The 57,671-nt window shown below is 44.2% G+C and carries 58 protein-coding genes and 1 pseudogene (1 of these 59 running past the window's edge); 21 read left to right on the top strand and 38 right to left on the bottom strand.

Features of this window, described 5'->3' with window-relative positions:
- The 3 genes in view from ACERC6_RS06260 to coaE are tightly spaced (at most 51 nt apart) and all read left to right on the top strand, a layout consistent with a single transcriptional unit that may run on beyond the window.
- A protein-coding gene (locus ACERC6_RS06260) for a type II secretion system F family protein (RefSeq protein WP_373628213.1) crosses the window boundary here: on the top strand, window positions 1-520 show its 3' portion. Its footprint begins 716 nt before the window's first position; only the last 520 of its 1,236 coding nucleotides appear in the window; its start codon lies off the left edge, out of view; the stop codon is at window positions 518-520.
- Complete coding sequence (locus ACERC6_RS06255) at window positions 513-1,307, top strand: A24 family peptidase (protein WP_284673516.1); 795 nt, start codon at window positions 513-515, stop codon at window positions 1,305-1,307. Before ACERC6_RS06260 ends, ACERC6_RS06255 begins: the two co-directional genes overlap by 8 nt.
- A gap of 51 nt (window positions 1,308-1,358) precedes the next feature.
- Window positions 1,359-2,012, top strand: coding sequence for a dephospho-CoA kinase (gene coaE / locus ACERC6_RS06250; protein WP_284673517.1), 654 nt, complete (start codon window positions 1,359-1,361; stop codon window positions 2,010-2,012).
- A gap of 64 nt (window positions 2,013-2,076) precedes the next feature.
- On the opposite strand, the gene ACERC6_RS06245 is transcribed toward coaE, so the two are convergent.
- From ACERC6_RS06245 to recG, 11 genes and pseudogenes are all read right to left on the bottom strand, one after another.
- On the bottom strand, window positions 2,077-2,829 hold the full coding sequence (locus ACERC6_RS06245; RefSeq protein ID WP_373628211.1) for a fimbrial protein: 753 nt from the start codon (window positions 2,827-2,829) through the stop codon (window positions 2,077-2,079).
- Complete coding sequence (locus ACERC6_RS06240) at window positions 2,823-3,251, bottom strand: hypothetical protein (RefSeq protein WP_373628210.1); 429 nt, start codon at window positions 3,249-3,251, stop codon at window positions 2,823-2,825. The genes ACERC6_RS06245 and ACERC6_RS06240 overlap by 7 nt, the downstream gene beginning before the upstream one ends.
- A gap of 15 nt (window positions 3,252-3,266) precedes the next feature.
- Window positions 3,267-3,389, bottom strand: coding sequence for a hypothetical protein (locus ACERC6_RS06235; protein ID WP_373628209.1), 123 nt, complete (start codon window positions 3,387-3,389; stop codon window positions 3,267-3,269).
- 142 nt (window positions 3,390-3,531) lie between these two features.
- On the bottom strand, window positions 3,532-5,031 hold the full coding sequence (locus ACERC6_RS06230; protein ID WP_373628208.1) for a fimbria/pilus outer membrane usher protein: 1,500 nt from the start codon (window positions 5,029-5,031) through the stop codon (window positions 3,532-3,534).
- Window positions 4,920-5,398 (bottom strand): annotated as a pseudogene (locus ACERC6_RS06225) (fimbria/pilus outer membrane usher protein). The gene ACERC6_RS06230 and the pseudogene ACERC6_RS06225 overlap by 112 nt, the downstream one beginning before the upstream one ends.
- Complete coding sequence (locus tag ACERC6_RS06220; RefSeq protein ID WP_373628207.1) at window positions 5,358-5,492, bottom strand: hypothetical protein; 135 nt, start codon at window positions 5,490-5,492, stop codon at window positions 5,358-5,360. Before ACERC6_RS06220 ends, ACERC6_RS06225 begins: the two are co-directional and overlap by 41 nt.
- Entirely contained in the window at window positions 5,489-6,049 is a 561-nt protein-coding gene (locus ACERC6_RS06215; RefSeq protein WP_373628205.1) for a FimD/PapC N-terminal domain-containing protein, read from the bottom strand. The genes ACERC6_RS06220 and ACERC6_RS06215 overlap by 4 nt, the downstream gene beginning before the upstream one ends.
- 276 nt (window positions 6,050-6,325) lie before the next feature.
- On the bottom strand, window positions 6,326-6,766 hold the full coding sequence (locus tag ACERC6_RS06210; protein ID WP_373628248.1) for a molecular chaperone: 441 nt from the start codon (window positions 6,764-6,766) through the stop codon (window positions 6,326-6,328).
- 7 nt (window positions 6,767-6,773) lie between these two features.
- Window positions 6,774-7,154: a fimbrial protein gene (locus tag ACERC6_RS06205; protein WP_373628204.1), complete on the bottom strand. Its 381-nt coding sequence runs from the start codon at window positions 7,152-7,154 to the stop codon at window positions 6,774-6,776.
- Window positions 7,136-7,336 (bottom strand): hypothetical protein, encoded by a 201-nt coding sequence (locus ACERC6_RS06200; protein WP_373628203.1) that lies wholly within the window; start codon window positions 7,334-7,336, stop codon window positions 7,136-7,138. The genes ACERC6_RS06205 and ACERC6_RS06200 overlap by 19 nt, the downstream gene beginning before the upstream one ends.
- A 291-nt stretch (window positions 7,337-7,627) precedes the next feature.
- Complete coding sequence (gene recG, locus ACERC6_RS06195) at window positions 7,628-9,745, bottom strand: ATP-dependent DNA helicase RecG (protein ID WP_284673524.1); 2,118 nt, start codon at window positions 9,743-9,745, stop codon at window positions 7,628-7,630.
- A 12-nt stretch (window positions 9,746-9,757) separates the two neighbouring features.
- Here recG and ACERC6_RS06190 point away from each other — a divergent pair, with 12 nt between their 5' ends.
- Window positions 9,758-10,006 (top strand): hypothetical protein, encoded by a 249-nt coding sequence (locus ACERC6_RS06190; RefSeq protein ID WP_373628202.1) that lies wholly within the window; start codon window positions 9,758-9,760, stop codon window positions 10,004-10,006.
- A 57-nt stretch (window positions 10,007-10,063) separates the two neighbouring features.
- A complete protein-coding gene (argA, locus tag ACERC6_RS06185) occupies window positions 10,064-11,440 on the top strand; it encodes an amino-acid N-acetyltransferase (RefSeq protein ID WP_373628201.1) in 1,377 nt (458 codons plus the stop codon).
- A gap of 164 nt (window positions 11,441-11,604) precedes the next feature.
- Here the strand turns inward: argA and ACERC6_RS06180 are convergent, their stop codons facing one another.
- Window positions 11,605-12,423, bottom strand: a complete 819-nt coding sequence (locus ACERC6_RS06180) for an FKBP-type peptidyl-prolyl cis-trans isomerase (RefSeq protein WP_373628200.1) — start codon at window positions 12,421-12,423, stop codon at window positions 11,605-11,607.
- A gap of 310 nt (window positions 12,424-12,733) precedes the next feature.
- Here ACERC6_RS06180 and ACERC6_RS06175 point away from each other — a divergent pair, with 310 nt between their 5' ends.
- A complete protein-coding gene (locus ACERC6_RS06175; protein WP_373628199.1) occupies window positions 12,734-14,212 on the top strand; it encodes a mechanosensitive ion channel in 1,479 nt (492 codons plus the stop codon).
- 73 nt (window positions 14,213-14,285) lie between these two features.
- On the opposite strand, the gene ACERC6_RS06170 is transcribed toward ACERC6_RS06175, so the two are convergent.
- Window positions 14,286-15,485 carry a hypothetical protein gene (locus ACERC6_RS06170; RefSeq protein ID WP_373630511.1) on the bottom strand — a complete coding sequence of 400 codons (1,200 nt, stop codon included), beginning with the start codon at window positions 15,483-15,485 and terminating at the stop codon, window positions 14,286-14,288.
- A gap of 254 nt (window positions 15,486-15,739) precedes the next feature.
- Window positions 15,740-17,401 carry an energy-dependent translational throttle protein EttA gene (gene ettA, locus ACERC6_RS06165; protein ID WP_284673529.1) on the bottom strand — a complete coding sequence of 554 codons (1,662 nt, stop codon included), beginning with the start codon at window positions 17,399-17,401 and terminating at the stop codon, window positions 15,740-15,742.
- A 239-nt stretch (window positions 17,402-17,640) separates the two neighbouring features.
- On the opposite strand from ettA, the gene ACERC6_RS06160 reads away from it, so the two are divergent.
- A complete protein-coding gene (locus ACERC6_RS06160; RefSeq protein WP_284673530.1) occupies window positions 17,641-17,958 on the top strand; it encodes a hypothetical protein in 318 nt (105 codons plus the stop codon).
- A 49-nt stretch (window positions 17,959-18,007) separates the two neighbouring features.
- On the opposite strand, the gene ACERC6_RS06155 is transcribed toward ACERC6_RS06160, so the two are convergent.
- The 9 genes from ACERC6_RS06155 to ACERC6_RS06115 all read right to left on the bottom strand — a co-directional run bounded on the left by ACERC6_RS06155 (window position 18,008) and on the right by ACERC6_RS06115 (window position 28,057).
- Window positions 18,008-18,640, bottom strand: a complete 633-nt coding sequence (locus ACERC6_RS06155) for a 3-oxoacid CoA-transferase subunit B (RefSeq protein ID WP_373628196.1) — start codon at window positions 18,638-18,640, stop codon at window positions 18,008-18,010.
- A gap of 3 nt (window positions 18,641-18,643) precedes the next feature.
- On the bottom strand, window positions 18,644-19,348 hold the full coding sequence (locus tag ACERC6_RS06150; RefSeq protein WP_284673532.1) for a CoA transferase subunit A: 705 nt from the start codon (window positions 19,346-19,348) through the stop codon (window positions 18,644-18,646).
- A 46-nt stretch (window positions 19,349-19,394) separates the two neighbouring features.
- Window positions 19,395-20,738 (bottom strand): short-chain fatty acid transporter, encoded by a 1,344-nt coding sequence (locus tag ACERC6_RS06145; protein WP_373628195.1) that lies wholly within the window; start codon window positions 20,736-20,738, stop codon window positions 19,395-19,397.
- 30 nt (window positions 20,739-20,768) lie between these two features.
- The gene (locus tag ACERC6_RS06140; protein WP_373628194.1) at window positions 20,769-21,554 is read right to left on the bottom strand and encodes a 3-hydroxybutyrate dehydrogenase; all 786 of its coding nucleotides are present in this window, start codon (window positions 21,552-21,554) and stop codon (window positions 20,769-20,771) included.
- Between the two features lie 27 nt (window positions 21,555-21,581).
- Window positions 21,582-22,964: a GntP family permease gene (locus tag ACERC6_RS06135; protein WP_373628193.1), complete on the bottom strand. Its 1,383-nt coding sequence runs from the start codon at window positions 22,962-22,964 to the stop codon at window positions 21,582-21,584.
- A gap of 202 nt (window positions 22,965-23,166) precedes the next feature.
- The gene (locus ACERC6_RS06130; RefSeq protein ID WP_373628192.1) at window positions 23,167-24,489 is read right to left on the bottom strand and encodes a TRAP transporter large permease; all 1,323 of its coding nucleotides are present in this window, start codon (window positions 24,487-24,489) and stop codon (window positions 23,167-23,169) included.
- 13 nt (window positions 24,490-24,502) lie between these two features.
- Window positions 24,503-25,033, bottom strand: a complete 531-nt coding sequence (locus ACERC6_RS06125; RefSeq protein ID WP_373628191.1) for a TRAP transporter small permease — start codon at window positions 25,031-25,033, stop codon at window positions 24,503-24,505.
- Between the two features lie 70 nt (window positions 25,034-25,103).
- Window positions 25,104-26,174 carry a TRAP transporter substrate-binding protein gene (locus tag ACERC6_RS06120; protein ID WP_373628190.1) on the bottom strand — a complete coding sequence of 357 codons (1,071 nt, stop codon included), beginning with the start codon at window positions 26,172-26,174 and terminating at the stop codon, window positions 25,104-25,106.
- Window positions 26,175-26,506: 332 nt separating this feature from the next.
- On the bottom strand, window positions 26,507-28,057 hold the full coding sequence (locus ACERC6_RS06115) for a phospholipase D family protein (protein ID WP_373630510.1): 1,551 nt from the start codon (window positions 28,055-28,057) through the stop codon (window positions 26,507-26,509).
- A gap of 375 nt (window positions 28,058-28,432) precedes the next feature.
- On the opposite strand from ACERC6_RS06115, the gene phhA reads away from it, so the two are divergent.
- Both phhA and ACERC6_RS06105 read left to right on the top strand, forming a co-directional pair.
- The gene (gene phhA / locus ACERC6_RS06110) at window positions 28,433-29,221 is read left to right on the top strand and encodes a phenylalanine 4-monooxygenase (RefSeq protein WP_373628188.1); all 789 of its coding nucleotides are present in this window, start codon (window positions 28,433-28,435) and stop codon (window positions 29,219-29,221) included.
- 167 nt (window positions 29,222-29,388) lie between these two features.
- Window positions 29,389-29,739: a 4a-hydroxytetrahydrobiopterin dehydratase gene (locus ACERC6_RS06105; RefSeq protein ID WP_284673541.1), complete on the top strand. Its 351-nt coding sequence runs from the start codon at window positions 29,389-29,391 to the stop codon at window positions 29,737-29,739.
- A gap of 66 nt (window positions 29,740-29,805) precedes the next feature.
- Here ACERC6_RS06105 and maiA read toward each other — a convergent pair whose 3' ends face one another.
- From maiA to hppD, 5 genes are all read right to left on the bottom strand, one after another.
- Window positions 29,806-30,441: a maleylacetoacetate isomerase gene (gene maiA / locus ACERC6_RS06100; protein WP_284673542.1), complete on the bottom strand. Its 636-nt coding sequence runs from the start codon at window positions 30,439-30,441 to the stop codon at window positions 29,806-29,808.
- A 73-nt stretch (window positions 30,442-30,514) separates the two neighbouring features.
- Window positions 30,515-31,906: a Na+/H+ antiporter NhaC family protein gene (locus ACERC6_RS06095; RefSeq protein ID WP_373628186.1), complete on the bottom strand. Its 1,392-nt coding sequence runs from the start codon at window positions 31,904-31,906 to the stop codon at window positions 30,515-30,517.
- A gap of 703 nt (window positions 31,907-32,609) precedes the next feature.
- Window positions 32,610-33,608: a fumarylacetoacetate hydrolase family protein gene (locus ACERC6_RS06090; protein WP_373628185.1), complete on the bottom strand. Its 999-nt coding sequence runs from the start codon at window positions 33,606-33,608 to the stop codon at window positions 32,610-32,612.
- Between the two features lie 77 nt (window positions 33,609-33,685).
- On the bottom strand, window positions 33,686-34,231 hold the full coding sequence (locus tag ACERC6_RS06085) for a VOC family protein (protein WP_284673545.1): 546 nt from the start codon (window positions 34,229-34,231) through the stop codon (window positions 33,686-33,688).
- A 278-nt stretch (window positions 34,232-34,509) separates the two neighbouring features.
- Window positions 34,510-35,604, bottom strand: coding sequence for a 4-hydroxyphenylpyruvate dioxygenase (gene hppD / locus ACERC6_RS06080; protein ID WP_284673546.1), 1,095 nt, complete (start codon window positions 35,602-35,604; stop codon window positions 34,510-34,512).
- 197 nt (window positions 35,605-35,801) lie between these two features.
- On the opposite strand from hppD, the gene ACERC6_RS06075 reads away from it, so the two are divergent.
- The 7 genes from ACERC6_RS06075 (at window position 35,802) to parC (ending at window position 43,238) form a co-directional block, all read left to right on the top strand.
- Window positions 35,802-36,701, top strand: coding sequence for a LysR family transcriptional regulator (locus tag ACERC6_RS06075; RefSeq protein ID WP_373628183.1), 900 nt, complete (start codon window positions 35,802-35,804; stop codon window positions 36,699-36,701).
- A gap of 173 nt (window positions 36,702-36,874) precedes the next feature.
- A complete protein-coding gene (locus ACERC6_RS06070) occupies window positions 36,875-37,153 on the top strand; it encodes a GNAT family N-acetyltransferase (protein ID WP_373628182.1) in 279 nt (92 codons plus the stop codon).
- A 48-nt stretch (window positions 37,154-37,201) separates the two neighbouring features.
- Window positions 37,202-39,004 (top strand): DUF294 nucleotidyltransferase-like domain-containing protein, encoded by a 1,803-nt coding sequence (locus tag ACERC6_RS06065; RefSeq protein ID WP_284673549.1) that lies wholly within the window; start codon window positions 37,202-37,204, stop codon window positions 39,002-39,004.
- A 9-nt stretch (window positions 39,005-39,013) separates the two neighbouring features.
- Window positions 39,014-39,661, top strand: coding sequence for an exonuclease domain-containing protein (locus ACERC6_RS06060; RefSeq protein ID WP_373628181.1), 648 nt, complete (start codon window positions 39,014-39,016; stop codon window positions 39,659-39,661).
- Window positions 39,662-39,803: 142 nt separating this feature from the next.
- Window positions 39,804-40,088, top strand: a complete 285-nt coding sequence (locus ACERC6_RS06055) for a 4a-hydroxytetrahydrobiopterin dehydratase (protein WP_373628180.1) — start codon at window positions 39,804-39,806, stop codon at window positions 40,086-40,088.
- Between the two features lie 97 nt (window positions 40,089-40,185).
- Entirely contained in the window at window positions 40,186-40,863 is a 678-nt protein-coding gene (gene tenA, locus ACERC6_RS06050; RefSeq protein ID WP_284673552.1) for a thiaminase II, read from the top strand.
- 137 nt (window positions 40,864-41,000) lie between these two features.
- Window positions 41,001-43,238, top strand: a complete 2,238-nt coding sequence (parC, locus tag ACERC6_RS06045) for a DNA topoisomerase IV subunit A (protein WP_373628179.1) — start codon at window positions 41,001-41,003, stop codon at window positions 43,236-43,238.
- Window positions 43,239-43,352: 114 nt separating this feature from the next.
- Here the strand turns inward: parC and ACERC6_RS06040 are convergent, their stop codons facing one another.
- From ACERC6_RS06040 to ACERC6_RS06000, 9 genes are all read right to left on the bottom strand, one after another.
- Window positions 43,353-43,664, bottom strand: coding sequence for an NGG1p interacting factor NIF3 (locus ACERC6_RS06040; protein WP_284673554.1), 312 nt, complete (start codon window positions 43,662-43,664; stop codon window positions 43,353-43,355).
- A gap of 102 nt (window positions 43,665-43,766) precedes the next feature.
- On the bottom strand, window positions 43,767-44,483 hold the full coding sequence (purC, locus tag ACERC6_RS06035; RefSeq protein ID WP_373628178.1) for a phosphoribosylaminoimidazolesuccinocarboxamide synthase: 717 nt from the start codon (window positions 44,481-44,483) through the stop codon (window positions 43,767-43,769).
- A gap of 50 nt (window positions 44,484-44,533) precedes the next feature.
- Entirely contained in the window at window positions 44,534-44,809 is a 276-nt protein-coding gene (locus ACERC6_RS06030; protein ID WP_373628177.1) for a hypothetical protein, read from the bottom strand.
- Window positions 44,810-44,844: 35 nt separating this feature from the next.
- Window positions 44,845-45,756, bottom strand: a complete 912-nt coding sequence (gene dapA / locus ACERC6_RS06025) for a 4-hydroxy-tetrahydrodipicolinate synthase (RefSeq protein ID WP_284673557.1) — start codon at window positions 45,754-45,756, stop codon at window positions 44,845-44,847.
- 109 nt (window positions 45,757-45,865) lie between these two features.
- The gene (locus tag ACERC6_RS06020) at window positions 45,866-47,251 is read right to left on the bottom strand and encodes a trypsin-like peptidase domain-containing protein (protein ID WP_284673558.1); all 1,386 of its coding nucleotides are present in this window, start codon (window positions 47,249-47,251) and stop codon (window positions 45,866-45,868) included.
- Between the two features lie 241 nt (window positions 47,252-47,492).
- On the bottom strand, window positions 47,493-48,131 hold the full coding sequence (gene tmk / locus ACERC6_RS06015) for a dTMP kinase (RefSeq protein WP_373628176.1): 639 nt from the start codon (window positions 48,129-48,131) through the stop codon (window positions 47,493-47,495).
- Between the two features lie 40 nt (window positions 48,132-48,171).
- Window positions 48,172-49,308: an endolytic transglycosylase MltG gene (gene mltG, locus ACERC6_RS06010; RefSeq protein ID WP_373628175.1), complete on the bottom strand. Its 1,137-nt coding sequence runs from the start codon at window positions 49,306-49,308 to the stop codon at window positions 48,172-48,174.
- 107 nt (window positions 49,309-49,415) lie between these two features.
- Entirely contained in the window at window positions 49,416-50,300 is an 885-nt protein-coding gene (locus ACERC6_RS06005; RefSeq protein ID WP_373628174.1) for an aminotransferase class IV, read from the bottom strand.
- A gap of 9 nt (window positions 50,301-50,309) precedes the next feature.
- Complete coding sequence (locus tag ACERC6_RS06000) at window positions 50,310-50,909, bottom strand: hypothetical protein (RefSeq protein WP_373628173.1); 600 nt, start codon at window positions 50,907-50,909, stop codon at window positions 50,310-50,312.
- 154 nt (window positions 50,910-51,063) lie between these two features.
- On the opposite strand from ACERC6_RS06000, the gene aroE reads away from it, so the two are divergent.
- The 5 genes from aroE (at window position 51,064) to ACERC6_RS05975 (ending at window position 56,206) form a co-directional block, all read left to right on the top strand.
- On the top strand, window positions 51,064-51,876 hold the full coding sequence (gene aroE / locus ACERC6_RS05995) for a shikimate dehydrogenase (RefSeq protein ID WP_373628172.1): 813 nt from the start codon (window positions 51,064-51,066) through the stop codon (window positions 51,874-51,876).
- Between the two features lie 167 nt (window positions 51,877-52,043).
- Window positions 52,044-53,864, top strand: a complete 1,821-nt coding sequence (locus ACERC6_RS05990) for an acyl-CoA dehydrogenase C-terminal domain-containing protein (protein WP_284673564.1) — start codon at window positions 52,044-52,046, stop codon at window positions 53,862-53,864.
- 99 nt (window positions 53,865-53,963) lie between these two features.
- Complete coding sequence (locus ACERC6_RS05985; protein ID WP_373628171.1) at window positions 53,964-54,335, top strand: tetratricopeptide repeat protein; 372 nt, start codon at window positions 53,964-53,966, stop codon at window positions 54,333-54,335.
- Window positions 54,336-54,500: 165 nt separating this feature from the next.
- Entirely contained in the window at window positions 54,501-55,034 is a 534-nt protein-coding gene (locus ACERC6_RS05980) for a tetratricopeptide repeat protein (protein ID WP_373628170.1), read from the top strand.
- Window positions 55,035-55,240: 206 nt separating this feature from the next.
- Window positions 55,241-56,206 carry an SEL1-like repeat protein gene (locus tag ACERC6_RS05975; protein ID WP_373628169.1) on the top strand — a complete coding sequence of 322 codons (966 nt, stop codon included), beginning with the start codon at window positions 55,241-55,243 and terminating at the stop codon, window positions 56,204-56,206.
- Window positions 56,207-56,267: 61 nt separating this feature from the next.
- Here the strand turns inward: ACERC6_RS05975 and ACERC6_RS05970 are convergent, their stop codons facing one another.
- Window positions 56,268-57,542 carry a glutamate-5-semialdehyde dehydrogenase gene (locus tag ACERC6_RS05970; protein ID WP_373628168.1) on the bottom strand — a complete coding sequence of 425 codons (1,275 nt, stop codon included), beginning with the start codon at window positions 57,540-57,542 and terminating at the stop codon, window positions 56,268-56,270.
- Window positions 57,543-57,671 lie beyond the last annotated feature (129 nt).

Below are 57,671 nucleotides of genomic sequence, written 5' to 3'. Positions count from 1 at the left end.
CATTATGCTTGGGATAATTTGGTTAAAAAAAACCGACCGAATCTCTTGGCCATTATACCGCTTAAGCCTACAACTGCCCATCATCAAGACCATCACCATAAAAAGTGCCTTAGCTCGTTTTACCAGAACGCTCGCCACAACCTGCCAAGCAGGCATTCCACTCACCAACGCCATAGAACTATCTGCACAAGCAACCCATCATCACGCTTTCATCAAAGAGCTAAAAATCATCACAGATCAGGTGCAAGCTGGCAAAAAATTAGCCGATGCTCTAACCAAAAGCACGCTGTTTTTGCCGATGACGGTGCAGATGATTCAGGTGGGAGAAGAAGCAGGCAGACTGCCCCAAATACTAGATACCATCGCAGATTATTATGACGACCAAGTCAATCAACACATAGACGGTCTGACAAGTTTGGTTGAACCTGCTGTGATGGCACTCTTAGGCGTGATTGTCGGCTTGGTCGTCATGGCAATCTATCTGCCCATCTTTCAAATGGGAGTAAACCCCCATGGATAACATCAAAGCCCTATTATCCACCCTGCTCGCCCATCAGCCAACGCTTGCCATCTTGGTGGGTGTCATCGGTCTTGTGATGGGTAGATTTATCAATATCATCGCTCATCGTACACCGATGACCATGATGAATCAGTGGTGGCATGAAGTGATGGCATTCATTCAGCATGACGATCGCATTGATGACACCACCAAAGCACGCCTAGACAGCCTACATTTGCACAGCCATCGTGCAGATAGCCCCACCCACTCCAACCATCTCATCACCGCAATCACCGCCCTGCTATCCATGATGATCGCCCATCACTTTGGGGCGAATACTCAGATGCTACTGGCACTTGTTTTTGTGTGGTATTTGGTGGCATTGTCTTGTATTGATTGGCAAGTTAGGCTATTGCCTGACCGCCTGCTTGCACCACTGGGCATGATTGGACTGCTAGCCAATACCGCAGCGTTATTCACCACACCTGTGCTGTCAATATGGGGCTTGGTGGTGGGATTTGTGGTGTTTTGGGGTGTCAATGTGCTGTGCCGATGGTTCATTCATCAAGACGGCTTGGGGCTAGGCGATGCCAAACTGCTTGGAGTGCTTGGGGCGTGGCTTGGTGTGTCTGCCATACCCATCATTGTGCTAATCGCTTCATTGCTTGGCGTGATGGTCGGTGTCATGGGTAGAGTCTTTGGCGGTCGTCATGACTCAACACTGGCTTTTGGCCCTTATCTGGCGATTGGCGGTCTGATTGCCATGCTTTTTGGCGAGCAATTTTGGGCATGGTATTTGATGGTCTAAACCAATCAATAGCCAATCAACATAAGCAATCAATCAAAACAAGAAATCATCATGACACTCACCATCGGACTTACAGGCGGTATCGGCAGTGGTAAAAGTGCCGTCAGCGACTGGTTTGCACAACAACACATTGATGTCATTGATGCTGATGTCATCGCCCACACCATCAGTGCCAAAGGCAGTCCTGTTTTAGATGAACTGGTGGCGGTATTTGGCGAGTGGGTGATTGATGCCGATGGCAACTATCATCGCCCTGCCATGCGAGAGCATCTGCTGACACACCCAGACGACATCAACAAACTAAACACCATCACCCACCCACACATTCAGCACGCCATTCGCACCGCTTTGGCAAATAGCAACTCTGCCTATCGCATCTTATCTGTACCGCTGTTGGTTGAAGGCATGGGTCGCACGCCCAACCTTGCTCAGCTGTGTCAGCGTATCTTGGTGGTAGATGTACCACTGGATATACAAAGACAGCGTGCCATCAAGCGTGATGTCCACAAGCTATCGCACACCGACCAACTGGCGTATGTCAATGCCATCATCGCCAAACAAGCCACACGAGCACAACGGCTAGCAGTAGCCGATGACATCGTGGACAACAGCCAATCACTAGCTGAGCTATACCCACAGCTGCAAAGACTACATCAGCTGTATCTACAGCACGCATCACAGATTAGCCACACCCCTTGTCCCTAAAACCAAAACACACCAACAAAAAAGGGAGCTATCATCTCCCTTTTTAGAACACCACCGATACGGCTTAATAATACGAGAAAGTAAACATCATCTCACCATTGACCTTACCTGGTACAATATCTTGAGTGTTAGTTCTAAAATATTTGGCGGTAAATGTTAAAGGATAGCTTCTTGCTCCATTTTGAGTATCTGCCTTATTGCCAAGCTTTTGCATATATCCTGTTTGTTTAGTGATTGCCTGCCCCAATGTACCTTGAGTTCCTGCATTGTACACGACAGGACCAAATTTAACCGGTGTCTTACTGTCATTTAGATATACCTGAATACCAACATTTTGGGCAGTAGAACCCGCCGCAGGTGTTAGAACAGAGGTTGTATTACTCACATTGTTGTTATCGGTCAAAACAACCCAAGGTTCGACATTTGCCCCTCGATCACAATTTAAATTCACGGTTGTCGTACCGCCATATACTTCATTGCGTCCATTAGCAAAGTGTCCAACACCAATCTTATCCAGCTTCACCGTCTGATCTTTTAACCCTGAATAGTCGCAAGTACGAGGCAAAAAGGTAAACTCCATTCGTCTAATATTGATGGGGTAATCAATTTTTCCTGAAATCTTCCCCATCTCTGTATGCAATTTAAACATCCCTGCCACTTGTTCATTCACCACAATAGTTTGACCAACAGCATCGGGTTTTAGCAGTATGATCTCAGATTGTATTCGAAAAGGGTGATTAGTACTCCGTCTGCGAATTTCATTCCAATAATTACCCTTACGCCTATTGCCAGCTGTCTTATAACCATCATTCACCATCGTATTCGCTGCCCTGCAGCCCCCACCCCCATCCATAGACGAAGTCCAACTGTTTTCGTGGGTTCTAGTTCGTAAATAGTCTGCCCACCTATCGTGGTTATAATCGGTAGAGTAACCGTAACATCCGCACCTAAAGTCCAAGGTGCTGTTCCCCCACGATATTGCGTATCATTTCTCGGCGTACCAGAAATCCATAAATTAATTTGAGAGGTTTGCCTACCTAGTGAATGGTTAAGCGTCAATGTATCTCTAGGGTAGCTAACCGTACCCTGTGCTGAAATCACTATACGCTGACCTCGAGTATTTCGGTCAAAAATGCACAACTCACTCGGTAAGCCATTACCTTCCTCAATCACAACAATATCATTACCGACACCGGCAGGACGAGACTGGATTCTAGCTCGACATGCCCACACAGTCATCCCTTGATTGTGTTCTCAAATTCCTTCGGTCGGTGCAGCTGCCTGAGCAAACGCCGTTTCCAAATTTAATCCACAAAAAAGAGCGACCGAAAGTTGTAACAAGTGGCGTAAAAATAAAGAAGATTGACCAAATTTCATCGTTATTCCTATCTGTTTGGCAAAATGCCGAAAATATCAAACTTGTGCTTTTTATTGTTTTAACCGGACTGATTAGCCGGTCTATCAGCAGGGGCGATTCGCCCCACACAAGCGGTATGATGATACGATTTTTACCAAAGGGTTATTGTGCTTGACACTGCACCGCATAGGTATTGACGGCTTGGCTGTTTGTGCGGTTAAGGTTTGGAATGTGGTAATCAAACACACAGCGGTCGGCTTTACCACCACCCCACACGATTTTTATCTTGCCGGCAGTTTTTTGTAGATCGCCTGCGAACAGTCGTCCGCCTTGTACCACATAGCCTATCATCTTGCCTTGCTCATCAAAGGCTTCTGCCGCCATCGGTGGAATACCACCATTTTCCAGAGTAACATCAAACAACACCATAGCGTTCTGCTTGGCTTTAAAATCTAACAAAATGGCACTATCCGCCTTTGGAATGACCTCTTGTTTGGTAGAAGATAGCTCCACATTGAACGGTAGATTGTCCGGATCGATGGTAACGCTGTTTTCTTCATAAGGGGATAGGTAGTTTACAATCGCATTACCGAAGCGGTCAATCTTTATGCCACCTGCACCAACCGTTGCCCCCTCAGCCCCTTTGGCATGAATGATTGCAAAGCTGTCGCCCACATTTTTCGCTAGCGTAATGCCTTTGGGGTGGACGACAATGCCACCATTTGCCGAGACAGAACTGACGGTTGCGGTTGCTGTCTTGGGCAGCAGTGGACGATAGGCTGACATAGCGGTGATCATAGCCCAAGTTGGCAGAGATGGCACTGCCACTGTCTGAGCCAGAGTAGCCCCTACGCCATAGTTCCAGTTGCGTGCTTGTCCGAGCGAGCCAGACATAGAGACGCTTCTTTGGCTGTTATCGCCATTGGTGCTGTAACTGCTTGATAAGGTCGGAGCACTAGAATCGCTCATCGGTATAGAAACGGACGCATACACTCGCTTATCGGTCTTGTTTTCCTCACTGTCATAAGTGTGGCTATAGCCTAAATTATAGCTTAGCTTCTTATAACGGTTGGAGTAGCTAAATTGGAATTGGTTGATGTGTTTTGGACTGTTCCAAAATGTGCGTCTCACCCCAGACAAAAACAGCGTGCCTTTGTTTTCGCCCAACCGCTGACTGACAACCAGTTGTGTTTGGTTTTTTAGTCTGGCATTGAGCGTACGCAGATTTTCTAGGTACAGTGGCTGATCGTTGTGCCAGATGGTATCTTGTAGCGTGTGAAAATCACAGCTAGAATAACGATATGCCACCAGTGTTACGCTCGTATCGGTTCTGGGTACGCTAACGCTATACTCAGCGTGGATACTGTAGCCTTTTTGTGAGTTGGGCTCGTAGGGCAAATCAGCGATTGAATAGGTTATGTCGGTAGAGAATGCCCCAATCGGCGTATTAAATGCCATACCACCTAAGACCGAGCGGTAGTTACGAGTCAGCTGTGCTGCACCGTTTAAGGTTAGGTTATTACTAAAGCCGTATTGCAACGAACCTTGTACTAGCTTGGCTTTTGAAAGATAGTCGCCATAGCGATACACTTGATAACGCCACCGCCCCTGACGCATGAGCTGAGCAACGCTAGCATAAGGCACATTAAAGGTGCGAACCACAATCTGTTGGCTTCTGTAATCTCCACCGTCAAATCGCCAACATAGCCAGTTGGATACAGGTCATCAATTACAAACGGCCCTGCCGGTACGGTGGTCTGATACAAAATATGCTTGGCTTGATAGATGGTAACTTTTGCGTTACTGTTGGCAACATACGGTCATCACTGGCGATACTCACCCCACGCAAAGCGACGCCCTCGACCAACTGTCCACCTGCATTAAAATCGCCCACCGTCAGCTCGCCACCAATGGCGACAATGCCACGCCGTGCGTAGGTCTCGTTGCTGATATATTTACCTGTGCTTCGCTCGCCAAAACGGTTACGGCTAAACTCTTTTGAACCACTGTGGCGAATGCCCCCAACCAAGCAGATTGATACCGCCTTGAATGCCTAGATAAGACTGGTCGGTAATTGACCCTGATTTGGCAAAAGAACGGCAATGATTGACATTGTAGTTCACATATGCCGTAGGTACGCCATCTTGCCACAGTGCAGGCGAATCCAACCTCTAGGACGACGCACAACCAACGCCTGTGGAATGGTCAAATCAAAGCGGAAATTACCCAAGTTAAACTTGGCTGTCCCCTTGACCGCTCGGTGGAACGGCACACAGTCAGTATCGGCAGAGATAGCACCGAACGCCTCATCTTTTAGGTCTAGTATCGTCTTAAGTTGGGGCGTTAGGCATAGTACACTGCGGTTGTCCTGCTCTATATAGCGGATTTTGCCAGTGCCTTTATGCTCGCCATTGACATAAATGTCTGAATCATACTCACCACTTGGCACGGCGTCAGCATAGCCAAAACGCCTAACATCAATGCGGTTTTCTTGTTTTTCACTGCGTAAAAAACTGCTACTGAATTCAACAAAGTCATCACCCACATCAGACGACCACGACTCTGCCGTGTCTGATGATGTGTTTGATGATACATCTGCCTCACCGATTAGTTGCCCACCATCAATCTGCCCAACAGGCTCAGCATTGGCAGATTGCAAAGCCAATCCCGATAAGACCATCAAGGTGGTTTTTGACAGAGCAAACAAAGGCGTTTTTTCACAAGGGTGTTTCCTTTAATATCACCCACCAATGGGGTGCTTAAGCATATTTTATAACAATAACAACAAGTTTAACAATGATTTATCGTGATTGAACAGTGATTAAACAGTGATTTGACAAACAATTAAACGCTCACCCAAACGATTCAAACCCTGACCAAACAGGGTGCGATGAATGCCGCTTTTGTGGTGGGAGAAATCCTGCCATATTGGGCGATGACAACAACCGATGGCAGGTTATTGTAGTGGCGTTTCGCCATCTTGATAGCCGCCATAATCATTGATGATTTGCCATTTGATGTTTTTTGCACCTTGTGCGTTTTTGATTGAAAAATCTAGCGTATCAAATGGCTTTACCATACCAATTTTTTCAACACTGGCAGGCTCTGCTTGTCCTATCGCCTCAACATTACTAAAAGTGATGTGATAAGGGGTTGGGTTGGTGGCGGTGAGCGTCTCGCCGTTTAGTGTCCATTTTACCTGCTGTGGGGCGTCTGCGATGTCCATCGCCAGTGCCGGTCGGAAAAAGAACTTGATACGGCTACGGATAGACATTTGCAGATAGCTTTGTCCTTTGGTCTCCGCTTCGGTTGGCTTGGGTGGAATGTATAATACATTAAGATAAAACACCGATTCACGGTCCTGTGGCAGTGGCTCGCCAGTATAGACCACACGCAGTGTCTGACTAAACGATAGAGTATTCTACTTCAGACTTTACTTTACCCACTGTTGCTTGACCAATTGCATAGTATTCAACAGAATATTGCATAGCACCATTTGCTAGACCGTTTAAAGGTTGATATTGCTGACCTCTATAGGCTGCATTACCAATCTGGATTGGCGTACCATTTACTTCATTCAAACGCAAGTTTACATTAGATGCGTAGGTAGGCTGACCCTCTTCAAGATTTTTTAATGTATAAGTTACGGTATCAACATTTGGAGAAGTACGGAATTCAACACGCACTAATTGGTTGAGACTATCTGTTTTACAACCCTCTAATTCAATAGAAAAGTTTTTACCACCAGCCACTTTACCGGCTACATCTAACTTGGTTGCTTGCACTTTGTCCAAAGTAACAGTTTGTTCGTTGTACCAGTTTTAATGATACAAGCTTGGTCAATAACCTCGCCTTCAAATTTAACCTTACCATCATATTTGCCAGCATATCCAGCAACTTGTGCAGAAGCGGTGGTTGAAGCTAAAGCTGAAAATACTACTGCTGTAGCAAGAAAAATTTTTTTCATTTAAGAAAACCTATAAAAGATTAAAAAAATTAAGTTTGGCGTTGTTACCATGAATACTGGCAAAAAATGACGCATCCATAACACGCCGATAATTATTATACTCCCCCCTGCAAAAGCAAACATTACTTTCATTCCATTAACAATTGTTATACAAATCATACCAAAAGCCCTACGCCTAGCTAGGTACTTGGTTGGGGGTGTATGGCTTGTTTTTGGGTGTCTATGCGATGACTTTGCACGGTCTTGGCGTGGTCTTGTCTTGGTATTTATTAGGCGTTGGTTTGGTCTTTACTAGGCATTGACATAGTCTTTGGTCTGGGGTAGCCATGTGTCTATCATCCGCTGTGCCAACATCTGCCGTGAGTCGTGCCTGTCGTCCGACTGCATCAGCCGATGGGCGATACTGTGTGCCGCCACGAGTAGCACCTCATCACGCACGATATCCGCCAGATAGTAGCCCATATCGCCTGTTTGGCGTTTGCCCAACAACTCGCCTGCCCCACGCAGTTCTAGGTCTTTTTGGGCAATCACAAAGCCATCGGTACTGTATTTTAGTACATTGAGCCGTTGAATGCCTGTGGGCGATAATGGTAGCTGATACAGCAGTACACAAAAAGATTTGTTTAAGCCACGCCCCACACGCCCACGCAGCTGGTGTAGCTGTGATAGACCCAGACGCTCGGCATTTTCAATCACCATCAAGGACGCATTAGGCACATCTACGCCCACCTCAATGACGGTGGTGGCGACCAGTAGGTCAATATCGCCTAGCTTAAACTGGTGCATGACTGCCTGTTTGTCAGCAGGCTTCATCTTGCCATGCACTAGCCCAACACGAATGTCCAGACGCTCGCACAAATCTGCATACAACAGCTCTGCCGACTGTGCGTCTAGGACGCTAGATTCCTCAACCAAAGGACACACCCAGTAGGCTTGCTTGCCTGCTTGACAGTTGACAGAGATTCTCTCGATGACTTCATCACGGCGGTCTCGGCTGATAGTTACGGTAGTGATTGGCGTGCGGTTGGGCGGTAGTTCATCAATCACTGAGATGTCCATGTCGCCATACATACTCATGGCGAGTGTTCTTGGAATGGGTGTGGCGGTCATGGCAAGCTGATGCGGTGTGGCGTTGGCGACACCTTTATTGGCAAGACGCAATCTTTGTTCCACCCCAAAGCGGTGCTGTTCATCAATGATGACCAAGCCCAATTTGGCGAACACGACACCATCTTGGAATAAAGCGTGCGTCCCTACCACGACCTGCACCTCGTTGGCGATGATTTGTGAGAGCATGGCGTTTTTTTCTTTGGTGGTCTGCTTGCCTGCCAAAAAACCCACGCCCACGCCCAACGGCTCAAACCATTTTTGAAAATTGATGAAATGCTGTTCTGCCAAAATCTCGGTCGGTGCCATCACTGCCACCTGCCAACCACTATCTAGGGCATGGCACGCCGTGAGTGCCGCCACTAGCGTCTTGCCTGCACCGACATCGCCTTGGATTAGCCTTAGCATGGGCTTACTGGTCGCCATGTCTGCCACCGTCTCTGCGATGACTCGCTTTTGGGCATGGGTCAGCTCAAATGGCAAGCTAGCAACTAGCCTGTCCGCCAGTGGACTGGTCGCATCGCAGTATGGGGCTTTGTGCTGATAAAGGTTGTTACGGCGATACAAAAAAGCCAACTGATGTGCCACTAGCTCCTCAATAATGAGACGGCGACAGGCAGGGTGCGTGCGTTCTTTTAGCCCCTCTAGTAGTGCCGTCTGAGCAAAGATATCGGCATCTTTATCCGGTAGATGGATCTGCTTGAGTGCGGTCAATAAATCCGCCTGCACATCTAGCACGCCTGCTTGATGCAACTCATCGGCAGATAGGCAATATAAGGTTTCATGTGAAACGGCATTGATGGCAAGACGAACCAACTGGCGGATTTTGTTCTGATGTAGTCCCTTGACAGCAGGATAAATCGGCAACAGCCCACTCTCAAACGACCTTGTCCCTGTGATGTGATACTCTGGGTGTGCCATCTGCACCCCATAGCGACTGACTTTAATCTCGCCAAAGGCGGTGATGTTTGCCCCTAGTACCATCGTGTTTTTTAGCCCTGCATAGGTCTTAAAAAACCTAAGCACCAGTACCCCTGTATCATCATCAATGGCGACACTCATGCCAGTTCGGTTCATCTCAACATTCGTTACCACACCACGCACCAGTACGCTCATGCCATGCTCAACATTGCCAATCGGCACAAGGCGAGTCCTATCCTCATAATCACGGGGCAGGTGCATGAGCATATCAAAGATTCTATGTACCCCAAGCTCTGATAGTCGCCCTGCCAAGCTAGCCCCCACGCCAGACAGTGCCGTCATGGGCAGATGAATCACAGACTGTACGGATTTATTTGACATGGTGTACCTTAGATGACCATTCTTTATCGTGTTGATGTTGATGTTGATGTTGATGTTTTGACAATGTTTTTTAAAATATTTTTTGTTAAAATACTTCTACAGATGGTTTTGATTGTACAACTATTTTTTAAAATTGAAAAGACAATATCACAAAAACCCCATCGCAAGCCTTTGTTTTACAGCCCATGCTTTCGCCATCATCAAGATGGCAAAGATATCGGCACACTTGCCAGTTTTTTAAAAAAATACTTGGCATTCTAAAAAAAGCCTAATATCATAAGCCCAATATTATCATGGTCATTTAGCCAAGGCAGTCTCATGAGACAAGACAACTCATCAACCGCTCCTGTAGCCAACCATCACCAACCATCACCAACCAACTCCCAGACTGGCACTCACACTGGCACCCAAAATCCAATCCAGTGGTTTCGTCATTGTGCCCCTTATATCAACACTCACCGTAACAAGACTTTTGTCATCATGTTCGGTGGCGAGACGGTGGCACACCCTGATTTTAACCGCTTGATTCATGATTTTGCACTACTGCATAGCTTGGGTATTCGTCTGGTATTGGTTCATGGGGCACGCCCACAGATTGAGCAGACACTAGCCCAAGCAGGCATTGACAGCAGTACTCACAAGAACCTTCGCATCACGCCTGCTGTCGCCATGCCACACATTCTATCGGCTGTGGGGTCGATTCGCCTATCGCTAGAAGCACGGCTGTCCATGGGGCTTGCCAACTCGCCCATGTTCGGTGCACGCATTGACGCTGTTTCTGGCAACTTCATCGCCGCCAGACCCTATGGCGTGCGTGGTGGCATTGACCATCAGATGACAGGCGAAGTACGCAGTATTGACAGCACCGCCATTCATCATAATCTAAAACAAGGGTATATCGTCATCTTAAGCCCCATTGGTTTTTCGGCAACAGGCGATATTTTCAATCTATCAGCCGAAGATGTCGCCAAACATACCGCCTGTGCCTTGCAAGCGGACAAGCTCATCTTGTTGGCAGAAGATGCCATCTACCATGACGGTCATCTCGTCCGTGAACTCACCACCCAAGAAGCAACAGCACTACTAACACAACCACTCGCTACAGACGAGATGGGCAGACTGATAGACTGTGCCATTGGCGTGAGCGATGTGGTAGAAAGAACACACATTCTACCCTTTGCTAAAGATGGCGTACTGCTTGAAGAGCTATTCACCACCGATGGGCTAGGCACGATGATTACTCGCACGCCTTATGATCAAATCCGAGCCGCTACGCTTAGCGATGTGGTCGGCTTACTTGCTCTACTAAAACCGCTAGAAGAAGCAGGCATTCTCATCGCCAGACCCCAACAACGATTAGAAGCAGACATTGAACATTATAGCGTCATTGAGCGAGATGGCATGGTCGTTGGCTGTGCGGCCTTGTATCCGCTTGATGAACATGGTGCAGAGATTGCCAGTATTGCCATTCACCCTGACTATCGTGGTGGCAGTCGTGGCGATGACTTGTTAAGATTCATGGAACATCAGGCGAAAAGTTTGGGGTTTTTACGCATTTTTGCTCTAACCACGCATACTAGCCATTGGTTCATTGAGCATGGTTTTTATGAAACCGAAGTTACCGCCCTACCCATTGAACGCCAACAACGCTACCACAACGGCAGAAATTCTAAGGTTTTTTGTAAGGTTTTATAAAAATCCACACGCCCACAAGCCATCAGACAACAAGGCATAGATGGCATGATGGCGACATAAGACCCACACGGTCAGTCATTACTGTGTCGCCCATCACCACACCAAAACACCACAAAAAACCCCTTAAAATCACTTTTAAGGGGTTTTTAACACCAACGAATGGTTTATTTATGGTGGTGTTCTTCTGCACCATGAGCGGCTGCATGGGCTGCCATTTCTTGTTGGGCTTTTTCAATGGCAGCTTTTGCCTGTGCATCGTCTAATAGCTCAACAGTAAAGATTAGCACGCTGTTTGGCTCAATAGCAGGGTTGCCAGTCTCGCCATAGGCAAGCTCTGATGGCACATACAGTTCGTATTTTGCACCTTTTTTCATCAACTGAAGACCTTCAGTCCAACCCTTGATGACTTCGTTCAGTTTAAACTGTGCCGGCATACCACGCTCATAAGATGAGTCAAACACCTCGCCATTAATCAGCTTGCCCTCATAATGTACAACTACCGTATCGGTCGCTTTTGGTGTCGCTCCCTTACCTTCGGTGATGACTTTATATTGTAGTCCTGATGCGGTGGTCTTTACGCCTTCTTTGGTGGCATTCTCGGCTAGGAACTTCTCGCCATCTGCTTTGTTTTTGGTTGCTTTTTCTTCGGCTTCTTTGATTTTGCGTTCTTCGTACGCCTTACCCACTGCTTCAATTTGCTCATTGGTTAAGGCACTTTCTTTACCTGCGACCGCATCAGCAACGGCTTTGTTATAAATCTCAATATCAAGCGTTTCGCCTGTTTGCTCAGTCATGTTCTTTAGGTACTGACCTTGCTCATAACCAATGATATAGCTGATTTTTTCAATTTCGGTGCTTTTATCGGTAACAACGGTTGATTTTTCAGTAGCTTTTGATTCGTCTGTGGCAGTGTTCGCTTTATTACAGCCTGTCAATGCCAAAACCGCCATCACACTGACAGCCAATAAGGTTTGTTTTTTCATAATAATCTCAAAAATGGTTAAAAAACAGGTTAAGAACCCATAACGCAATATCATACCAAAAAAGATATCTAAGTGCGGTGAATTTTTGACTGGTCATGTATAGAAATTGTTAATATTGTTATGAAAGATTATCCACACAGACCATTTGGCTGATTTTAGTGTTACTATATCACCAAGCAATCATCTTGCATCGTGCATTGATGGTATTGCAACACTCTTTAAAATAAAAGGCTGATGGCAGATGCCACTTTTTTATTTTATAATACGGTAGTTTTTTATCAACTTTTGGAGCAGATTCATGGAACATTATATGAATTTCGCCATTTTTAACCAATATCTGCAAGGTCCGATTGGTTCTGTTATTGGTGCTATTTTAATTTTTATCTTAGGCTGGCTTATCGCCCTTATCTTGGCATCATTCGCCAAAAAAGCGTTGTCAAAACTCAATTTGAACAATCGCATCAGCCAATCAACTGGACATCATTACAACTTAGATACCCTAATTAGCAAAATCATCTTTTGGTTTGTGATGATCATCAGCATCTCAGCTGCACTCAATCAACTTAACCTAAACTCAATCTCAGCTCCTTTTGCTAATATGGTTAATCAAGTTCTGCTGTTCTTGCCAAACCTACTGACCGCCGTCGCCATTGGTGTTGTCGGTTGGGTAGTAGCGACCATTGCACGCAATGCCACCACCATTGCACTATCTAAGACCACACTAGATGAAAAACTGTCTCAAGAGGCAGGTGTCAAGCCAATGAGTGGTGCGGTCGCTGATATTGTATATTGGTTCATTTTACTGATTGTTTTGACCGTCATCTTGGGTCGTCTGGGTCTAGAGGGCTTATTTACGCCATTGACCAATATGATTGACAAGGCTTTCAATTTCATTCCAAATGCTCTGATGGCGGCATTGGTATTTTTCATCGGCTTTATCGTTGCTAAAGTGGTGCGTGGCATCGTCATCAACCTTATCGCAGGGTTGAATATCCAAGCATTAGCCAGTAAAGCAGGCATTAGTGAACAAAACAGCCTACCAACCATCGCAGGTTCGCTGTCATTCATGTTGGTCATCGTACCATTTACCATCGCAGCACTTGATGCGTTGAAAATTGAGACCGTTTCACGCCCTGCCACAAATATGCTCAACCAAATCCTAGAAGCACTGCCAAGCATCTTTACAGCGGTGGCGATTTTAACGATTACTTATTTTGTGGTGCGTATGTTGGCGAACATCGTCAAGGGTATCTTGTCAAATACTCAAATTGACGCTTTGCCTGCCAAACTTGGGCTACAAGGTGCTTTTGGCAACAAGAAAATCTCAGACCTAATCAGCTGTGCCATCTTATTGTTTGCCATGCTGTTTGCGTCTATCGCTGCAGCCGACCTACTGGGCTTTGAACAAATCAGTGGCATCATCACAATGTTCATCGCTTTTGGCGGACAAATCATCTTGGGTGCTGTTATCCTAACCATCGGTTTTTGGCTTGCCAACATCATCGCAGGTGTCGTAGAACGCTCTAATCAAGGCAGTAGCTTCCTAGCTAACATCGTGCGTGTGCTTATCATGGGCTTGGTACTGGCAATGGGTCTAAAAGCGATGGGTATCGCTGATAGCATCGTAAACCTTGCATTTGGTCTAACACTAGGTGCTGTGGCGGTAGCATTTGCTCTTGCCTTTGGTCTAGGCGGTCGTGAAGCTGCTGCTCGCTTATTAAAGCGTATTCAAGACAAAGCAGAAAGCGAAGCAAACAATAAAACCACCACACCAAAAGATGGGCAATAACAATACCCACCTTTAGGCAAATAACAAAATAAAAAACGACATCTTAGGATGTCGTTTTTTTGGTTTAATTTCACTACTGGGCATGGGACAGATAATATCCACTGACTGGTTGCAAAAACTGCTTATTGATGGCAATGCACTGTCTGGATTTTTCTGCCAAGATATGCGACTTTTCTTTTTCTATATTTCCGTCTTCTTTATCAGCTTGATTCAATCTTTGATTTTCATCAGCACTAAACTCAAAAAAATCCACCGACACAGGGCAAAATACCTTTATATCTCCTAAGTTCCACGCCATATAACCATAAAGGGCTTCAGGTCTTTGGTTTAGAGTATCTTGATTATCGGTTTCACATTTTTCTTTGTAGCTTTCGCCCAAATAATCTTCACAGTCTTTAGCATGAAATCGCAGTTCTTTTTTCTGCTTGATATCTTCCTTAGTCATTCCATTAATGGTCTGAGAAGTGGTATTGCCATTATGGATAAGATACCAAGATGAGTTGCTTGGTCTTTCTATAAAGCGTGGGGCATACAACGATAAATCAGAAAATTTAGTATAACCACCAAGAAAAGCAACAAACCCAATAAAGATAAATACACAAATAAAACCCACAAGTCTATTACTATCTTTTGGTGAAAATGATTTTTCTTCCTGCCGGTTAAATATGAACAACGATGCAATATTAATAATGATGCCAGTTATTGGCAGGGCAAAAAATATGTACCACTGCCAATCTTTTCTCATCTCAAATGCTATGATTATCTGTGCATACAAGAATGGATATACATAAGAATAACCAAATACCAAAAAACAGATTGCAGACAAAAACAAGAGATTGGCGGATTTTCTAAATTCGGTAACAAGTAAAACAAGTGGCAACATCACCACAAATGCAAGCCCCAAATACAATAAAAAAGAATCGTCATCCAACCAATCAAAATAGATGGATAAGCCCCAAATCAAAATCATAAAAGATATGAACGCATAACAGTACTGAATCTTCTTCATAAGACCATTTCTGTTCAAATCTGGAACTTGCAAAGCCTTATCAATATTATTCAAAAACAAAAATAGCAAAAAATACAATAAAAAATAAACCGCCAAAAGCAAAACAGAAAAGAAATAGGCAACGACAATACCAATCAAGGCTGATGGGCTACCAATAACCTCTGAAAAAATACTATCATAACCAATACTCCCCAAATAAGACCTTGACTTAAAGGCACCTACCAAGATTGCAATAAAAGTTAGAATGGGAAAGTATGAAGGCATAGATCTTAATACAAAACTCCAATTTATCTTGCTTGACTCATCAACATTTTCTCCAACTTTCTGAGTAGGGTTTTTGGTGCCTATCAAACCCCCATTCACATCATCAGTATATTGACTACATTTAGGGATTGATGCCGGTGGATTTTTCTTGGTCTTATTGCAAAATAGCTTGAACATATCACGATCTCTCACTTCTAAAAAACAGCGATCAATTTTTATTGACCGCTGTTTTTAATTTTGGCAATGGGTGATAATCAGCCCCCAATCTTCTTGTATTTCATACGCTTAGGGGTGGCGTCTGCCCCCAATCGCTCTTTACGCCATTTTTCATATTCTGAATAATTGCCATCAAAGAACTCTGGCGTTTCATTTTCAAATGATAAAATATGCGTAGCGATACGATCCAAGAACCAGCGGTCATGCGACACCACCAATACCGTACCAGGAAACACCTCCACCGCATCTTCTAAGGCACGCAAGGTCTCCACATCAAGGTCGTTTGATGGTTCGTCAAGCAGTAGCACATTAGCACCTTGCTTTAAGGTTTTGGCAAGTTGTAAGCGGTTGCGTTCACCACCTGACAGGTTGCCCACCAGTTTTTGTTGGTCTTGACCCTTAAAGTTAAAGCGTCCGATATAGGCACGGCTTGGCGTGGTGTATTCGCCCACCGTGATCATATCTAGACCGTCCGACACCTCTTCCCACACGGTTTTTTTGTCGTCCAGATTATCACGCACCTGTCCCACATAGGCGACTTTGACACTCTCGCCCACCTCTACCGTACCTGTATCTGGCGTATCTTTGCCTGTAATCATATTAAACAGCGTGGTTTTACCTGCCCCATTAGGACCGACAATCCCCACAATCGCCATTGGCGGTACGGTAAAAGACAAGTTTTCGTATAGCAAACGACCGTCAAAGGATTTGGATATGTTCTTGACCTCAATGACTTTATTGCCCAAACGAGGTCCTGGCGGAATGTAGATTTCTGCCGTTTCGTTACGCTGTTGGAACTCACGAGAGTTCATCTCCTCAAAGCGTTCTAGGCGAGATTTGGATTTGGCTTGCTGACCCTTTTGGTTTTTGCGAACCCATTCTAGCTCTTGCTTTAAGGCTTTAGCAAATGCTTCTTCTTGCTTTTGCTCTTGCTCTAGGCGTTTATTTTTTTGTTCTAGCCATTCGGTGTAGTTGCCTTGATAAGGATAGCCATAGCCACGATCCAGCTCCAAAATCCACTCAGCTACATTATCCAAAAAGTAGCGGTCGTGGGTAATCGCCACAATCGTACCAGAATAATCTTTTAAGAAGCGTTCAAGCCACGCCACACTTTCAGCGTCTAGATGGTTGGTTGGTTCATCAAGCAAGAGCATATCAGGCTTAGACAGCAAAAGACGGCACAGGGCAACACGGCGTTTTTCACCCCCTGACAGCTTAGACACATCAGCGTCCCATGGTGGCAGGCGTAGTGCGTCTGCTGCTTTTTCAAGCTGAGTGTTTAGGTTGTGGGCGTCCCACGCTTGAATGATGTCCTCCATCTTGCCTTGTTCGGCAGCCAGTTTGTCAAAATCGGCATCAGGCTCGGCATATTCGGCGTAGATTTGGTTTAGGCGGTCAAGGGCATCTAGGGCTTCACGCACGCCGTCCTCCACATTGCCACGCACATCTTTGGTGGGGTCAAGCTGAGGTTCTTGGGGCAGATAGCCAACCTTAATGCCTGCCTGTGGGCGTGCCTCGCCACTATATTCGGTATCCACGCCTGCCATGATACGCAGTAGTGTAGATTTACCTGCACCATTTAGACCCAGTACGCCAATCTTCGCCCCTGGAAAAAATGATAAAGAAATGTCCTTTAAAATCTCTCGCTTAGGCGGGATGATTTTGGACACTTTGTTCATTGTATAGATATATTGAGCCATAGCTATCCTATTGATTTACCAATAAAAGTTTAAAATACAAAAAATTTTTTTACAAAAATCAACCAATTATTATCGCATGCTTTAGTACACTAGGCAAATGATTTTATGTGGTTGTAAAACTTTTTCTAGACATCAATTGACTTTCTGATAAAGTACTATATAATTACATAATTGATAGATTGTTTTTTATATCCATCAATTATGTATATTAACCGTAACATCATCCAGAGGGATTTTTTATGAAAGTTAAATTTGCCGCCGTCATTGCTGCAGCTGCAGTACTATCTGCCTGTGCCACACCACATGTTGTTCAAACCACCAAGATCAATGATCATCAACTAAGCTGTGCACAACTAAAATCAGAAATCGCAGAAGCCAAAAAATTTGAACAAGATGCTCGTGCAGAACGCAAAGTAACTGGCAAAAATGTCGCTGCTGCCCTATTCTTTATCCCTGCCCTGTTCGCTACCTATGCCAACACCGAAGAAGCGATTGATGCCGCCAAAGAGCGTCAAGCCAAGCTAACTGACATCTACAACAAAAAACAATGCAGCTGATTGACTCACAAGCATTAAAAAACCGTTCTTTTGAACGGTTTTTTAATGCTTAATCAACGATGATGGGTGTGCCTGTCTTGTTTTGCACTTCCTCAAAAACCACCCCATCAGCAAGCTCCACAAGCTTTAGCCCAGTCTCTGTAACATCTAACACAGCCAAATCGGTGATGATGCGATGCACGACTTTTTTGCCGGTAAGCGGTAAATCACAGTTGGCTTTGATTTTTAGTGAGCCATCTTTGGCAGTATGCTCCATCAGCACAATGACTCGTTGCACGCCTGCCACCAAGTCCATCGCCCCGCCCATGCCCTTGACCATTTTATCTGGTATCATCCAGTTGGCAAGATCGCCAAATTCTGAGACTTCCATCGCCCCCAAAATGGCAAGATTAACTTTACCACCTCGAATCATGGCAAAGGACTGCGAGCTTGAAAAAAAACTTGCTCCTTTTTGAGCGGTAACCGTCTGCTTGCCTGCATTGATCAAATCAGGGTCAATGGTATCTTCATCAGGAAACTCACCAATGCCTAACAGTCCATTTTCGGACTGGAGCATCACATTGACATCATCTGGAATGTAGTTTGCCACCAAAGTCGGCAAACCAATTCCCAAATTGACATAAAAGCCATCTTTAAGCTCTTTGGCGGCTCTTTTAGCCATTTGTTGTCTTGTCCAAGCCATTGGTTACTCCTTGTTCTTGATGGTTCTTTGTTCAATGCGTTTTTCTGGATTGGCATTGACAACAATGCGGTGTACATAGATACCTGGCAAATGAATGCTATTAGGATCAAGTTCGCCCACTTCTACCAATTCTTCTACTTCCACCACGCAGATTTTGCCAGCTGTTGCGACATCAGGGTTGAAGTTTCTTGCGGTTTTGTTAAAAATCAAATTACCTGCCTTGTCCGCTTTATGTGCCTTAATAAGCGATACATCGGCGACAAGCGAGCGTTCTAGCACATAGTCTCGTCCATCAAAATTACGAATCTCTTTACCTTCAGAGACTTGTGTTCCCACACCTGTTGCGGTAAAGAAAGCAGGGATGCCGGCACCGCCAGCACGCAGTTTCTCAGCCAGTGTACCTTGTGGGGTTAGCTCCACCTCCAAATCACCTGACAAGAACTGGCGTTCAAACTCTTTATTCTCCCCCACATAAGATGCAATCATTTTTTTAATTTGGCGAGTTTGCAAAAGCAATCCAAGCCCAAAATCATCTACGCCTGCGTTATTACTGATACAAGTCAAACCCTGCACGCCACTATCACGCAAAGAAGCAATGAGACTCTCTGGAATGCCACAAAGCCCAAAACCACCCACCGCAATCACTTGTCCATCTGCCACAATGTCTTTTAGTGCCAGTTCGGCACTGTCAAATACCTTAGAACTCATAAAATCCTTCTTTTTAGCTTATGAAAAACAAAACCCAATCAACCACTCAAGTAAACAACAAAAATACACTTGCAATCATCATACCTGATGTAGCCAAGATAACCAAACAATAACCCATAATGGCTCGTGCGTCAAGCCCTGCAATACCCAGTAGTGGCAACGCCCAAAACGGCTGAATCATGTTTGTCCATGCGTCTCCCCAAGCAATCGCCATCGCAGTAACAGCAGGGTCAACACCCAATTTCACCCCAGCGGGTATCATAACAGGACCTTGTACCGCAAACTGCCCACCACCTGATGGCACAAAAATATTCACCAGCCCTGCACTTAAAAATGCAAGTGCAGGAAAACTCTCTGTAGATGCAGAGTGGACAAAAAATTCGCTAATTCTTGTGCCGATAGAAATACCATCAGCATTAACTCCGGTCATTAGCCCCATGATACCACCATAAAAAGGGAACAAAATCACAATGCCTGTAATACCGCCAATTCCACCATCCACTGCACGATAATAACGCTCTAATGTACCATGGGACAAAAGCCCAATGAATAAAAACAGCCCAATGACGATGTTTAACCCTAGATTAAAGCCATTCGCTCCAAACTCATCCACATAATACAGCAACACTATTGCCAATAATAGCAACATCATCGCACGACTGTCATCTAATTTTTGTGCAGGTGTATGACGCAGTGGTGGTGTGTGGACCTCATCTTTAATCAGATTTGGATCAATCAAGGTGGGGTTTTTAGGGTGCATCAAGCGATTTAACATTGGAATGCCAATCAACAAAATCCCCACAATCAGCAAGTTATGGCTAGAAAACAAAGTTTGTGATATGGGTAGTGCTTCGGTCAAAACACCGCCAGACAAAGTCTTTAGAGTCTCACCGCCAGAACTTAATGTTAAAGGTATAGAACCTGATAAACCGCCGTGCCAAATCAAAAATCCTGAATAGGCAGATGCGATTAACAAAGGATAATCCACATGTTTAACTTGTTTGGCAATAGCCTTGGCAAACACCGCCCCCGCCACTAAACCAAACCCCCAATTTAGCCACGAGCCAATCAAACCAACCAAAGAAACCGCCACAATGGCTGTTGTCGGCGAATGGATACACCCCGCCAATTTTGTCAAAAAGCGTTGTACAAGCGGTGCATTAGCAAGAGCGTAGCCTGTTACTAAAATCAATGCCATTTGCATGGCAAATCCATGTAACGACCACAACCCCCTACCCCAATGTCCTGCCATCTCAATCGGTGATTGCCCTGTTAAAGCAAGCCCTGCAAAAAAGGCAATAAATGTCAAGACAATAGAAAAAACAAAGGGTGAGGGTAAATAGCGATTCACTAATTGCACGCTTGCATTCGTCATTGCTTGTAAAATCATAAAATCCCTTTTTATCACCAACGATTTAAACTATCTCATACCCCAACCATGACTGGCAATAAAAGATTGCCCTGTAAATACATTGGTCGGAAAACTTGCCAAAAACAAAGCTAACGCTGACACATCATCGGTGGTGGTAAATTCACCATCTACCGTTGAGCCTAGCATGATATTTTTTACCACCTCTTCTTCGCTGATATTTTTTTCTCGAGCTTGTTCTGGAATTTGCTTTTCTACTAAAGGTGTTTTGACGAAACCTGGGCAAATGACATGAGAGCGAACATTATGGCTTGCACCTTCTTTAGCAAGCGTGCGACACAAGCCCAGTAGACCATGTTTAGCGGTTACATAAGGGGATTTTAGGGCTGATGCTTCATGGGCATGCACCGACCCCATATAGATGACCGTTCCAGAATTTTTTGTGTACATATGTGCCAAAGCGGCTTTGGTAGTTAAAAAAGCACCATCTAGATGTATCGCAAGCATTTTTTTCCAATCTTCATAAGATAACTTATCGATAGGGTTGATGATTTGAATGCCCGCATTAGAGACTAGTATATCCAAACTACCAAATTCGGCCACAAACTCATTAATAGACTGGTTCACTTGGTCTTCTTTAGTAACATCTAATAATACAGCTTTTGCTTGACCGCCTAAGGTATGAATTTCTTCAACCACACTTTGTGCATTGCTTATATTAATATCAGCCACACCAACCACAGCCTTCGCCTTGGCAAACTCTATGGCGATTTGTCGCCCGATACCACCACCTGCTCCTGTAATAAAGGCAGTCTTATTTTTTAGATCATAATGCATTAATCAAGCTCCTTATATGTCATGATATTAAAAAGAACCAAACAGCGTACCTAGTATAATGACACTAATGGTAGCAAAAATAGGAATCACTATGGTAACAACAGCTAGATTCATATAAGATTGTTTGTGTGTTAAGTGACAGATAGCAAATAAAGTAATAACCGCACCAGAATGGGGCAGAGTATCTAAACCGCCTGCCGCCATGACCGCAATTCTGTGCAGTAATTCTGGATCCACATTATGCTCAATGGCAAGTTTTAGGTAATCTTCTCCGAGTGTTTGCAAGGCAATGCTCAGACCTCCTGACGATGAACCTGTAATGCCTGCCAATACGCTCATGGCAACCGCTTCAGAAACCAAAGGATTATCTGGAGAAATGCTTAAAATATTATCACGAATGATGGCAAATCCTGCCATAGTAGCAATCACCGCTCCATAGCCAACTTCTGACGCCGTATTAAAAATAGGCAACATAGACCCATAAACGCCTTTATTAACAGACTCTTGTAGGTGTGTTAGATGCTTTAAATTTAATAAAACCAGCACAAGACAGGATATTAACAAAGCAATGATGATGGACCATAGACCTAGATTTGACTTAATTGCAAGCTCAGGAAATCTATCATTAATCACGCCAAAGTCCATACCAGGAAACACAGCGTAAGTTAGCAAGGCGTTAATACCAATAACCAAGACAAGCGGAATTATCGCCAATACAAATGGCATATCAGAAGTTAAAAGACCATCATCATTATCATTATAGGCACCATAGCCCTCGCCCATCTTTTTGGCAATTCTAGCACGACTTTGCAACCACCAAGTTCCCAATACAAACATGATGCCACCGCCAATCAATCCCAAAATCGGTGCTGAAAAAGCATTGGTCTGATAGTACGGAATAGGAATGGCATTCTGTATGGCTGGCGTGCCAGGTAAAGCAGTCATCGTAAAGGTAAACGAACCAAGTGCAATGCAAGCAGGGATTAGGCGTTTGGGCATGTTTGCTTGACGAAACAGAGCTTTTGAAATTGGATAGATGGAGAAAGCCACCACAAAAAGTGAGACACCCCCATAAGTTAAAATACCACAAACTAAGACAACCACCAAAATTGCCCTACTTGCACCCAGTTTTTTCGTAACAGTATTGGCGATGCTAGTCGCTGCACCAGAATCTGCCATCAGCTGCCCAAATAAAGCACCTAGCAAAAACACCGGAAAAAACTTTAACAAATATCCGCCAAGTGCTTTCATGAAAGTTTCGGTATAAGCAGGCAAAAGCAACATGCCTTCACCCGATAATATGACCGCCAATGCTGCCATGAGTGGTGCTAATATCAATACCGACCAACCTCGATAAGCAAAATACATCAGTAAAATGAGCGAAATGATAATTGGAAGTGTTGCAAACATGTCAATTCCCTTTGATGATACAATTTTTTAAAATAATTTTTGACTAGCATTTCATCATTTGCTAGTCTAGCTTCCTCCCTGTAGAGTAATGACATTTTAACACTAATTTTTTGATATAATCAATCATAGATATCCAGTGATTAAAAATTTTCTCGTTAGTTGGTCCATTGCGTATTTGATGGTGTTTATTGCCATATTAACCTTAACCAAGCATATGCACAAGCCACAATGCAAGCGACGGCATGAATACCAAAGCTAAAATACGAGTTAGGTCTGCACATAAAAAGGGTATCACACCTTTATAAGTCTCTTTAACCGCAACATCTTTAGCAAGACTATTAATTACAAAAATATTCATGCCGACAGGCGGTGTGATCAACCCAATCTCCACCACCATCAAAGCCAGTACACCAAACCAAATGGCCTTATCTGTAGGATCTAATCCCCAAAAGTCCATGCCCATAATGATGGGAAAAAATACAGGGATGGTCAATAAAATCATAGATAAGCTATCCATGACACAGCCCAATATAAGATAAATCAAAATCATAGCGAACAGCACAGTTAAAGGTGCCATACCAGTATTTAACACCCATTGAGCAAGAGCGGATGGCATTTGTGATAAAGCAAAAAAAGCATTTAATACATCTGCACCAATCAAAATCAAAAAAATCATGGCAGTTGATGATGCCGTATCAAGCAATGCCTGTATTAAACCATCTTTTGTCAGCTCTTTAGTTAAAAACGCCAGTGCACCAACCGCTACTGTACCGATCGCCGCCGCCTCAGTTGGGGTAAAAATACCACCATAAATCCCACCAATCACTAATGCAAAAACCGCCACTACAGGCCACACACCTTTTAATAAACCGGTACGTTGAGACCAATTAACATAAGGCATAGCAGGACCACTGTTTGGCACCACTCGCACATATATTGCAATAGCGGCCATATAGCCAAGCATGGCGACAATCCCAGGAATCAATGCTGCCATGAACATTGAAGCGACATTTTGCTCAGTCAATACAGCATAAATTACCAAAACCACTGACGGTGGAATCAAGATACCCAAAGTACCCGCCGCCGCTAAAGCCCCTGTAGATAACGCATCGGAATAATTGGCACGCTTTAATTCAGGCAAAGCAACTCGACCCATCGTCGCAGCTGTAGCTAATGATGAGCCGCAAATCGCCCCGAAGCCTGCACATGCACCTACCGCACTAATTGCTGTACCACCACGATAGTGCCCCAAAAATGCATTGGTTGCCTCAAACAATCGCCTGGATAGTCCACCACGAGAAGCTAAGTTACCCATCAATAAAAATAATGGCACAACAGATAAGTCATACACCGAGAATCTGGCAAATGGCATGCTTTTTAAATAGTTTAATAAGGGCAACCACCCTGCAAGCATGACATACCCCAACGCTCCAGCAAGAAGCATCGCCACACCGATATGGATACGAAGCACGAGTAAAAAGATCGTCAAAACACCCATCAGCAAGCCAATAATCATCGAATCCATCACTCTATCCCTTTTATTGAATCTCGTACTGTTTAAAAAATCGCCAAGCAGTGTAAAAAGCTGTCAAGGCCAGTAAGAAAAACCCTGGTGCAATCGTTATATGGGCTAGCCATTCTGGCAGAGCCAAAATCATGGTTCTAGTACCATGCTTAAAAGCTGACACCGCCCCAAAATAGCTACGCCACATCAGTACAAGAGCCGCCAACCCCAACAGGATACTAGCGAAAATATCCAAGTACTTTCTTACTGCTACAGGGGCTTTTAAGGTAAAAAAGTCAACAATAACATGAGCTTTTTTCATTTGAGCATAAGGTAAAAATGCAGCAATCGATAACGCACAACCAATCTGAACAAGCTCCACATCACCTTTGATTGGTGCATCAAAAATCGAACGACCAATAACACTGGCTGTTGACAGTAGGCAAATACCAACTAAAACCGCCACACCACCGAACGCAGACAACTTAGACCATGTCCATAAAAATCGTCCAATTATGTCACCTGGCTTACCCTCACAAATCTCAATCTCAACAGCATCTGCCATAACCACTCCATTACATATTTAAACAAGTGCTCATCTTACGATAAGAATTGTTTAAACTATTAAATAAAGATTAATTAGTAGTATCTGCCATCAGCTCTCTAGCACGATCAACCATCGCCTGCCCATCATAACCTTTGGCATTCATATCGGCAATCCACTCCAACTCGACCTTTTGGGCGGCATCCCGAATGCGTTTTACCTCATCCGAACTGATGACATTAATCAAATTGCCTTTATCCACCGCTTTTTGATATGCTTGTTCGACCTCCTCATCCCATGCCTTACCAAGGCTTGCCGAGAGCTCTATGCCAGAATTCTCATCAATCACTTTCTTTAAATCGTCAGGCAAACCATCATATTTTTGCTTATTCATCACAATACTAAACAATGCACTGTACAGTACAGGATCAGGGCTGTTTATCTCAGAGTGGTATTTGGTCATCTCATGCAATTTTAAAGTAGGAACAACCTCCCAAGGCAAAATATAGCCATCAACCACACCTTTTGAGACAGATTCTGATAAACTTGGCAACGGAATACTCACAGGTGTTGCACCAAACGCTTCTAGTGTTTTATTGGTCAAGCGGGTTGGAGCTCGCATTTTTAGCCCTTTAAAGTCTTCTAGCCTAGTGATTGGACGAACATTATTATGGATCTGCCCACGGTCATGCACATTAAATGCCAGAGGCTTAACTTTTTCAAAATCTTTTTTTCCGAACTCCTCATATATTTGCCAAGCCACCCGACTGCTCTTTTCACCGTCAATAGTCATAAAGGGAAGCTCCATCACTTCCATACTAGGAAAACGCCCCGCAGTATAGCCTGGCAAGGTCCACACAATATCTGCCACACCATCGGTTACCTGGTCAATCAACTGAGCCGGCGTACCTCCAAGTTGCATGGCAGGATAAAATTGACAGGTTAGTTTACCATCAGATTCGGCAGCGATTTTATCGCACCAAGGCTCAAGTACTTTTTTTTGACTCATGGCTGTCGCTGGCCAAAAGTGAGAAACTTTCAATACTACTTTTTCACCACCACTTGGCGTAATCGCATTCTGTACACCGATATCCTCTGTACAAGCACCCAACACCAATGATACCGCACCCAACAACGCCAACTTTACCGTCTTAACTTTCATGTCAATACTCCTAAATACCATTTAATCACCATAAGCTTAAAAGAGCTTAATCAATCTAGATTATTAAACACCAACTCTACATCAAAAATACAATCGTTTTTTTTAATTTATTTATCTAAATTTACAATAAATATAGATGATTTTATTGCTTTACACACCTAATCCTCATAGGACTGACTTTTAGATAGATAATACTGAATAAAAAAACCATTTATTTGAATCATCAAATAAATGGTTTTTTTATTCAAATTTTTAGCGATTTTATGCCTTATGCACCTATTGATGCTTAGTACTTTTTTGGTTTGTTTATTTGCTTAAGCATAACCCCACCACTACAACAACCACTCAATCGGCAGATGACTGGCTATCCATACCTGAATACGCCGATGCAAAGGAGAATCAGGTTCGGTGGTGCGTTCTAGTAACTGACCATTTTCTGTGGTGGTCCACACTTTTTTACCCTCATCATTTAAGCTTAACGCATAGGTGTGCGTTGGGATATTGGTAGACAAATCTTTTACCAACCTCTCTGCTAGTACAGGACTTTCAATAATCAGACCCATCTCGGTATTAAGATTGGCAGAACGGGGATCCATATTAAACGAGCCGACATACAGATACCGACCATCCACCACAAAGGTTTTGGCGTGCAGGCTTGCCCCTTGTCCGTCATAGGCATTACGCACTTTGGTAGGCTTGACCGTGGCATTGTCTTTTAGTTCGTAGAGCCTAACCCCACTTTGTAATAAATCCTCTCTATACTTAGCATAACCTGAATGCACCACCGCCACATCGTTGGCAGCTAAAGTATTGGTCAATACCTGTACGGATTTGCCATTTTTGGCAAGTTCGCTTAATAGTCTTTTGCCTTGATTGGTTGGCACAAAATAAGGAGAGACAATGATGAGTTCTTGTTGGGTGTTTTGAATTAACGGGGCAATGTATTTAACCAAGATATTTGAATCTTTATGCTTCTTTAGTACTTTATCAGGGTGGTCGCTGATGAGCTGTGTTTTTGCCCAAACCAAAGGCATATCCCCATCTGTTAGATACTTAGCGAAATTGGTCTGCGTTAGTAGCTGTAGATATGCTTTTGATGCCTCAGACACACCTGATAGGTCAGCAGGGGCAACCTTACCGATAATATCACTTGCCATATAAGACGACCGACTATTCCAATAACGGTCAAAATCGTTAGCCGTCTTGCGAGAAGCGTCGCCCACCACTGCCACATCTAAGTCGGCAAACATCACCCCGCTACCTGCATCAAAGTACTCATCGCCAATATTGCGACCACCTACGATACTCACCAAGCTATCGGCAGTCATTGATTTATTGTGCATACGACGGTTTAGACGAAAAAAGTCGCTCAAGTAGCCCAATGGGCGAAAAGTACGGTGCATATAAGGGTTGAATAAACGAACTTCAATGCGATCATGATTATCCAATGCCTTAATCACGCCATCCATGCCTGCCATTGTATGGTCATCTAAGAGTAGTCGCACTCGCACACCCCTATCTGCTGCCGCCAGTAGTCTTTGGCTAAGTAGCCTACCTGAAAGATCATCGTGATAGATATAATACTGCACATCTAGGCTGTCTTGGGCAGACTCCACCAACGCAAGCCGTGCCAAAAACGCATCACGACTGTCCGCAAGCACATACACCCCACTTTCATCTTTACGCTTAATGACTTCTGGCAAAAGCATTTTGGCAATCTTGCTATCAGGATTGGTTGCTAGATGAGTGGTTTGGATATTATGGCTATTATCAGGCAAGGGGCGATAAGTCGCCAATCCGATAAAAATAAGAAACAAGGTCAGAATCAGCAGTCCGATCAGAAACCTTTTAATACAGCCTTTTATGGCGGACATAGATAGCATTGTTATGAACCTTTTATCTAAAACAAGACAATGAATGGTACTGTTTAATTGGCGGTATTATTTGATTGATACATTACTCTCATCAATGGTGTTATTTATTGTACATTCCGATAATTTATAGAATACCAAATCACAACCCATCAAATTATACCCCCATCATCTCACATGGACTTATCTAGCATATCATGTAAACTACAATCCAGCAAATACCATCAACTATGCTCTAGCTCTTATTATAAAAAAAAGCCATCTCAATACGCACTTGACAAACATTTTTTGTTATTTTAAGATATGTTTAGCAAACAATCAGGAATTTAATTGGTAACTTTTGGTCATTTATTGGTTAATTCAATAAATTATCTTACAAGGAGTTTTATGCAAATCAAAACCCCCTATGTCTCTCACACCCCAGACGATAAAAAACGCATCATATGGAGCGATGAGGAAAATGGTATCTGGAGAGACTTAATCACCCGCCAACAAAAAAGCACGGTCGGCAGTGCTTATCAGCAATATTTGGACGGTTTAAACACCTTAAATCTACCAATTAACCATATTCCCCAACTGCCTGATTTGGATGCGGTATTACAACAAACAAGTGGTTGGCAAACCGCTCCTGTCCCTGCCTTAATCTTATTCGGTAAATTTTTTGAATTACTCGCTAATCAAAAGTTCCCTGTAGCGACTTTTATTCGTACCAGAGATGACTTTGATTATATTCAAGAACCTGATATTTTCCACGAAATTATTGGGCATCTACCCCTATTGACCAATCCTAACTTTGCCAATTTTACGCATATTTATGGAAAGTTAGGATTACAAGCCGGCAAAAAAGTACGGGTATTTTTGGCACGCCTGTACTGGTTTACCATGGAATTTGGGCTGATCAACACCCAAGACGGACTGCGTATTTATGGAGGCGGTATCTTATCATCACCTGCTGAAACAGAATACGCCCTAAGCGGTAAGCCAGAGTACAGACCCTTTAATGTCAATGATATTCTAAGAACACCTTATCGCATTGATAAAGTGCAGCCGATTTATTATGTCATTGACGACCCAGAGGCATTATTTTCTTTGACCGAACAATCATTAATGCAAGAAGTTGATAAAGCAATGGAGCAAGGGTTGTTTGACCCCCACCCAAGTTTATTAGACGACTAGCAGATTTAATGACTGTTGAGCTCACTACCTTTACAGCATGACTTGCCCTAAGATGCCTTTGAAAGAGAAAGTCGTCATGGCTTACTAGCTTATCACGAACGGTTTTTTAATCCTTCAAGGTGTAATTAGGGCAATATTTTTAACTTAATTTTTATAGGGAATTTTTTATGAGCGATTTAAAAAACCAATTTTGTGAAGCCTGCCAAGCAGACGCTCCAAAGGTAACAGATGAAGAGCTTGCCACTTTCATGAAACAACTACCAGACTGGGCTGTCATCTCCGAACAAGTCGGCGAGCATCATGTTTTACAATTAAAAAGGGTATTTAAGTTTAAAAACTTCAAAACAGCTTGGGCATTTGGCGATAAGCTCATGCAACTGGCTGAGAGTGAAGGACATCACCCTGGCATTTTTGTAGAATGGGGGAAGGTAACAGTAACTTGGTGGTCGCACAGCATCAAGGGTCTGCACAAAAATGACTTCATCATGGCAGTAAAGACAGACGAGCTATACACATAACCCAAGAATATCATTGAAATAAAAGCGATAATCTAGGTTATCGCTTTTATTTATCTTTTTATTTTGTTATTCAAAGTCAATTTGTTTTTCTGGGCTTGCCTGAATGAACGCATCTAGTTGATTGCAGTTTTCTACTACCTTGACAATATTAGGAAAGGCACTCAAATCCACTTTAAAGCGATTGGCATTATATACTTGTGGCACCAGACAAATATCGGCCATTGTGATATTATCGCCAAAAGCATATTGACCGCCATGTGTTTTTAATAATTGCTCCAAAGCAGTAAAATTGACCTTAATCCAGTGAGCATACCAGCTTTGTTTTTGTTCATCGCTTATGTTTAATTCACCTGTTAAATATTGCAACACTCGCAAATTATTCACAGGGTGCGTATCACAAGCGATGATATGACACATAGACAGCACAGTCGCCCTGTCATAATGATCTTTTGGTAGCAGTGATGGGCTAGGATACTCATTCTCCAAAAAATCTAAAATCGCCATTGATTGGCTAAGTATCTTACCATCATCAATCTGTAAACTTGGCAATAATTGGCTCGGATTTTTGGCCTGATAGTCGTCTGACCTTTGCTGACCTTTGACCAAGTGTACAGGAATGATGCCATGAGAGATGTTTTTGAGATTTAAAGCGATGCGTACACGATATGCCGCCGAACTTCTAAAATAAGAGTAAAGTTCCATAATCCTTCCTTGAAAATGGTGGGGCAAATGCCATCTAAAGCCAGTGGCATCGCCCCACTTTGATGATTGGTTATTAGTTTTTGGCAGGTTCTAACTTGCTGATGGTAAAGCCAGTAAACCCATAAACCAGTGTCAAAATAAAGCACAAGTAACAAAAAAACGCAAACGGTACATAGTTAATCACTGGCATTCCAAATATCCCCGTCAAAAATCCGCCATACACTCCCCATGGCACTAAAGGATTGATGACCGTGCCGGCATCCTCAATGGTGCGAGACAAATTTTTTGGGTGCAGTCCAAGCCGTTGATACTCTGGTAAAAAAGCATTGCCCGATAAAAGCAAACTTAGATACTGCTCACCGACAAGCACATTAATCCCAAAAGCCGTAAAGGCAGCAGCAGCCACGCCATGAGAGGCTTTGGTGAGTAGATGACGCATCGCATCAAGCAGTGCTGGCAATACGCCAAGCCCTTGAAGCAATCCACCCAAAGACAATGCCAAAATCACCAAAATTTGGGTAAAAAACATACTCTCCAAACCACCACGAGAGACCAGTTTTCCTACCGCCCCCAAGTCCACACCCTCTGGCAATGAATAGCCCTTAAAGAACCAACCACCAAGCTGTGATAGACTTGGGCTAGAATGGGTGTAGGTCAAGGCAAGTGCCACAACGATGGTTGCACCAATGGCATAGATGGCATTGACACGCATGATGGCAAGTGCAATCAACACCAAAAAGGGCAATAAGGCATAGCTGTGCACCAGTCCACTTGCGACCAGACTGTCTTTTAATTCTGTCACGCCTGTCAAATCGCCAGTCGCCGATGGCATGAACATAAATAAAATCGCTGTAATAATCCACGCAGGCACTGTGGTGTACATCATATTTTTGATATGCTCAAACAAATCCACGCCAACAATAGATGCTGCAATGCTTGTGGTGTCAGATAATGGCGACATCTTATCGCCAAAGAGTGCACCAGAAACGACCGCCCCTGCCACAATCGCAGGATTCGCCCCAAAGGCTGCCGCCATTCCCAAAAACGCCACACCCACTGTCGCACAAGTAGTAAATCCGCTACCAAGTGCCAGACCAACCACACTTGCTAAAATAAAAGCAGATAAATAAAACCACTCCGCCAACAAAAAGTTAAACCCATAATACATCAAAGTAGGAATAGACCCACTCATCATCAAAGCAGAAACCAAAAGCCCAATGAAAGAAAACAGATAAATCGCCCCCATTCCTGTGGCGACCCCACCTATCATCTTATCTTGCATTGCTTCAAATTTGACGCCTTTGGTCAGTCCAAATATCATCAAACCCAAGATAACAATCAGTAGCGATAACAATGGCACAAAGCCGAGTTGAATCATCGTCAAGGCAAGCACCGCCACCACAATAATGGCAATCAGTACGGCTTGTTTGGGGGTTAAATGTAAAAGGGGGGCTTGCTTACTCATAAAAAAATTCCTTACTGCCATATGATGACAGCTCATCTGCCCTAGTCATCACTTATGATCAGCAGTCATTATAATCAAAAACAACCGCATAATTCAATGAAAATCATACGGTTGTTTGTACAAGCTATTGATTTGCCTATTAACCATCAGCACTTATGCTCTGTATTTATCTTGTGTGTCATGACAATTTATCCAAGCTCCCAAAATACCGCAGACCAAAACAACAAAGCCAAACAAAAACAAACTTGACAAAATCCATTCTGATTTAATAAAAAAAGTAATAACAAAACCAAATAAAACACAAGGTTGAAGCGATAAGACATAATGGGGCATTAATTGCTTGGTATATTTGCCACAAAAATTAAGCATAAATTCACTCATTAGCGTATTTTGAACACCATTACCCAGACCAATCAGCAATCCAGAACAAAGCAACACGACAATTATAAATTACCAATAAGGAATGATTATCTTCGGTTTTGATATTTCATCTTCTTGCTTTTTATTATTAGCCTTGTGCTTGCCAACTAGTAATAACAAAAACACAAAAAACTAAGACCAATAGCACAAGCACCAACGATTTGCCAATCGAGCATCTCTTTAAAAATTTAGCATCACCATATCACAAAAACCCAATCATAAAAAGCCTGTACAACCAAATGATTGTACAGGCTTGTTTTCTATCCAATGACTAAAACCAATGTTAAAAATCGGTCTTCACTGTATTAACAATCTCGCCAAAAATACTATTACTATCTTTGTCATTCATATAGATTTTGACAGTGTCGCCATGATCCAAGAACTCTGTGCTAGGCTTACCATTTTCAATGGTCTCATACATACGCACTTCAGCGATACAGCAGTAACCTACACCGCCTTGTTCTACCGATGAGCCATATAGATTGCCTTGTTTGTTGGATACTGTGCCAGAGCCGACAATCGTCCCTGCTTCAATTTCACGAGTTTTAGCAAGATGGCTAAGCAAGCGTGCAAAATCAAATGTCATGTCCACGCCTGCATTGGGGCAACCAAATGGCTTGCCGTTAATCTCTACATTTAAGGGCAAATGCACCTTATTATCCACCCAAGCATCGCCCAATTCATCAGGGGTTACAAACACAGGGCTAAATGCCGAAGCAGGCTTAGACTGCACAAAACCAAAACCTTTGGCAAGCTCATCAGGGATAAGATGACGCAAAGAAACATCATTAACCAACCCAACTAAGGCGATGGCTTTTTCTGCCTGCTTTTGGCTCGCCCCAAGCGGTAAGTCAGTTGCCACCACTACCACTTCTGCCTCTAAGTCAATACCCCACTCTTTTTTGGCAAGTATATCATCTGTTGGTGCGATGAAACTGTCTGAGCCACCTTGATACATGAGTGGGTCATCATAAAAAGAGACTGGCACTTCTGAGTTACGAGCTTTTCGTACCAGTTCTACATGGTTAAGATAAGCAGAGCCGTCTGCCCACTGGTATGCTCTTGGTAATGGTGAATGACAAGCGTTTTGATCAAAGGGCTTGCCAACTTCTGATGCGTTTAGCTCATCGTAGAGTTTTTGTAGGGTAGGCTTATGCACTCCCCAATCGTCAAGAGCTGATTGCAGTGTGCTAATTTCTGGCTCAAGATAACGACTCAAATCACGGCTAACCACAATTAGGCGACCGTCTCGGCTGTCAGTTTTTAGGGTGGCTAATTTCATCGGTTTTCCTTAAATTTACAAAAACAAACCGTCTATTTATTGTATCAGTATACTTTAAAATAAACGGTTTTTATGCGTTATACTTCAGGCGGTTCTGTGCCATCATGCACCCATCTGGCATGCTTGGGTGCTTTTTTGGTTATCGCCCATTCGTTTAGCATGTCCCATTTGACTTTATCTAACGCTTTTGATTGCTTTTTTGTGGTTACATCAAAGGCAAGCTCGATGCGGTGTCCATTGGGGTCAAAAAAGTAGATAGAGTGGAACAAGGTGTGATTAGTTGGACCTAGTACATCAATGCCCTCACTGATTAGCCTGTCTTTGGTGGCAAGTAGTTTTTCCATGCTATCTACTTTTAATGCCAAATGCTGTGTCCAAATAGGTGTGTTCTCATCTCTACCCATCTCTGGGCGAGTTGGCAATTCAAAAAACGCCAAAATATTACCACCCCCAGCATCCAAAAAAATGTGCATATAAGGATCAGGCTCGCCTGTGGAAGGAACTTTGTCCTCACCGATGGCAAGCACAAAATCCATATCAAGGTGCTTTTGATACCATTCTACTGTCTCTTTGGCATCACGACAACGATAGGCGACATGGTGTACGCCTTGAGTTAGAGCCATAGTCTATTCCTTTATCTAAGATGGGCTTTATCTAAAGCCTAACCAATTTTAAACCCTTTAAAAAGCGAGCCGTATTTTTCAACCATATCCGCCAACCATGTTTTTAGCACAGTTGCCAATCACGGTTTTTTGCATGATTTACCATCACAAAACACTGCCTGCTTTTTGTCATTGAAAGTAACATTTTAGTGCCAATCAAACTTTATAAAAATAACCAACTGTACTTAATCAGCCTAAGATGGATAAAAAGTTTGACTGACAAAAAATTAAACAGCTTATCACAATGATTCTGCCGGCACTTCTAATGCCCCACGGCGGATCTGGTCTCGCTCAAGACTCTCAAAGAGTGCCTTAAAATTGCCCTCACCAAAGCCTTGTGCGTAGTCGCCCTTACGCTGGATAAATTCAAAGAACACAGGACCCATCAAAGTTTCAGAGAAAATTTGTAATAGCAGGCGTGGCGTACCATCTTCGGTGGTGCCATCTAGCAATATGCCACGAGCTTGAAGCTCTGATGTAGGCTCGCCATGATTTGGTAGTCTTTCTTCTAGCATCTCATAATAAGTATCTTTTGGTGCGGTCGCTAGTGGCACGCCTGCTGCACGAAGCTGGTCAATGCTTTCAATCAGGTTATCCGACAAGAACGCAATGTGCTGAATACCCTCGCCATTAAACTTCATCAAAAATTCTTCAATCTGACCACCACCCTGCTTGGATTCTTCATTCAAAGGAATGCGGATTTTACCATCTGGAGCGGTTAAGGCTCGGCTTGCCAAACCTGTGTATTCACCCTTGATATCAAAGTAGCGAATTTCTTGGAAGTTAAAGAATTTTTGGTAAAAATTATACCAATAGTCCATACGACCACGATATAGATTATGCGTTAGATGGTCAATAACTTTAAAGCCAAAGCCGACAGGGTTTTTATCCACCCCTTCAATGAACTCAAAATCAATATCATAAATGGTATTATCACCCTCAAAACGGTCAATAAAATAAATCAATGAACCGCCAATGCCTTTGATGGCAGGCAAGCGAAGCTCCATTGGGTTGGTCGGTACTTCTACAGGTTCAGCACCCATCTCAATGGCACGATTATAGGCGTATCGTGCATCTTTGACACGAAAACCCATCGCACAGGCACCCGCCCCATGCTCTTGGGCAAAGTAATAAGCCTGACTGTTTTTGGTGCGGTTCACCAAAAGATTGATGCCACCTTGACGATAAAGTGAGACATCTTTTGAGCGGTGGTGAGCCACTTCGGTAAAGCCCATTTTCTCAAAAATTGGCTCTAAAAAATTTGGGTGTGGGCTTGAAAACTCTAAAAACTCAAAACCATCTAGCCCCATTGGATTTTCAAATAAATCTGCCATAATAATCCCTTGCTTGTTAATGAAAAACTGGCTAAAATCCCATGAAGAATACTTGCAATCAATTGAAAGCCAGCTGTGATTATCATAAAATAAGCACTGCAAATCTACAAATGGGTTTTTTGCTTTATTTATTGGATTTTACAATAATTTGGATTTTTATAATTTTTTATAATAATGACGATAATACGGATTAGTTTATGAATGTTACCTTTCGCCAGATTAACGCCTTCATTGCTGTGGCTCGCCACAAAAGCTTTACCAAAGCCGCCGATGAGCTACATCTGACACAGTCATCGTTGAGTGGTCTAATTAAAGAGATGGAACGCCAACTTGACATCACGCTATTTGACCGCACCACTCGTCAATTACATCTATCAGAAGGTGGCACAAGACTGCTACCCTATGCCTTAAAAGTGCTAGATGATATGCGGCTGCTGAATAATGAAATCTATGATTTAAAGGATTTTCATCAAGGCAAAGTACGAGTAGCAGCCAGCCAGCAACTTGCCGCCACAATCATGCCTGAGCTTATCAAGGAATTTAAAAAAATCCATCCAGATGTTCAAGTTAGCCTTATTGATTGTGGTATTGGCGAGGTCATGGATCGTGTGCAGATTTTAGATGCCGATATTGGCATCGGTCCTGAATATCCGTTTAGCAATGACATTGTAGCGACAGAGCTGTTCGCTTCACCGTTTTATTTAATCATCAAAAAAGACCACCCTTTAAGTGGTCATGATGAATTAGATTGGAGCGATATTCCACAAGGCGAACTCATCACCCTACAATCTGCCTTTGCTGAACAAATCCGCAACGCCTTGCCACTTGATTTATCCGAGCGGTTATTTCGTGCCGATTATGAGGTCAATTTTTTGTCCACTGCTCTTGGTATGACCAAAATGGGACTTGGCATTACCCTTGCCTTAACTTATGCCAAAACTTGGGTAGAACAGCACAACTTGACCATGATACCGATTAAAAACCCCACGATAGAAAGAAAGTTTTTACTGTACACTCACAAGCATCGTTCACCCAGCCCTGCGGTCATCACCTTTAAAAAATTCTTGGTGGATTATGCCAAGCATTGGGATGCCTAATTTGGCACAGCCAACCGACCGTACAACACCATACAGTCTAAAATGAGACACCCTAATGCCAAGCATTAACAAAAACAATCTGCAATCTTTGTACGAATGTTATTTACAATCTGCATAAAATTTCTTATGCTAAACAACTCATTTATTTCATCTCATCAATCTGACCAGAGACCATGACAAACATCATACACGACACCGACAACCATCGCTTTACAACCACCATTGACGGCTTGACCGCATTTATCAGCTATGTTGATACAGGCGAGACAATCATCTTTGACCACACCATCGTCCCAAACGCTCTTGGTGGTCGTGGCATCGGCACTGCACTCGTCAAGCACGCCCTAGCCTACGCCCAAGTACAAGGCAAGAAAATTGTGCCTGCTTGTAGCTTTGTGGCACACTATGTTCAAAAACACCCCGAATACCAGTCGCTACTGCATTTGGCTTGATGAATCAAATCACTCAAGCAGTCCTAGAATCAACACAAGGAGGTCGTGATGAATCATGCATTAAACCACCTATTCGCCCCACCGTTTGATGTCCTAACTGACGATGAACGAAAGTCGCTCACCAAAAAAAGCCAAATCGTCTATTTACCCGAAAATACCGCCATCAATGATGAATGGCGTGGCGATTTATTCATCGTCATCAAGGGCAAGCTGACCCAGTACCAAGATGACGAGCTAATAGCAGGCTTAAACATGGGTGATTGGTTTGGTCTTGCGGATAAAAACGGAGCATTGTTTAAGGTTATCACCCAAGAACAAAGCCTGCTGTATCGCTTAGATGGGGCAACCATCAATAAAATCAGCGAACATAATGACCACTTACGAACCTTGCTGTTTGATGACCTATCCACCCGTAAATCCAAACAAGAAGCTCGCCTTGCTCACCACCAAAACCAACAGATGCTCTATCGCAGTGTGATGAGTATTGGCGAACACATCAAACAGCCAAATTTCATCGATGCCAACGCCACCTTGTATGATGCCACCTGTGCCATGATGGCAGTTGATGCCAAGCACATTTTGGTCAGTAGTGAGCATGGCACAGGAATATTCACCCAAGCTGATGTCTGCCGTGCCATCATGGATAAGACGGACTTTGCCAGTACGCCTGTCTGTGCCTACAGCCAATTTAAACTTACCACCATTCACGAGACGCACGATTTAAGCGAAGCACTCATCACCATGATTGGCAAGCGAATACACCGCCTGCCCATCGTCAATGATACGGGAGATATCATCGGCGTGATTGGGCAGACCGAGCTTTTAAATTATCTGACCAATCAATCCCAACTCATCACACAGCGTATTGACCAAGCAACAACACTGCACGAGGTGGCTCTTGGTGTAGAGATGATTGGCAAATTTATCCGTCATCAAAACCAAAGTGGCATGAAAATCCATGTTATCGGTCGCATCGTCCAGAGCCTAAACGCCCATGTCTTTGCCAAGGTATGGCAATTGATTGCCCCATCTCACATCATTGCTAATAGCTGTATGATTGTCATGGGTTCAGAAGGTCGTGGCGAGCAGGTCATGCGTACCGACCAAGACAACGCTCTGATTGTGCGTGATGGTTTTATTGATGACACCTTACCAAACCATGCTCGTGCATTTAATGATGCTTTATATCAACTAGGCTATCCCTACTGCGATGGTGGTATCATGATGAGCCATGACACTTGGCGACAGTCACTTAGCAACTTTAAGGCTCAAGTAACCACATGGGTTGCTACGCCCAACGGTGAATCTATGGTTCATCTTGCCACCTTAATAGACGCCCACCCTGTGTGTGGCGATACGACATTATTTACCGAATTAAAATCACATTGGCAACACGCCATCAAACACGCCCACACCAATTTTATCAACCGCTTTGCTGCACCGACCATTCAGATGGCAGGCGGAGCAACTTTTTGGCAAAAATTTACAGGCGGTGCAGACAGCGACATTGACCTAAAAAAAGCAGGCATCTTTCCCGTCGTACACGGCGTGCGTAGCCTTGCCCTAGAATATGGCATTGATGAAACCAGCACCCGACTACGCCTAAAGCACTTATCTTCGCTTAAAGCCATTGATGATAAAACCGCCCAAAATCTCATCGAAGCCTTAGAATTCTTTTTATCAAAACGCCTTGAAGTTGCCCTAACCACCGATGATAAGTCTGCTCGCAAGGTCAATCCAAATACCTTATCATCACTAGAGCGAGACCTACTCAAAGAAAGCCTGTCAGTGGTCAAATATTTTAAAGGATTCATCACTCGTCATTATCGGCTTGATGTCTTTGTGGGATAGGAGAGCGTCATGTTTGATTTTTTAAACAACCTACTAGGCGGTCAATCGTCTCAATCTAAAGACCCAAAATATGCTCATCTAGCCGCCCACTTGACTGGAAAACCGCCTGCTGATGAATGGGTATGTCTGGATTTGGAATTGACAGGATTAGACCCAAAAAACCATCACATACTAAGTATTAGTGCGGTCAAAATATCAAAGGCTCATGACACCTTTGTCATTGATACAGCAAATGCCCTATCCATCATCTGCCGTCCACCCATCATGCCAAGCACGAACAGCATCATCGTCCATCACCTTCGCCCTTGTGATGTCAAAAATGGTGTCAGTACCGATGAGATGATAGCGTGTTTATTGCCCTTTATCGGCACTCGCCCCATTATCGGCTTTTGTACCAGTATGGATGCTAAATTCATTAACGCTTTAATCAAACCAAGGCTCGGCAAAAAACTACCCAACACGCTCATTGATGTTACCCAACTTGACCAAAAACTTAGACAAAAAACCAATAAAAACAGCGATTTACCGATTGATAAACGGCACTTAACCGAGCTTTTGCAAGCCTATCAGATTCCCATCTTGCCTGCACACGATTCACTCAATGATGCCTTAATGACTGCCATGTTATTTTGTCATTTAAAAAGTAAGTTGGGCTAAATCAGACAAGGAAAATCAAGGCGGATTGATGATATTCAACCAACCCTATGCCAACACATTCCGTCAAAAAATCTGCTCGCATTTGCGATGAAATATGCTAAACTAACAAACAGTTCTATCACACCTTTAACGAAGGAATCTCATGAGTAGTCTTACCTCAGACCAAGTCTCCCTACAATTAGAAGGGCTACCTAACTGGCAACTAGAAGGTCATAGCTTGGTACGCACCTATGAATTTAATGATTTTGCTACTGTGGTGGCATTCATTGTAAAAATCTCATTCCACGCCCAAGAGCTAGAACACTACCCACAGTGGGAAAATTGCTACACCACCTTAAAGGTACGCATTGGCAATCCTGAGCGTGGTGCGGTAAGAAACCGAGATGTGCAGCTTGCCAAACGCCTAGAAGCAGCTTTTGTTGCCTAAATTTCAACCTTCAAAAACCAAGCCATCTTGTTTTTTTAGTTCTTGGTGGGTTTTACGCCCACCGCATCCCCCTTAACCAATCAACGACAGGAAGGTCATGCAACCATTTAGCCAAACCCTGTGGCAAGAAAATCAGGCTTTGTACGAAGCCACCTTAAACTTGCCTTTTAATCAAGAGCTGGCAGCAGGCACGCTATCTACAGAGGCTTTTAGCCATTATGTCATCCAAGATGCCCACTATCTGCTCGCCTACGGTCGCGCTTTAGCGGTGTGTGCTGCCAAAGCCTACGAAGCTGATGAGGTGATTTTATTTAGCGAGGCTGCCAAAGTTGCCATTGTGGTTGAACGCTCACTACATGATGGCTTCATGCAAAGTTTTGGCATCAGCCGTGAGGATTTTTTAAACACGCCTTTAACGCTGGCTTGTCATCATTACACCTCCTATCTCATCGCCAGTGCTTATGCTGACAGTTATCCTGTGGTATTGGCAAGTTTATTGCCATGCTTTTGGATTTATGCCAAAGTTGGACAAGACATCTACGACAAATCCGCCCCAAATAACCCCTATCAAGCATGGATTGATACCTATGCAGGCGAGGATTTTCATGAGGCAGTCAATCAAGTGATTGCAGTCATTGATAAGGTTGCCACCCATGCCGATGCCGATACACTGAGTAAGATGCGAACCGCCTATACTTATGCCGCCAAACTAGAATGGCTATTTTGGGACAGTGCTTATCATCAGACCTGCTGGCGTGGGCTAGATATCATCTAAAATTAACATCAGCTTAAGATGGATTTACCCCACAAAAAGCCCATAAGGCTGTCTGGGCTTAGATGATTTTAAAGCAAAGTTAGTAAAAATTTGTTAAAATAGCGGTTATTTTTTGATTACAATGACCGCTTTTTTGTATGACCACAGACAACCAAACCAACTTTGACACTCGCTCCATTGCTGAATTTACCGAATCGGCATACTTAAATTACGCCATGTATGTCATCATGGATAGAGCTTTGCCACACATTGCTGATGGACTAAAACCAGTTCAACGCCGTATCGTCTACGCAATGAGCGAACTTGGATTAAAGCACACCGCCAAACCCAAAAAATCCGCTCGTACTGTCGGCGATGTGTTGGGTAAATACCACCCACATGGCGATTCGGCGTGCTATGAAGCAATGGTGCTTATGGCACAGCCTTTTAGCTATCGCTACCCTTTGATTAGCGGTCAAGGCAACTGGGGTTCTGCTGACGACCCAAAATCTTTTGCCGCCATGCGATACACCGAAGCTAAGATGAGCGACTATGCAGGAACTTTACTATCTGAGCTTGAACAAGGCACGGTAGATTGGGTGGATAATTTTGATGGTTCTTTAAAAGAACCAGCCACACTACCTGCACGCCTGCCCAACATTCTACTAAATGGCACAACAGGCATCGCTGTCGGCATGGCAACCGATATCCCGCCGCACAATCTCGTTGAGACGGTTAAGACCTGCATCAAGCTACTAAAAAACCCAAATCTATCCGTGCGTGAGCTATGCAAGACACTCATCGCCCCTGACCTACCAACTCGTGCTGAAATCATCACCTCAAAAGATGAGCTTATCAGTATGTATGAACAAGGTCGTGGTAGCTATAAGATGCGTGCCACCTATCACATCAACCCAAAAGAAAAAAACATCGTTGTGATTGACGCTCTGCCATATCAGGTCTCAGGCAATAAAGTCATCGAACAAATTGCCAAGCTCATGACAGACAAAAAACTACCATGGATAAATGACATCAATGATGAATCTGACCACGAGAATGCCTGTCGCATCGTGCTTGAATTTAAAAAAGACAGACTAGATATTGATAAAATCATGAACCACTTGTTCGCCATGACCGACCTTGAAACCAGCTTTCGAGTGAACATGAATGTGATTGGTGTCAATGGCAAACCACAAGTCAAAAACCTAAAAGACATCTTATCTGAGTGGCTAGACTGTCGTCGTGGCGTGGTGATTCGCCGTCTTGAGCATCGCTTGGCGAAGATTGATAAACGCTTGCACATCTTAGCAGGTCTACTGATTGTCTACCTAAATATTGATGAAGTCATTCACATCATTCGCACCGAAGACGACCCAAAACTTGAGCTAATGAGTCGCTTTGGTCTAACCGACATACAGGCTGATGCCATCTTGGACATCAAATTGCGTCAGCTTGCCAAGCTAGAAGAAATAGAACTCAATGCTGAAAAAGCTGCCCTTGAAGCAGAGCGAGCCATCATCGCCGAACAGCTTGCCAATCCAAAGCGTCTGACCGCCCTACTCATTGATGAACTGACAGAAGACATGAAAAAACACGGCGATGCTCGTATGTCGCCTGTGGTCGAGCGAGATGAAGCCACTGCCCTAAAAGCGACCGAACTTGTACCTAGCGAATCGGTAACGGTTGTACTATCAAAAGCAGGTTGGATTCGCATGGCAAAAGGTCATGGCATTGATACCAGTACACTAAACTATCGCTCAGGCGATGAATATCAAGCCTCAGCACAGGGTAAAACAAATGACAGACTCATCTTACTTGATAGCACAGGGCGTAGTTACGCCCTAGATACCATCAACCTACCGTCTGCTCGTGGACAGGGTGAGCCTATCACCAGTATGCTAAACCCACCGGCAGGAGCGAAGATTGAGCAGGTTTTGTTTGGTAATAAAGACGACAAAGTGTTGCTTTCAAGCTCGGCAGGTTATGGTTTTGTTGGACAATTTGGTAATTTTGAAACCAATCAAAAGGCAGGTAAGTCCATCATCAACCTGTCTGATTCCACCCTGCTGCCCATCAACACCATCAAAAAAGATGACACACTTGTTGCTGCCTTATCTAGTACCGGTCATTTACTTGTGTTTGAATTATCCGATTTGCCAAGCCTAACCAAAGGCAAAGGCAATAAAATCATGGGATTAAAACAACAAGACGGCGAGACGCTCATCAGTTTAGTTAGCTTAAGTGCATCAGACAGCTTAGCCATCCATGCAGGCAAACGCATCTTGACCATCAAGCCTGCCGACATCGCCGACTACATGGGCAAGCGAGCTGGTCGTGGCACTCGCTTGCCAAGGGGCTACTGGAGCGTATCTGGCATGAGTCGCATAGAAGAGTAATCTAGGCTTTGTAGTAAAACACCCATACTTGCTTTAAGTATGGGTGTTTTACTACACAATCCATGCAGACTGCTTTATTGTCATCTTAGATACATTTGCTTTTGGCACATTCGGCTATATTTCCACCAATTCATATACATCATAAGCAGGCATTTCATAGGGGTGAGCAGATTTGTAAGCAGCAACGACCGCAGACAGCTTGTCATTAGGGACAATCGTCTCAACCCTCCATTCACTCACATACTCAATTTTATCAATCTCGCCAATGGCAGGTTTCGCCCCTTTTAAAGGCTTAAACTGACCCATGCCCAAGATTTGCCATGAGCAGTGGCTATATCCATCAAAGCACCCTGCCCCTGCATTAAATACAGCAGTCTTGACTTTTTCTAAATCATTCTCTGGAATATATCCGATGAACTTATACATCCGCCACCTATGTGCCAAACAATGTGTCAATGGTCAATGCCACATTGCTAATAGCAATGGGCTATACCAAAAGAAAAACCCAAGACAACTTGGGTTTTTATATTAACCTTCCAAAGGCACACCGATACGCAAGGCAACCTCTTCGTAGCCTTCAACAACATCACCCAACCCTTGACGGAAACGGTCTTTGTCTAATTTTTTCTTGGTTTCTTTATCCCACAGACGACAGCCATCTGGAGAAAACTCATCGCCAAGCACGATGCGACCATGGAACAGACCAAACTCCAGTTTAAAATCGACAAGCAACAAACCTGCGTCATCAAAGATTTTTGACAGCACCTCATTGACTTTATGGGTCAGCGTCTTCATCTGCTCAAGCTCATCAGCAGTGGCATAACCCAAAGCAATGGCGGTTGACTCTGAGAGCATTGGGTCGCCTAAGGCATCATCCTTGTAGAACAGCTCATAAGTCGGTGGCAACAGTGGCAAGCCTTCTTCTAGCCCCAAACGCTTCATCAGACCACCGGCAGCATAGTTACGCACCACGCACTCCACAGGAATCATTTTTAGGCGTTTGACCAATACCTCATCATCCGACAGTTGACGCTCAAAATGCGTCTCAATCCCTGCCTCGCTCAGCTTTTGCATGATGAATGCGTTAAAACGGTTATTCACTCTGCCTTTGCGGTCAAGTTGGGCGATTTTTTCGCCATTGAATGCGGATGCATCATTACGAAAATGCAAAATCAGATAATCCTCATGCTCCGTCTCATACACAGACTTGGCTTTACCAGTATATAGCAGGGCTTGTTTTTTCATGGCGACTCTCGTAAAAATTAAGATTTAAAATACGCAATCAGACCAAACGGTTATTGGGCAGATTGGGTGGGTGGCTTTGGCAATTCAAACTGCTTACCTGCTGCATTTTTAAAGCCTGTATCGCCTTGCTGATTTGGGATGGGATACAAAGGGGTAAATGCGGCGGTCTGTTGGTTCGCTGGTAGTTTGATGGGTGGTAGTTTTTGGCTGGCTTGATAATGCAGACTGCCATCATCACGCTTACTTAGCAAGTCCTTGATACTTGTACAGCCTGTCGTTGCTACCACAGCAAGCATAACAGCTGTTGTCATTTTAATCATATTCATAGTTTAACCTTTTTTAGTTGCTGTCTGAGCGTCTATCAAAGTACAGTTGCTTTTTTTAATGCTTCATCAATAACAAGCTGATTTTGCTTTGATAACCAAACAAGTGGCAGGCGAATACCTGTATCAATCTTGCCCATCTTATGCAGGGCATATTTGACAGGCTGCGGACTTGATTCACAGAACAAATCTTTATGTAGATGTTTAATGATATCATGAATTTTGGTCGCTTGCTCAAAGTCGCCTGCCAATGCCAATTCAAACACCTGACTCATTGCCTTAGGTGCGACATTTGAAGTAACCGAGATGTTGCCCTTAGCACCGTGCTTGATGAGTTCTAATGCTGTTGGGTCATCGCCTGACAATACCACCATATGCTCACCGACCGCCTTGACCAATGATGCTCCACGCTCTACGCTGCCTGTAGCGTCCTTAATGGCAACAATGTTTGGTAGCGTCATCAACCGCTCAACCGTCTCTTGGCTAATGTCCACGATGGTGCGACCTGGCACATTGTACAGCACCTGCGGAATATCCACCGCCTCACTGATGACCTTATAATGCTGATAAATACCCTCTTGGGTTGGCTTATTATAATAAGGGGCAACCAATAACGCACAGTCTGCACCTGCTTCTTTGGCAGCAGTAGTCAGCTCAATTGCCTCAAGGGTGTTATTCGCCCCTGTTCCTGCAATCACAGGCACACGACCTGCTACATACTTCACAAAAAAACGAATGACTGCAATATGCTCATCCATTGACAAAGTTGCCGATTCGCCTGTCGTACCAACAGCAACCAATGCGTGCGTCCCTTCATCAATCTGCCAATCAATAAGTTTGGCAAGTGCATCATAATCCACCGCACCATCTGCTGTCATCGGCGTAACCAGTGCTGTAATAGAACCTCTTAATTTTGATTTGATGTCCTGATAAATATCTGTCTTTGTCATAATAAAGCCAATTACAATTACTAAAATCAATCACTAAAATAAGCCTAGTTTATCATACTTAATTTAGCTTTTGATGGATTTTTTTAGATTTATTTTGCAAATTTTTATATCAATCAATACGCATACCGATGATGGCAGGCGTGCCTTGTCTGATGAACTGCACAGGGACGATGCCTTGTTTTGGCAGGCTTTGTACAGCAACCGCCATCTCATCAGCATTGGTGGTTGGCTGATTATTCAAAGCAAGAATCACATCGCCTGCTTGTATGCCTGCGCGTGCTGCAAGACCCATTGGGCTGACCGCAGTAATCACCACCCCACCTGCCACGCCAACACCATTTAAAAGACGCTGTTCGGCAGGGGTTAGCTCTTTTAGACGAAGCCCTAGTTTTACGCCTTGGCTTTGGTGTTTACCACCTGCCGAGACATCGCTGGGTGCTTCAGCGAATATGCCTTTGGCGACAAATTTTTGATTACCTCTTTGATAGGTAAGATTAAAATGATCTTGTGGCTTGGCACGATTAAACAGATTTAATAATTCAGCAGCGTGTGCGATGGGTTTGCCATTAAAAGCAAGCACCAGATCCCCCGCCCGAAGCCCTGCTTCTTCTGCAGGTGAGTCTGCCAACACACGGGTTAATAACGCCCCCTGTGGTCGTGCCAACCCATACATCAATGCCAAATTACGATCGACATCTTGCACCACCAACCCCAACGCAGCACGGCGTACTTTGCCATGATTTTTTAATTGTTCATAGATATGCAAGGCAGTATCAATGGGTATGGAAAACGACAAACCCATATAACCACCTGTATCGCTAAAGATGTGTGAATTGACACCAATCACCTCACCTTTTTTGTTGAATAAAGGACCGCCTGAATTACCCTGATTTAGTGCGACATCTGACTGAATAAAAGGTGTGGTCGCCTCTGGAGTCATGTTGCGTGATTTGGCAGAAACAATGCCTGCCGATGCTGAATAATCAAAGCCAAAAGGCGAACCAATGGCAAGCACCGGCTCGCCCACACGCACCTCATCGCTTGATGCGACCAAGGCGGGGAAATGACTCCCTGCCACTTTTAGTACAGCAATGTCCGACGCCTCATCAGAACCAACAAGCACCGCATCTAGCTCCGTACGGTCATTTAGGGTAACGGTAATGCTGTCCGCCCCTTTGACAACATGATGATTGGTTAAGAGATAACCATCTGTCGTAATAAAAAAACCTGTGCCAAACCCATGTTCAATGGCAGGCAGTACCCCACGCTCGCCCAGATGCTCACGCAACACTCGAGCTTGTGGGCTAATCATATCATCTTCACTCACAGATCTGGTCGTAGAGACACGCACCACACCACTTGAGACTTGCTCCACCAAATCAGCAAAGTCCACCTGTACCACAGCTTGAGCAGACGGCACAACAAAGACATAGGGGGTCGCTGCCATTAAAGAAAGTACCGCACCCACAAGAGCAGACTTAACAAATATACGCATCTAACTATCCTCTTTTGATGGCACCTACTGACGACATCAACTCAAAATAAGAACCTTTCTTAGCCGTCTTCATGATTTAAAAACGCCCCAGTATCTTAAAAATACGCCCAGCCGTCAAGTCATCCTTATTAGTAAAAAAGTTGCCAACCCAGTAACAAAGTTACACAAAATTTGGTTATGCAAAATCCGATTGCACAAAATTTAGCCAAAAGCATTTTTAGATAAAAAAATAGGCTATTGATCAATCCGCCCCAAAACAATCCCCCATCGCCTGACGGATACGCTCACCCACCTCATCAACACTGCCATTGGCATCAACACGGCGAATACGGCTAGGGTATTTGGCGTATTGATGTGCCAAACCTTGATACACTTTATCAAAAAAACTCGTATCCAACGATTCAAAACGGTCAGCTCGGCTACGCTTAGCAGCACGCTGCATACCTGTTAAGACATTCAAATCAAGCCATAAAGTAACATCAGGCAATCTGGGTACAAAATGAGCAATCATCAGCTCAATCTTAGCAAGTGCCTGCTCATCACCACCAAAGCGACCAAAGCCCTGATACGCTACCGTACTATCAATGAATCGATCACATACCACCCATTTACCCGCATCTAGGGCAGGCAATATCGTCTTATGCAGATGGTCGGCTCGAGCAGCAAACATAAGTAGTAGCTCGGTATCATCATTTAAGGTGCTATTCTTGTCCAACAAGATACCACGAATGACCTCCGCCACATCCGCCCCACCTGGCTCACGAGTACGCACATACTCAATACCAAGCGTATCAAGATGATGACAAAACCCATCAATCGCAGTGGTCTTTCCTACGCCTTCTGTCCCCTCAAAGCTGATGAATTTTGGCAGATGATTCATGGTTTATCCTCGTGTGATGTGATTGCACTAACTTGACTTGTTATCGGCTTTGCTTTGCCATGGCTGCACGATATTCAGCGACAGCACGATTATGCTCATCAAGTGTACGGCTAAACTTATGACCACCTTTTCCTGTTGCCACAAAAAACAGCACATCGGTCGCCTCAGGATTCATGGCAGCATCAATGGCAACCTTAGATGGAAGGGCGATGGGGGTCGGTGGCAGACCATGGATTTGGTAGGTGTTGTAATCGGTTTTTTCTTGAATGTTAGAACGGTAAATTTTACCATCATATCGGTCAAACAGCCCATAAATGATGGTTGGGTCAGTTTGTAATCGCATATTTTTACGCAGGCGGTTAATGAACACCGCTGCTACCTTGTGTCGCTCATCAGCAAGCCCTGTTTCTTTTTCAATAATGCTTGCCATGATGAGTGCTTCATAGCTATTATTATAAGGCAGACCCTGCTGACGATTCTCCCACGCCGCTGCCAGTGTTTTTTGTTGGTCATTATAGAGTTTTTGGAGAATCTGGCGGTCGGTTGTGCCACGGTCAAAAAAGTAAGTGTTGGGAGAAAATTGACCTTCCAAATTCCCATTGACTGCAGTAATGCCCAACGCCTTTGATACCGCTTCATTATCACGGCGTACCTCTGCCCACGAGTAGCCATTTGCCCTAGGGGTTAGAACTTCAAGCGTGATACCATCAGTGTTTTTTAGGGTGTGGTATAAATCTTTGACGGTCTTACCTTCAATAATCTGCACCTTGACCGTCTGGGCTTTTGTTCCTTGCACCAAGATACTCAACGCCTGCCTTAGGCTTGCCCCTGCAGGAATTTGGTAAACCCCTTCTTGTAGCGGTGTTCGTACAGCCAGTTTTAGATATAGCTTAGCAAGTACACCAGATGATAGAGATGAAGTTTGCCACTTATCCTCCGCCAACAAACCATAATAAGTATCGCCTTTTTTAACATCTAGCATCTTTGCTGGTCTATCAGACTTGGCAAAAATGCTGGCATATACAACCACCGCACACCAAATCAATAGAGCCAAACTTACCAATCTTAGCCCCTTACCCTGTTTTGGTTTGGCGGTGTTTTTTCGGTGTCGTGTCGGTCTTTTTGGGGTAGATTTTTTTGAGTTGAGTTTTTTTGTGGACTTGGGCGATTTTGTCATGGTGGTCAATGGCTTATCAAGGACTAAAGTTGGCTACAGACTTAATATAACAGAAAATATCAACGATTACAGGGTAATAACAACTGGGACAATAATCAAAAATAGCATCAAATGAGCGTTATTGTATCATGATTGGCTTGGTGTGGGTGCGTTTGATGATAAAGTTTTGTAAAAAAACCATTCATCTTTAATGGGTGTACGACACTATTTATTGTTAATGCAGATATCGGCATCACACCACGCACCGCATTACAAAACGCCAAACCATCAAGGTTCATCAAATCTTCATCAAGCAACACTCGCTCGGCAATGTCGTATTGGGTCATCAATACTCGCCGCATTACCCCATCAACACCACACGCCTGTACAGGCGGAGTATGCCACTTGCCATCTAGATGATACAGCACATTACTCATGCTACCACTGACCCACTCACCTGATGCACTCGCCACCAAGCCCTCAATAATGGCTGAATCATGCTGCTGATGGCAGTGCAATTCACGCTGAATAAACACCTGCTCGTGAGCACTGATGAGCTTTAATCCTAAAAATCGGCTCGTTCTAAGAGATAATCGCTCGGACAGACACACTGCCACGCCTGCCAACTGATAAGGAATGCCATCATAAAAAGACACGCCACTATAAATGGGCGATGGCATCAACTTTATCAACACCACCGCACGACCATCAGCATAGCCATAACCACGCACTGCCTGCCTATCTCTTGTGATGATGACCTTTAAGACACCCTCACCCATCTGAACTGCCAAATCTATCAACACCGCCAGCACACTCTTCACATCAAGCGACAGCTCAAAACGAGCAGATGACAGCGTTAGTCTATCTTGATGCCCATCAATACAAAGTATGCGTCCGTCATGCACGCCCATGGTGCTAAAAAAACCATCGCCGTACGCCAAGGCTCGACTGTCCATCACACCAGTCGTCTTAGTCAGTCGCCCATCATGCAACTCATAATATGCCATCGTCATGATCTACGCTCATCGGTTAAAGATGATGCGACATTGATAGTTTGTGCAGTTGGCAGACAGTACGCCCGCTACTTTGGCCGCATAGAGCCGATTGGGCTGATTTAACATACCTGCTACCAGACGCTCACCCTCTTCGCCTGCGTACGCACCCATCATCGCATAGACTTTTTGGGCATAATCTATACTCGCTGTCTTTTGAGCATCATTATCCTTTGGGGCGGCATAATACCATAGCACTTCTAGCACCGCCTCAGACTCAATGACATAAAAAGGTGGTTCGCTTTTGGTGGTAAAGCGGTATTTAGTGGCATGATTGCCATAAAAATCCAGCGATTGCTCACTGGTGGCAGTCGTACCCAGATGGCGTTTGATGCCCTCAAAGTCCAGCTGTTTTTTGGGCAATCTGCTCCATGTGTCAGTCTGATAGACAACAGGATCGTATCGCTTAGGCTCGCCATCATCTCGGATAAGCTGTTCGTCTGATGGAACAGGACGAAAAACCAAAAACAGTGCAATCGCCAAAGCGATGAATGCCACCATCAAAAAATATGGCAGTTTGGACTTATTAGACTGAGACTGATTGGCAGTAGGTGGGCTGATTTGGCTCATGATTTTGATAGGCTGATTGATGATAATGAATGAATCAATAAAGACGACTGGTATTGTACCTAAGTTTTAAAAAATTTGCTATTTTTTCAAAAATACAGTACAAAATACAGCACATTGTTTTATTCACCCATCACAACCACCAATACGGATTTTTATGCAACACTTTATCGTCATCGGCAATCCCATCAGCCACTCAAAAAGCCCACAAATTCATCACGCCTTTGCAGACAGCTTAGGTCTTGCCATCAGCTATCGCCGTCAGTTTTGCCCAACTGATGCAGACAGCTTTCGTGCGGTGGTAGAAGCCTTTTTTTGTGGTGGTGGTGTTGGGGCAAATGTAACCCTACCCTTTAAAGAGGTTGCCTTTGAGCTGTGTAGCCCCATCAATGGCGGTGCTTTAAGTAGCTACGCTCAGAGTGCAAAAGCCGTGAACACGCTCGCCTTGCGTGATGGCAAATTATACGGCGACAACACCGATGGGCGTGGCTTGGTGGCAGATCTCATCGCCCAAAAGGTTGATTTGCAAGGCAAAAATATCGCCATCATTGGTGCAGGCGGAGCAACTCGTGGCGTGATTTTGCCACTCATGGAACAAGGGGCGACTCTGACTCTCTTTAATCGCACGCTCTTAAAAGCAACCAATCTAAAAGATGAGTTCGCCCCCCATGGCATGATTGGCGCACAGAGCCTAGATGCACTGGCAACTGGCGATTTTGACTACGATGTCATCATCAATGCCACAAGTGCCACCACGACAGGTCAGCAATTATCATTATCACCCAATCTAAAGGCTTGTGTCGCCTACGACATGATGTATGGCAAGCCATCGGCATTCTTGGCACATTTTGCCAAGCAAGGGGCACGCACTTTGGACGGCTATGGCATGCTCATTCATCAAGCCAAACTTGCCTTTGAGATGTGGACAGGCACACAATTGGATTTGGACAAAGTGGCATTAGAAAAATAGCGTATGAATAACTTTAATTTATAAAAAACCAACTTTTATATGAAAATAAATTAACAATTACAGAAAAATTAAGCCAATTTAAAAAATCTATTGTATAGTGCATACATGGCGATGATACGCATCGCTGATGAGTTATTCACTACAATTTTAGCCAACAAGGATTGCTTATGCTAACTTATAAAGCACCCGTAAGAGACATTAAGTTCTTGATGAATGAAGTGTTTGATTACCAAACACACTACCAAAATCTACCAAATGGGGCAGGTGCTGATGCCGAGACGGTGGATATGATTGTACAGGGTTTTGCTGACTTTGCCGAAAATGTATTAGCACCGATTTATCAGCCGGCAGATGCTGAAGGCTGTCATTTTAAAGATGGCGAAGTTACCACGCCAAAGGGCTTTAAAGAAGCGTATCAAACCTTCGTTGAAGGGGGTTGGCAGGGCATTTCTTATCCAGAAGAGTTTGGTGGCATGAATCTGCCCATGTCGCTCAATCTGGTCAAATCTGAGATGATGGGCAGTGCCAACTGGCCGTGGGCGATGTACCCTGGATTGTCTATTGGTGCAGTAAATACCATCTTACAATATGGCGATGACACCCAAAAAGCCACTTACCTACCCAAGCTCATCTCAGGGGAATGGGCAGGAACAATGTGCCTAACCGAAGCACAATGTGGCACTGACCTAAATCAGATGAAGACTCGTGCCACCCCAAACGAAGACGGCTCTTATGCCATCACAGGCACCAAGATTTTTATCAGTGCAGGCGAACATGACCTAACCGAGAACATCGTTCATATCGTACTGGCTCGCCTACCTGATGCACCAGCAGGCACCAAAGGCATCTCACTATTCATCGTACCAAAATTCTTGGTAGATGCCGATGGCAAAATGGGCGAGCGTAATGCCGTATCTTGTGGCTCTATTGAACACAAGATGGGCATCTCTTCATCTGCCACCTGTGTGCTAAATTTTGATGGGGCGACAGGCTATCTGATTGGCGAACCAAACAAAGGGCTAAAAGCCATGTTCACTTACATGAACACCGCACGCATTGGCACAGGCATTCAGGGGCTTGCTCACATGGAGCTGGCATTTCAAAACGCCCTGCCCTATGCCAAAGAACGCCGCTCCATGCGTGCCTTATCAGGTGCCAAAGAGCCTGAGCAAGCAGGCGACGCCATCATTCATCATGCCGATGTTCGCCGTATGCTTCTCATCCAAAAGGCATTTAGCGAAGGTGGTCGCTCGATGATTTATCACTCGGCACGCTATGCTGACCATCTGGCGAATGCTGTGGTAGCAGACGATGAAGCAGCGATTAAAAAATGGGATGATAAACTGGGTTTTTATACCCCCATCTTAAAAGGGTTTTTGACCGAACTAAGCATTGAATGTGCCAAGCACGGACAACAGATCTACGGCGGACATGGCTACATCAAAGAAACAGGCATGGAACTCATCGCTCGTGATGCACGCATCGCCACCTTATACGAAGGAACAACAGGCGTGCAGGCTCTAGACTTGCTCGGTCGCAAGGTTCTACTACACGGTGGTGGCAAGGTCGTGCGAGACTATACCGCAGGCATCATGAAATGGTGTAGCGAATACGCCCTAGATAAGAACATGCGTCAATATGTCTGGGCCTTGACCAAGCTATGTGCCGAGTGGAATATGCTGACTGCTCGCCTACTACTGGCTGCTCGCAAAGACCGAGACATCGTCTCAGCAGCCTCTGATGACTACCTGATGTATTCAGGCTATGTGATGATGGCTTACCACTGGGCACGCATGGCAGCGGTTGCCTTTGACAAGATGAAAAATAGCGGTGAACAGCCACACGAATTTTATCTTGCCAAAACCCAGACCGCCGAATTTTATTTTGAAAAAATTCTACCACGCACCGATGCTCACGCCAACGCCATGACCACCCCAAGCGAAGTCATGACCAAGATGGATATTGAGCATTTTGCGTTTTTGGATTGATTGGTTTATTCCCATAAAAAGGCGGATTTTTTTCCGTCTTTTTATTGCCCAAGAGAATAAAATCCCTATCATACTCATACCGCTTTTTTGGAGAACATCATGAAAATATCACGCATCCTATTCACTCTACTACGGGCATTAGGCTTAGGCGTGGCAAGACCTGCGATGGCAGATGACTTTGCCACCGCTACCTCTTATTTAAACACCAAAAACTACGAGCAAGCCTTTGCTATTTTTAAAAGATTAGCCAAGCAAGGGCTTGTAGAAGCTCAATATAATCTGGGCAATATGTATCGTGGTGAAGATGGTATCAATCAGGACTATGAGCAGGCTCTCTCTTGGTATAAAAAGGCAGCCGAGCAAGGAGATGTACAGTCTCAAACCATTGTGGGTATGCTATATGCCATTGGCAAAGGCGTAAACCAAGATTATGTGCCGCCAAAGAGTGGTTTGGTAAAGTCCGTGATTTAGGATTCCAAGATGGCTGCGACGCCTATGAAATGCTGGGCGAACTAGAACAAACCCACAGACTACACTCAATCAAATACAAAGGGCAGACATTCCTTATATCCTTTTTAGTTGCCAAAGACAGCAAAATCAGATATCATACATCAACACAATTTTTTGGAGCATATTATGAAAACATCACGCACCCTATCTGCCCTACTACTGGCACTCAGTCTAAGTGTGGCAACACCTGCGATGGCAGATGACTTTGATACCGCTGTGTCTTATTTAAACACCCAAAACTATAAGCAAGCTCTCCCTATTTTTACAAAATTAGCTAATCAAGGGGACGCAAGGGCTCAATATGGTTTGGGTGTCATGTATGACAACGGACAGGGCATCAAAAAGAATGATGCTCAGGCGGTGGCTTGGTTTACAAAAGCCGCTGAGCAAGGGCTTGCAGAAGCTCAATATAATTTGGGCAATAAGTATGTCAATGGCGAAGGCGTACGCCAAAGCTATGCCCAAGCTCTAGCGTGGTACAACAAAGCCCAAGCCCAAGGGGTTGCACAAGCCGCCCATAATATTGGGGTGCTATATCTTAGTGGCGAAGGCATCAACCAAGATTATACCGCCGCCAAAGAGTGGTTTGGCAGAGCCTGTGATTTAGGATTCCAAGATGGCTGCAACACCTATAAAATGCTCAGCCAACGAGGCTACTAATCCACAGTCTACAGCGACCAAATGACCAATCAGGCTGTAATGGTCATCATTATAGCTAGTAGGTATGGTGGTATCTATCAGATACTAACAAAAGCCTGTACTTAATCAAAACAAAAAGGACGGATATGGTTTTTCCGTCCTTTTTGTTGCCAAAGAAAACAAAATCCTGTATCATCTCACGGATATTTAGCTATCTGGAGATACTGATGAGAACATTACCTACCCTATCTGCCCTACTACTGGCATTAGGCTTAAGTGTGGCAACACCCGCGATGGCAGATGACTTTGACACCGCTGTGTCTTATGTAAACACCCAAAACTACGAGCAAGCCTTTGCTATTTTTAAAAAATTAGCCGAACAAGGGGATGCTGTAGCCCAAACTATCGTGGGTGCGATGTATGCCAAAGGCGAGGGTGTCAGCCAAGATTATGCCCAAACCCTAGCGTGGTATAACAAATCAGCCGAGCAAGGAGATGCAAACGCTCAACATAATCTGGGTAATATGTATCTTAGTGGAGAAGGCGTCAAGCAGGATTATGCTCAGGCGGTATCTTGGTATAAAAAGGCAGCCGAGCAAGGAGATGCAAACTCTCAAAACAATTTGGGTGTGATGTATGCAAATGGGCAAGGCGTCAAGCAGGATTATGCTCAGGCGGTATCTTGGTATAAAAAGGCAGCCGAGCAGGGACACACCAAGGCTCAATATAATCTAGGTATGATGTATGATAATGGGCAGGGCATACAACAAGACTCTACTCAAGCATTCTTTTGGTATAAAAAAGCAGCCGAGCAAGGGCATATAGAGGCTCAATATAATCTGGGCAATATGTATCTTAGTGGAGAAGGTGTCAAGCAGGATTATGCTCAGGCATTCTTATGGTTTAGACAGGCGGCCGAGCAAGGGCATACAGATGCTCAAAATAATTTGGGTAATATGTACGCTGTTGGACTGGGCGTAAACCAAAGCTATACCGAAGCCCTAGCATGGTATACACAAGCCCACACCCAAGGTAATACAAAAGTTGCTCAGAATATCGGAGTACTCTATTACAATGGTCAAGGCGTAAGCCAAGATTATGCCATCGCCAAAGAATGGTTTGGCAAAGCCTGTCAATCAGGATACCAAAACAGCTGTGATGCCTATGAAATGCTTAGCCAACAAGGCTACTAATCCACAGTCCACAACCTAAAAAAAGCGTGTCATGCACGCTTTTTTTAGGTTCATGACGACCTTAAGGGCGGATTTCCCCATGCCCTAATACCACCCATTTTTGGGAAGTCAAGCCATGCAATCCCACAGGACCACGAGCGTGGATTTTGTCCGTTGAGATACCAATCTCCGCCCCAAGCCCATATTCAAAGCCATCAGCGAAGCGACTTGACGCATTGACCATCACACTTGATGAATCCACCTCACGGATGAATTGTTGGGCATTAGGGTAGCTGTCTGTGATGATGACATCGGTATGATGACTGCCATAGTGGTTGATGTGACAGATTGCCTCGTCCAGATTTGCCACGATTTTCACTGCCAGTTTTGGGGCGAGATATTCAGCATACCAGTCATCTTCGGTGGCGAGCGTCAAGTTCAGCGGATAATCCGCCAGTAGTGCCATTGACTGCTCACACACAAAAAACGCCATCTGTTCATCAACAGCACTCATCGCCATCAAAATCTGGGGAAGTACTGTCTTGGCAATGTTCTCATGAATGAGTAGGCTCTCCATCGCATTGCACGGAGCATAGCGAGAGGTTTTGGCATTGACGCAGACCTTGATTGCCATATTGACATCACAGCTTTCATCAACATAGGTGTGGCAGTTGCCATCTAGATGCTTAATCACAGGCACTTTTGCTCCCTTAGCGACCCGCTCAATCAGCCCCCTACCCCCTCGTGGAATCACCACATCAACGAACTCTGACATGCCAATCAAACTGTCCACCGCCATACGGTCGGTCGTCTCTAGCACCTGCACCGCCTCGCTTGGCAGTCCTGCTGATACCAATCCTTGTTTGACACAATTAGCGATGGCTTGATTAGAATAAAACGCCTCCGAACCACCACGCAAGATGATGGCATTGCCAGACTTGATGGCAAGGCTTGCCGCCTCCACCGTTACATTCGGACGGCTTTCATAAATCATGCCAATCACGCCAAGCGGTACACGCATCTTACCAAGTAAAATACCACTTGGACGATGGCTCATCTCGCTCATCTGACCAATCGGATCGGGCAAGCTAATCACATCATCTAGCGATGACAACATCGCCTCAAAACGACTCTCATTGATGATAAGGCGATCTAGTAACGCACTATCTAATCCTTGCTGTTTACCCTTTGCCACATCTTTGGCATTCTCAGCCAAGATGATGGATTGATTGGCAATCATCGCTGACTTGATGGCACTTAATGCGGTGTTTTTGGTGGCGGTATCCGCTGCTGCAAGCTGACGAGAGGCACGCTTGGCTTGCTCGCCCACCTCGTTCATGTATGTTTTGATGCTCATAAATCCCCCTTACCAGTCAATTTACCCTATCATAGCAATCAATGGCTAATTTTTCTATGCGAATTATTCATAAATACCAATAAATCATCAAAATTGTCAATAAATTTACCACAACCGCCCAAAATTTCG

It is taken from the genome of Moraxella sp. E33BD (genome assembly GCF_041807865.1).
GTDB classification, from domain to species: Bacteria; Pseudomonadota; Gammaproteobacteria; order Pseudomonadales; family Moraxellaceae; genus Moraxella; species Moraxella haemolytica.
This window is presented reverse-complemented; position numbering and strand designations above follow the sequence as displayed.

Bases quoted from the DNA above. Each gene is read 5' to 3' on its own strand.
- ACERC6_RS06065 (WP_284673549.1), top strand. From the start codon at position 37,202: ATGAATCATGCATTAAACCACCTATTCGCCCCACCGTTTGATGTCCTA.
- argA (WP_373628201.1), top strand. From the start codon at position 10,064: ATGAGACAAGACAACTCATCAACCGCTCCTGTAGCCAACCATCACCAA.
- mltG (WP_373628175.1), bottom strand. From the start codon at position 49,308: ATGACAAAATCGCCCAAGTCCACAAAAAAACTCAACTCAAAAAAATCT.
- ACERC6_RS06090 (WP_373628185.1), bottom strand. From the start codon at position 33,608: ATGAAATTAGCCACCCTAAAAACTGACAGCCGAGACGGTCGCCTAATT.
- ACERC6_RS06125 (WP_373628191.1), bottom strand. From the start codon at position 25,033: ATGGCAGATGCTGTTGAGATTGAGATTTGTGAGGGTAAGCCAGGTGAC.
- ACERC6_RS06115 (WP_373630510.1), bottom strand. From the start codon at position 28,057: ATGCTATCTATGTCCGCCATAAAAGGCTGTATTAAAAGGTTTCTGATC.
- tmk (WP_373628176.1), bottom strand. From the start codon at position 48,131: ATGAATCATCTGCCAAAATTCATCAGCTTTGAGGGGACAGAAGGCGTA.
- ACERC6_RS06060 (WP_373628181.1), top strand. From the start codon at position 39,014: ATGTTTGATTTTTTAAACAACCTACTAGGCGGTCAATCGTCTCAATCT.
- ACERC6_RS06140 (WP_373628194.1), bottom strand. From the start codon at position 21,554: ATGCATTATGATCTAAAAAATAAGACTGCCTTTATTACAGGAGCAGGT.
- ACERC6_RS06005 (WP_373628174.1), bottom strand. From the start codon at position 50,300: ATGACGATGGCATATTATGAGTTGCATGATGGGCGACTGACTAAGACG.
- ACERC6_RS06020 (WP_284673558.1), bottom strand. From the start codon at position 47,251: ATGCGTATATTTGTTAAGTCTGCTCTTGTGGGTGCGGTACTTTCTTTA.
- ACERC6_RS06070 (WP_373628182.1), top strand. From the start codon at position 36,875: ATGACAAACATCATACACGACACCGACAACCATCGCTTTACAACCACC.
- maiA (WP_284673542.1), bottom strand. From the start codon at position 30,441: ATGGAACTTTACTCTTATTTTAGAAGTTCGGCGGCATATCGTGTACGC.
- tenA (WP_284673552.1), top strand. From the start codon at position 40,186: ATGCAACCATTTAGCCAAACCCTGTGGCAAGAAAATCAGGCTTTGTAC.
- ACERC6_RS06120 (WP_373628190.1), bottom strand. From the start codon at position 26,174: ATGAAAGTTAAGACGGTAAAGTTGGCGTTGTTGGGTGCGGTATCATTG.
- ACERC6_RS06245 (WP_373628211.1), bottom strand. From the start codon at position 2,829: ATGGTGAATGATGGTTATAAGACAGCTGGCAATAGGCGTAAGGGTAAT.
- ACERC6_RS06030 (WP_373628177.1), bottom strand. From the start codon at position 44,809: ATGAATATGATTAAAATGACAACAGCTGTTATGCTTGCTGTGGTAGCA.
- ACERC6_RS06000 (WP_373628173.1), bottom strand. From the start codon at position 50,909: ATGAGCCAAATCAGCCCACCTACTGCCAATCAGTCTCAGTCTAATAAG.
- ACERC6_RS06160 (WP_284673530.1), top strand. From the start codon at position 17,641: ATGAAAGTTAAATTTGCCGCCGTCATTGCTGCAGCTGCAGTACTATCT.
- parC (WP_373628179.1), top strand. From the start codon at position 41,001: ATGACCACAGACAACCAAACCAACTTTGACACTCGCTCCATTGCTGAA.
- ACERC6_RS06215 (WP_373628205.1), bottom strand. From the start codon at position 6,049: ATGGTCTTATCGGGATTGGCTTTGCAATCTGCCAATGCTGAGCCTGTT.
- ACERC6_RS06105 (WP_284673541.1), top strand. From the start codon at position 29,389: ATGAGCGATTTAAAAAACCAATTTTGTGAAGCCTGCCAAGCAGACGCT.
- ACERC6_RS05975 (WP_373628169.1), top strand. From the start codon at position 55,241: ATGAGAACATTACCTACCCTATCTGCCCTACTACTGGCATTAGGCTTA.
- ACERC6_RS06145 (WP_373628195.1), bottom strand. From the start codon at position 20,738: ATGATTTTACAAGCAATGACGAATGCAAGCGTGCAATTAGTGAATCGC.
- ACERC6_RS05980 (WP_373628170.1), top strand. From the start codon at position 54,501: ATGAAAACATCACGCACCCTATCTGCCCTACTACTGGCACTCAGTCTA.
- ACERC6_RS05985 (WP_373628171.1), top strand. From the start codon at position 53,964: ATGAAAATATCACGCATCCTATTCACTCTACTACGGGCATTAGGCTTA.
- ACERC6_RS06155 (WP_373628196.1), bottom strand. From the start codon at position 18,640: ATGGCTTGGACAAGACAACAAATGGCTAAAAGAGCCGCCAAAGAGCTT.
- coaE (WP_284673517.1), top strand. From the start codon at position 1,359: ATGACACTCACCATCGGACTTACAGGCGGTATCGGCAGTGGTAAAAGT.
- ACERC6_RS06135 (WP_373628193.1), bottom strand. From the start codon at position 22,964: ATGTTTGCAACACTTCCAATTATCATTTCGCTCATTTTACTGATGTAT.
- ACERC6_RS05990 (WP_284673564.1), top strand. From the start codon at position 52,044: ATGCTAACTTATAAAGCACCCGTAAGAGACATTAAGTTCTTGATGAAT.
- ACERC6_RS06150 (WP_284673532.1), bottom strand. From the start codon at position 19,348: ATGAGTTCTAAGGTATTTGACAGTGCCGAACTGGCACTAAAAGACATT.
- purC (WP_373628178.1), bottom strand. From the start codon at position 44,483: ATGAAAAAACAAGCCCTGCTATATACTGGTAAAGCCAAGTCTGTGTAT.
- ACERC6_RS06175 (WP_373628199.1), top strand. From the start codon at position 12,734: ATGAATTTCGCCATTTTTAACCAATATCTGCAAGGTCCGATTGGTTCT.
- ACERC6_RS06055 (WP_373628180.1), top strand. From the start codon at position 39,804: ATGAGTAGTCTTACCTCAGACCAAGTCTCCCTACAATTAGAAGGGCTA.
- ACERC6_RS06180 (WP_373628200.1), bottom strand. From the start codon at position 12,423: ATGAAAAAACAAACCTTATTGGCTGTCAGTGTGATGGCGGTTTTGGCA.
- ACERC6_RS06040 (WP_284673554.1), bottom strand. From the start codon at position 43,664: ATGTATAAGTTCATCGGATATATTCCAGAGAATGATTTAGAAAAAGTC.
- ACERC6_RS06200 (WP_373628203.1), bottom strand. From the start codon at position 7,336: ATGAAAAAAATTTTTCTTGCTACAGCAGTAGTATTTTCAGCTTTAGCT.
- phhA (WP_373628188.1), top strand. From the start codon at position 28,433: ATGCAAATCAAAACCCCCTATGTCTCTCACACCCCAGACGATAAAAAA.
- ACERC6_RS06240 (WP_373628210.1), bottom strand. From the start codon at position 3,251: ATGACTGTGTGGGCATGTCGAGCTAGAATCCAGTCTCGTCCTGCCGGT.
- ACERC6_RS05970 (WP_373628168.1), bottom strand. From the start codon at position 57,542: ATGAGCATCAAAACATACATGAACGAGGTGGGCGAGCAAGCCAAGCGT.
- dapA (WP_284673557.1), bottom strand. From the start codon at position 45,756: ATGACAAAGACAGATATTTATCAGGACATCAAATCAAAATTAAGAGGT.
- ACERC6_RS06255 (WP_284673516.1), top strand. From the start codon at position 513: ATGGATAACATCAAAGCCCTATTATCCACCCTGCTCGCCCATCAGCCA.
- recG (WP_284673524.1), bottom strand. From the start codon at position 9,745: ATGTCAAATAAATCCGTACAGTCTGTGATTCATCTGCCCATGACGGCA.
- ACERC6_RS06075 (WP_373628183.1), top strand. From the start codon at position 35,802: ATGAATGTTACCTTTCGCCAGATTAACGCCTTCATTGCTGTGGCTCGC.
- ettA (WP_284673529.1), bottom strand. From the start codon at position 17,401: ATGGCTCAATATATCTATACAATGAACAAAGTGTCCAAAATCATCCCG.
- hppD (WP_284673546.1), bottom strand. From the start codon at position 35,604: ATGGCAGATTTATTTGAAAATCCAATGGGGCTAGATGGTTTTGAGTTT.
- ACERC6_RS06130 (WP_373628192.1), bottom strand. From the start codon at position 24,489: ATGGATTCGATGATTATTGGCTTGCTGATGGGTGTTTTGACGATCTTT.
- aroE (WP_373628172.1), top strand. From the start codon at position 51,064: ATGCAACACTTTATCGTCATCGGCAATCCCATCAGCCACTCAAAAAGC.
- ACERC6_RS06085 (WP_284673545.1), bottom strand. From the start codon at position 34,231: ATGGCTCTAACTCAAGGCGTACACCATGTCGCCTATCGTTGTCGTGAT.
- ACERC6_RS06190 (WP_373628202.1), top strand. From the start codon at position 9,758: ATGACCATTCTTTATCGTGTTGATGTTGATGTTGATGTTGATGTTTTG.
- ACERC6_RS06235 (WP_373628209.1), bottom strand. From the start codon at position 3,389: ATGAAATTTGGTCAATCTTCTTTATTTTTACGCCACTTGTTACAACTT.
- ACERC6_RS06095 (WP_373628186.1), bottom strand. From the start codon at position 31,906: ATGAGTAAGCAAGCCCCCCTTTTACATTTAACCCCCAAACAAGCCGTA.
- ACERC6_RS06170 (WP_373630511.1), bottom strand. From the start codon at position 15,485: ATGCCTTCATACTTTCCCATTCTAACTTTTATTGCAATCTTGGTAGGT.